Here is a 49,159-nt window from a genome sequence, read left to right as displayed (position 1 = left end):
TCTCGTAAAACGGGTCTTCGGCATGGAGATCCTCCTGCTTCATACAGAGCTCTCCACTTTCTCGATGCAAGTCCAGTGATCTTCTTGCCGGCATCAAAGCCGCGGGGTCCACCGGCTTCCGTTGTCTTGACCGATTGGCTGTCGATCACGCCGGCCGACGGGCTCGTCTCGCGTCCAGCCTTCTCGCGGGAGGCCGCAACAAGAGCATGGTTGATCCGCTCAAACGTGCCGTCCCGCGACCAGGCGTAGAAGTAGCCCTGCACAGTTGTGTACGGCGGGAACTCCTTCGGTAGCTGGCGCCATTGGCAGCCGGTCGAGGCGAGATAGAGGATGGCATCGACCACGGCCCGCAGGCAGGTCATGCGCGGGCGCCCGATCCGGCGAGCAGCCGGCATGAAGGGTTTGATCAGCGCCCATTCGGCATCCGTGAGATTACTTGCATAACGCAGCCCGCTCCGCCGATTCTGTCGGCGAGTGGCCTCGGTCCAGACCATCGTGACCTCCATCGAATCTTCGCAAATCCGACGGAATCACAGAGGCTTGAGGCCACTCAACCTTTTTCGGTCAGGCTCTTAGCTCGACTTTGGCCAGTCAAGCGGCATGGCAGAGGGCGTAGGCCCAGGCGTCCGGCAGAGCAAAGCGGACTTTCGTGCTGTCGCTTCTGCGGCGTGAGGTGACGAAAGCCTGTTCGCGCCAGATCGCCCGGCGCACCGCTGCGAGGGTGTCACTGAAGGTCGGCTGCGGTTTGCGGTACCATGCCGCCTGCTCAACCTGGCGACGTTCGCGTGCTGGAAGGCGGCTTGCCATCAGCGTCACGATCGAGAATAACGCGAGCAGGCAGGGTGTCGTGCGAGCAATCGCCTTGTCGGACCACTGGCGCTGCGTCTCGATGCCGAGGTGTGATCGGGCCTCCTGAAAGGTGACCTCCACCTGCCAGCGCCGCACGAACCAACGCACGATCTGAGCCGGGTCACGTGTTGGGTCGGTGCAGAGGAGAGCCTGAGGCGCGAAGCGGTTCAAAGGATCGCGGATCAGCACCCAGCGGATCGGCACGACCGGCAGACCGCCGTGCTGCCAGACAGCCGTCGCCGAGGTGATCTCGATCGTGCGCTCTGCGGCCCCATACCAACCTGGCACACGCACCGTCCGCCAGTGGGTGCTCGTGGCAGCAAGAATCTCCGCCAGTGTGGGCAGACGGGCACCCTTCCTGCGTGGGCGTCCGAGCGTCCCCGGCAACCGCATGGGTGCCGGCTCGTAGAGCGCCGCATCCAAGCGCAGGCGCGTGATGGCCGTGATCCCACCGCGACGCATGGCATCAAGAAACAGCAGAGCGGAAAAGCCACTGTCGGTGACCAGGATGAGGTCGCGTCCGGGGAGCCACCGGCGGGCCTGCAAGGCCATTTGCCGGCCCCAGTCGAGGAGCGTCTTGTGGCGATGACCCCGCTCCTGGCAGAACCGCTCGGAGGGCGCCAGCGCCGTCAGGACTGGCAGGGCCCAGACGCGCCCGGCCCAGGGAATGGGGGCGAGCAGCATCAGGCTCATCCAGCGCAGGCCGCTCGTCTTGACGAAGTGCGCATCTGAGGAGCGTACGGGATCACGATAAATGCCCTTGGCTTTGATGCGCCGGCCACGGCGACGCTCGATGGTGTCGTCGATGGCGATGACCATCGGGCCGTCCGGCACGAAGGTGTCGACGAGCAGCCCCAGAAGGATGCGTGCGCCAGCTCGTGGGCACCACGCCGCTCGGCTGAGCACCCGATGGTAGTTCACGAAGTGCCGCTCACGGCTGAGCCCAGCGATGCGCAGCAGACTGGCTACTGTCCTTTGACCCGGTGCCAGAAGCGCGCCGATGAGCAGAACCTGAGCGTGCTTCCAGGAACGGTGGACGAATAGGGGCGCAAACGCGATGATGATCCCGACGAAGCGGGTGGGCAGGTGCGGCATGGCGGTGTCTCTTGGCCGGGACACCACCTACCTAGCCGCTACACCCGCTTCGTCACCTGCTCCCCTCCACCCGAAAATTGGCCAAAGTCGAGCTAAGAGGGCCTGGGCATGGGAGGCTGGTACTTCGGTATGCTCCTCGACATCCCCGTAAGGACCGGCGGTCCTGAGGATCAGAAGTGCCCTGGCCTCGTCGAGGCGCACCCAGGAGGTGCGGTCCTTCTGCTCCGGGAAGAAGCCCTCGATTTGGTGCAGGCCGCCTTTCTCCCGCTGGATCAGGCGGGCGAGTGACGAGGCGAGGAGAAAACGGCGGCGGATGGTCATGGAATACAACCGTGATAGGAATGAGCGGTATGGCTTCCGTATACGGCAGAGAACGCTTGAGGCAAGCCTTCAAGGCGAAACCTCATTGATGCCAACCGTCAAGGCAAATCGGCCCTAAATCGTCTGAGATAGATGTTATAAGAAATGTAAAAGTGTATATCTCCAAAACTTCTTACCTCGCAGTATCGATAACACGATATTTCTCTGATGATCTTTAGCGATAATCCTAGAATAAACGGCGATACGCGAGCCTGAACTCCCAGTGACGCCATTGTGGCTGGCGCTGAAGCAGAGGCTGCTGGTCGACATTGCCTGGCGTTTTGCCATCCTTTGAGCGGGAGCTCATTGTGATGATTTCCAAGAAGTTGCCTATAATAATACTATATGCTGTTTCGCGAATCCCGCAGATCGTTTGAATGTGGCCGAACCAAGCCACAGCCTCAGCCTCGTGCCGATGCTTCAATGCTCCTAGAGCCGAAGATCACGTCAGGGAGGGAGCATCACAGGAACAGCCCGCGAAGTGCCGTGCGCAGGATGGCCTCTGCGGTTGATGCGAAGCGGTCCGTCACACAGGAGTGACGCTGTCGGGTGTCGAACCAAGATGCGCCTCCGGCTCTAGAGCGGGCGCACTGCCTAGGAGCACCAGCAGCGGTCCGGCTTCGGGAGTCATCCTGTCGGTAAGTATCGGCCCCAGTTGGACGAAGAAGCGCCCCCTCGCTCTACAGCATCGCGAGCGGCAGGCCTGCGATACCGTCTTGACCGCGGGCTTCCTGCTCAAGGCGCATCCGCGCCCATGTCATCCCTCCACCTTGGATCAGACATGACTGCAGGCACGCGTGTCCTCGTCTCCGGCCTGGTTCGCTTTCTTAATGAATGGCTAGCGCCATGCGCGCACCTGCAGTCAGCGTTGTTTGGGCAATTTGGCAAAACGAACCGACGAGGAGAGTGCCGCGCCGTCGTCCCGCGGCTGCTTTTTCCATTTGCTGAAAATCTGAACTTCAGGAGAGCGCGAACAACCAGGATCCGCTCGCGTCAAGCAGGTAGCCCTGTAAGCAGAAGTGAGTGAATTGGGAGGCAGAACACCAAATCGCGCTGCACGTCTATGCCCAGTGTGGCAAGGGACAGCATGCTTGATTTCGTGGAACGAGCTTACGGAACTGGGTTCGCTTCCACCGGCTCTCCGTCTGAAGGTCAGCGGCCGGCACCATGCCGGATGCACAGGTCACGCGAGCGGCGACACGAGAGCCGACTCCGAGATCTGTTGCCCGAAGCTTCCCTGTCCGTCAGAAACCGCCAGCCTTTTGTCAGATGACAAAGAGATCGTCGTACTTCAGGGCAAGCCCCTTCTTGAGCTGCGCGAACTCAACCGCCTTGCCCTTGCCGGATCCGTCGGCATCGTAGGAGAGAACGCCGATCTTCCTGTTGTAGATCACGTAATCGTTCTTGTCCTTGGCCTTGCTGTTGATGGTAAAAAAGCTTTTCTTCAATTGGACGGGTGCTGCATCCGAGCCCATGCCGAGCTTCTTGAACACTGCATTGTCGAGCCAAATGCTGTCATCCGTGACCTTGAAATCGGTCACGTTGTCCCGATTCGACCTGCTCGGCTTCGTGCTGAACACGAAAGCATCCTTACCGCCGCCGCCGAACAGCGTGTCGTTCCCCAGACCACCATTCAGCTTGTCGTTGCCCGATCCGCCACGGATGCTTTCTTTCGCCCTGCTCCCGTTGGTCACCAGGTCGAAGGCATCGATCGTGAAACTGCTCGGAACACCGATGGCAGCGAGATCGGCAGGCGCGTAGGTGCGCTCATTCCCGGCGCCGTCGACCACATACACACTCAGGATCGTGTATGGGCCTACCTCGGTTAAGGGCGACAGGTTCCATTGCAGTGTGGACCGCCCGTCACCAAAGGAGTCGACCGTTCCGTCGAAATACAGCGTGTCGCTCACCCATGTCTGACCATCCGCATCAAGCTGCGTCACAGGCTTGCTCAGCGATACTTGGATCGCGCTGGTGCCCGCGCCCCCCGTGTCCTCGGCGTCAGCTGTGAGCGCGATTGCTCGTTGGACACCATCGGAATAGATGACCGACGGGAGGCCCAGGGACTTGAGAACGGGTGCAATGGTGTCGGCCATCTCTCGTTGGTCCTCTTGAATAGCAATGGCTCAATCTGAATTGTTACGGCCTCTGTGCGGCGGACGAAGGTCTGAGCGTGAGGTCCATCACAAGGTACTCGACTGTCAGCCATGCTCTGATCTTGGGCATAGGTCATGATCAGCGGAGGGTCGGGATCAGTCGGCCCGACCAGCCCGCGCCGGACAATAAGCTTCGCCTGATCCGCTTGGAGCACGGCGTCTATTCCTCGCGGAACGCACGGCTGAGATGATCGGCCAGGGGTTTGGTCAGGTAGGAGAGCACAGTCCGGTCGTGGGTTTGGATGAAGCTCTCAACCGGCATACCCGGCACCAGCCGAACCGCGCCGATCTTTTCCCGCTCCCCTTCCGCGAAAGCAATCCGCACCGGATAGTACTCGAGGCCGCTGTGTTGATCAGTGACCCGGTCGGCTGCGATGAGGCTCACGCGTCCTTTCAGCTCCGGCGTCGTGCGCTGGTTAAAGGCGGACAGGCGCAGCATCGTATCCTGGCCTGGGCTCAATTGATCAATGTCCTGGGTTGCGACCCTCACCTCGATCGACAGGTCGTCCGACTCCGGCACGATCAACATCAGCGGTTCGCCCGCATTGATGACGCCGCCGACAGTATGCACCATCGACTGGTGCACCACGCCGTCCTGCGGCGCGCGGATATCAATCCGCTTCAGCTGGTCGAGCGCCGCCACCTGACGCTCGACCAGTTCGGCCGCCTTCGCCTGGACCTCGCGCAGCTCTTTCGACACCTCGCTTCTCAGCTCCTGGTCGATCTGCAGGATCTGCAGCGCGGTTTCACTGATCCGGCCCTTGGTCTGAGCCATCTCCGAGATCAGCTGCCCGCGCTCGCCCTTCAGCCGCGTCTCCTCGCGCTTGAGGGACGTCACGCGCGTGATCGGAACCAGGTTTTTGCGCCACAGCTGCTCCACGCCGCCCAGTTCGTCCTGGATCAACTGGATTTCATCGCCTTTCGCCGACGCCTGAAGCTTGAGCCCGTCGATCTGCTCCTGCAACTGCGCGATGCGCTCCTTCAGCTGGGCCTTCTGCCCGTCGCGCGCAACACGCCGACTGTCAAACAGGCGCAGCTCCCCATCGAGCAGAGTGGCCAGGTCCGGCTCGGTCCGGCGCTGCTGCAGGGTTGGGGCGAACACCACAGCATCACGCCCGTCCCGCTCCGCCTCCAGCCGCGCCTGACGCGCCGTCAGCTCATCTAGGCTCTTGCTGACCATGGCGAGGTTGGCCTTGGCCACCGTCTCGTCCAGGCGCACCACCACGTCGCCAGCTTGGACACGGCTGCCGTCACGGGCCAGGATCTCACCAACCACCCCGCCGGTGGGATGCTGAACCTTCTTGACATGGCTGTCGACCACCACAGCCCCGCCGGCGACCACGGCGCCGGATAGCTCCGTGAGAGCCGCCCAGCCGCCGAGGCCTCCGACCAAGGCGAGCGCGGATGTGAGGCCCAGCCAGGCATGACGGCGGATCGACTGGCGGGCATTGAGTTTGGCTGTCTTGGTCACGAGGCAACCCCTACGCTGGGAGCAATTTTCAAACCGGGATTCGACGCTGTTGCTGAGGAGGCGCCTGCTCCGGGCGCAGGCGCCTCGGTGCGCCGCCCAGCCCACCGGGCCGGCTCGCCTGCGGGTGGCACTGGCTGGGCTGCGGAAGCGCCGGCGACCGGGCGCAGCACCTTGCCGAGGATCTCTTCCTTGGGGCCGAAGTTCTGGACCTTGCCCTCGGCCATGACCATGACGAGATCGACACTCGCAAGGGCGCTCGGGCGGTGCGCGATCACGATGGCGATTCCGCCGCGCGCCCTGACGCTCTGGATAGCCGCCGTGAGCGCCTGCTCGCCTTCGGCATCGAGGTTGGAGTTTGGCTCATCCAGGACCACCAGGAAGGGGTCCCCATAGAGCGCCCGAGCCAGGGCGATGCGCTGGCGCTGGCCGCCGGACAGGGCCGCTCCTGCATCCCCGACCTGGGTTTCATAACCCTCCGGCAGGCGCAGGATCATTTCGTGCACCTGGGCCGCCTTGGCCGCAGCCACCACCGCCTGAGGGTCGGGCTGAGGATCAAATCGGGTGATGTTTTGCGTCACTGTGCCGGCGAAGAGCTCCACGTCCTGAGGCAGGTAGCCGATGGAGCGCCCAAGCTCCTCCAAGTTCCACTGCTCCAGGGCAGCGCCATCGAGGCGCACCTTCCCGCGCCAGGTCGGCCAGACCCCCACAATCATGCGCGCCAGTGAAGACTTGCCGGAGGCGCTGGGCCCAACGATGCCCAACCCGTTTCCGGCCTGGAGCTGGAATGCGACATCCTGAATGGCGAAACGCTGCGACCCTGGGGCGCCGGTCCCGGCGTGCTCCACCGACAACAGCGCCTTCGGGGCCGGCAACTTCAGCGACTCTTCGGCGGCCGTGGTCTTCGCCAGTTGCTCCTTGAGCCGGCGCCATCCCTGGCGTGCGCTCACGAAGCCCTTCCAGTTGGCGATTGCCAGATCAACCGGGGCCAATGCCCGCGAGGTCAGGATCGATGAGGCAATCATGATGCCGCCGGTCGCGCGGCCATCGATGACGAGGTAGGCGCCCACCGCCAGAACAGCGGATTGCAGCAGCATGCGCAGCACCTTCGACATGGCGCCAAAGCCGCCAGCCACATCGGACGTGCGTTGTTGATGCGCTAGATAATGTCCGTTTGCCTCGCTCCAGCGACCCCCGATGCGCTTGGCCATGCCCATGGCATGCACCACCTCGGCATTGCGGCGCGCGCCTTCGGCGATACCGTTGCGAACCAGGGCGGCGCTGACAGCGGCCTTGGAGGCGGAGCGGGTCATGACCTCGGTGAGCAGGGTCAGGACCACCAGCAGCGCCGCGCCGCCAAGAGCCAGCCAGCCAATCCAAGGATGGAAGGCGAAACAAATAACGAGATAAAGCGGGATCCAGGGGAGATCAAACAAGGCGGAAGGACCGCCCCCGGCGAGAAAAGCCCGGATCTGGTCCAGATCCCGGAGAGGCTGCTGGCCATCCCCCTCGACGCGGGACCGGAGCGGAGCGGCAAGCTGGCTTTGAAACACCGACTGGCTGAGGTCCTCGTCGACGGCCGCACCGACCCGCGCCAAGATGCGGCCGCGGATCATTTCAAAAACGCCCTGAAACAGGTAGAGCGCCGCGACAATCACACAGAGGCCCACCAGGGTCGGGATCGAGCGGCTCGGCAGAACGCGGTCATAGACCTCCATCATGAAGACCGAACCGGACAGGTAGAGCACGTTGATGAGACCGCTCAGGAGGGCGACCCCGAGAAAGGCACCGCGGCAAGCCGACAGGATGCTGGGTGGGCGTTTGGGTGACGGAGGCATCACGATATCCTCGCTGAAGGTGTTCACAGATACGATTGCTGGAGCATAAGAAAATCGGTTCGCCGGGTGCTTTTAGGGGCTGAAGCTCCCGGCGAACCGCCGACGATGTCTCGAGCCGGGCCCGTCGGGGGGGGACGGTGCGGCTGTGAGATGCGTCGGAAGGGAAGAATAAGGAAAGCGCAGAGGCGTGATCGCACACGGACCAGCCATGAAAGCCTCCGCACGCGACCGGGTCGGCGAGGCCTCGTCGGCCTCCGGGCCGAGGCGGCCCCAGTGGCGCGCTCGTGATTGCACACCATCTGCCTTTCGGACGTTGGCCATGGCCCCCTCGCCTGCCTTCGTCCTGGCTCTACCGTGCAGTATCACGCCGCGCATCGTTGCCCCCGGTCCGGTCATGTGGATCAGTGAGATCAAGATTGACTGGGGAGGTTCCACGAAACCACCGTCCGATGGCTGATGGCGCGTGGTCTGAGGTCTGAGTAAAGCCGCCACAAGGATGACCGGCCGTCCGACTTTGGTCCGGGCTTTCGGACGTCAGGGCATCGACTCCCGAACCTTTGACGGAGGTCGACGAAACCCCGGTGACCAACGCCAACACGGTGCGGGTCTGCGCGGCATCGATCACCCGTGCGCCCCATGGCCTCATGCCGAAACGGAGCGCCACGGTGCAGAAGAGTGTCGGGCCAGCCATTGGCCGCGTCGGATCAGAACGCGTTGCCTAAATCGCCGTTGCAATTCGACGGGCGCATGTTCGTTGTGCGAACCCACCAGCTTTGCAAATTGGCCAAAAGGCGATTTTGCCGGATGCTCGGATGCTTTGGTCGTTCATCGGCCCTGTTGTTCAATGACCTCGGCTTGGGCTTCACCTTTAGGGATCATGTCTCATCCATTGTCCCTGCAGCTCATGGGCGAATAGAAGGTATGGCGCCAGGCGGTATGCACCCATCTTTAGGGTTAAGTGCCAGGGGACAGTGCTGAATCCGCAGGAGTACTACCAAATTGGCACGCATCGACGATGAATACCGCCAAGGTGCAGTTTGAAATAAGGCCGGAATGTGTCGAAATAGGAGTGCATTCTTTCAACCAAGACGTACTTCCTTCCCGCTCCTGGGTTCAACCGTACAGGACAGATCTTACGAGAAGGTTACGAGATTGGACACGGGAGGGTGTAAAGGCCGGACGACTGGACTGAGGCAGGGGCCTCGCAGGCGCTCGGGCGTTGAGTAGGGGGATGAAATGGAGACAAAGATCCGTGTCGCAGTGATTGACGAGTATCCGCTGTTCCGGGATGGGGTGAAGTGTGGGCTCGAAAGGCATGCCGACATTGACGTTGTGGCGCAAGGTGCGTCGGCTCAAGACGCCATCCGCATCGCGCGGGAATACGAGCCGCATGTGATCGTGATTGACCTGAGCATCCTGGGCAGCACCCTCACAGGCGCCGAAGACACCCTTCTTCAATATCCTGTCACGAGCCTGCTGGCGCTGGCCACGGCGGCTGGGGAAGAGCAGGTGCCATCTGCGCTCCGCCGCGGTGTGCGTGGCTTTCTCATGAAGGGATCCAGTGCACAGGAGCTCGTGCAGACGGTGCGTGCCCTGACGCGTGGTGAATATTATGTTGCGCCTGCCGTCGCTGCGAAACTTCTGATGCGAGACGACAGCGGCGCGGCCAAGGTGGTTCCGGACCCCAGTCCCTTGTCGGAACTCACCGTGCGGGAGGAGGAGATCCTGTCGATCCTGGTCAAGGGATGCAGCAACAAGGAAATTGGCAGCCGGCTGGCCTTGAGCGAAAAAACGATCAAACACCATGTGACCAGCATCCTCCAGAAACTTCAGGTCCGCAACCGGGTCGAGGCGGCACTTCTGGCAGCCGGCAAGATGCCTGCTGGCATCGCTCTGCGGCAATAGGGCAGCTGGCTGCTACCTGAGCGGAAACGCAGGTATTCTCGTTCGCTATCCAGGTCGAGGCACGATGCGCTGGACCCATCTGAAGAGCCTGCGCTGGCGGCATTGCAGCCCGCGAAACCGCCTCGCAGGCGGGTCAGTCCCGCGCGACGGGACACATGCCCGTCAGCGCATGCGCCGGGTGGCGGCCGCACCCGCCCCGCCACGCGCAGCCTCGCAAGACGGGTTTGCCCTCGTTTCGGCGATCTGGGCCATCGGCGTGCTGTCGCTGTTGTTCGTCACCTACATTGCGGCTGCCCGGTACCGCGCGATCGAGGCCTTGCACCTTGCTGAGAGCGCACGCGCGGAGATGCTCGCACAAGCGGGTGTCACCCTCGGCCTGCTCGATCTCCTCGCTAGGCCCTCCGCTGCGGGCTCATCAAGGCGGTTCGGTCATGATGGACGTCCTGTGACATGCACCTTGGGTGCGTCGAGGGTTGCCATCTCCGTTGCGGACGAAGGTGGAAAAATCGACCTGAACACGGCTGTTCCGACACTCCTGGCAACGGTTCTGAACCGATTGGCGCCGGACCGTCAAACGAGCACCCTGGTGCTGAAGAGTATCCTGGATGTGCGCGAGGCAGCAGCCACGGCTCAACGTGCGCGGGGCATCGCGTCTCCCGAAGCCGCAGCTTTCAGAACGGTGTTCGAGCTCGGGCAGGTTCCGGGCATGGACCAGCGCCTGTTCCAGGCCATGTTGCCGCTGGTGACGGCACATTCGGGCAGCACCGGGTTTGATGCTGAAGTGGCTCCCAGCGCTGTTCTTGCAGCTGTGGCGGCCGACGGATCTCCAGTGTCTCGCACCGAAGCAGGCGGTCGCCTGCCCCCCTCTTATCTTGCAGTGTCGCCCGGCAGGGCTTTCGTGATCAGCAGCGAGGTGGTGACGGGGCTCGGGGCTCGTTACGCCCAGGAGGCTGTCGTGGAGCTATCCGATGCGCTAGGGGACGGGTATGCCGTCAAGGAATGGCGCACCGGGCTCCAGCGTGATCTTAACAAACCCACCGCTCGCGCTTCCAACTGTTGAACAAACCGCGCCTGACAAGGATTGTCCATGACGTTTGATGTCACCCACGTTGCCGCACTCGGTGTTCTTGTCGCCCTGGCGCTGGTGGTGACTGTTATCGATATCCGCTCCCTGATTATTCCCGACGGCATTAATGTGGCGATCTTCGTAACAGGTCTCGCAGCGTCGCTCCTTCTCGACGTGGTTGATCTCAGATCGGCCTTGGCGGCGTCAGCGCTGGCCGCTGCACTCCTGGCTCTTGTCCAGGTGCTGTTTCGGGCCTCACGCGGTTATGATGGCCTTGGTTGGGGGGATGTTAAGTTCGTGGCTGCCGCAGCGACCTGGACGGGACTGGAAGGCTTCGCGCCGGCCCTCTTGGCAGCCTCTGTATCTGCTCTTCTGTGCGTTTTGGGGATGCAAGCCGTTGCCGGATCGTTTGATCGCCACCGCCGCATCCCGTTCGGCCCGTTTCTGGCTCTTGGCACAACGGCCGTGGCAGGCTTTCAGCTTCTCGCCTCTGAACCCGCGGCCGAGACCTTGGATACGTGGTTGATGAGCCTGGTTTCGGGCTGGGCCTGAGGCCGCGCCGGCCGCGTCCTGAAGAAGGGCCCTGCAAGCCGAATACCGTTTTCAGGCTCGGCTGGTGTCTCGCTGTGTGCACTGGGCGGAGGGCGGGAGACCGGCCCTGCTCTTGCACGATGCGCTAGTGCGCAAACACGCGGAACGTCAGATCAACCGTCTCAGGCCTCGCGCCGAGCGCCAGGGTTGCATGAAGAGCCACAAGGTCCGGCAGCCGTGATGCTTGCGTCCAATGGTCCAACCATCGCGGCGCCTCCCCGTCAGCGGGAGCCCCGAAATAGCGAAACTGGCCCGTCACAACATGGCCGATCAACACCTGCTCACCCGGGTCTGCTAAAGGGCTGAGCGTGCCGACCAGGACGGGCGCCGCGACAAACACGAGCGCACCTGTGCCACCTGTTGTATGGCCGGCGAACGTCACGGTAACAGCCAGGATCCCTCCGGGCTGGGCATCGCCCTGGCTGAGCGTCAGGAAGGTGAGCCGACTGGCCTGCCCCTCAAAAAGAACACGGCGGCCTCCTCCAGCCCCGACCTGCTGGACGGGAAGAGCACGCGCGAGCCAACCGGCGAGAGCCTGAGCCCCGGTCGACATCTGTGCGATCCTCTCGCGCCCACGCCCGGCATCCGCCACCCGGCGCCCGAAGGTCAGGGTGGTGGCGACAAGCGCGACCGTCAGCGCGATCAGGATCACGCAGAGCAGTGCCTCAGCTAGGACAAAGCCGCCTTGGGAAGAGCTCTTGCGCTGCCGCCGGCTCATGGGCGCGCCTCATGGGCCATGGCAATCGTTGCCAGGGAGAGCACGCGCCCAGCGGCGGAGGGTTCAGCGACCGTCACCTCAACCCAGTAGGCACGGATTGAAGCCGCCTTGTTCAGGGCAGCGGCGCGGTAGTTCCGAACCTCGGCCCGCCACAGATAGCCATTTCCGAAGGAGCCCGTGACCACGCCGATCCGCAGCGGGAAATCGATGCCGGCCGCCGCCAGCTTCGCCCGAGCAAGGGGCGTTGCACGCATCACAAACGCCGCCTGCTGGTCGCCACGCAGTGCCACCGCCACGGCCGCAAGCCCCGCCGTCAGAAATAGGCTGAGCACGGTAAAGGCGACGAGAAACTCAAGCAGCGTATAGCCGTCCTGGGCTCGGCGGCGGTCGATGGTCCAGAGGCGCTTAAGGCTGGACAATGACATGGCCGGTGGCCCAAATTACCTGAAGGCGCGCCTCCGCATGCCCCAGACGGAGGCGTAGATCACCGCCTGTGGACTGCCCGGCCGGGAAGAACCGGATGGTTTCGGACGCGACGACGCGCCCGGCGCCCGAAGCAATCATTTGAACGTCGACCTCAGGATCCAGCGCGGAGACCGGAATCGCCGGGGAAGCATAGGTGCGGGGCCCGCGCCGGATCACGAAATCCATCTCCCGGTTCTGCATCATGGCGGCCGCACGGGTGACCCGTAGCGCCGCGGCCAGCCGCGTGACGTCGGCCTTCAGGCGGGCCGGCGCGGGCGGCTTGCGCAGCAGAGGGCTCGCAAGGGCGGGGACGAGGCTAAGGATTGCGACGATCACCAGGATTTCAACGAGGGTAAATCCGGCATCGGCGGAAGACCGGTTCATTGCATCGCCAAATCGTTGAGGGACAGGATCGCTCCCATGACGGAGAGAATGATCGCGGCGATCATGCCGGCGACCAGGATTGTGATCGCCGGGGTGAGAACCGCCAGCATCTGCGCCGCCCGGGTCTGCTCCTGCCGTTCCAGGATTGTGGCAACCCGGGCCAGCATGTCCTGAAGGCGGCCGCTCTCCTCCCCGACCGCCACCATCTGCTGAACGACCGCTGGCAGGGCGGCTGAAGTGGCAAGAGCCCCGCCGATGGTCGCACCTGCGCGCACGTCAGTCACAGCCCGCTCCAGCAGGCCACGCATGTGTTCGTTCTTGACCAGCGGACAGGAGGACTGAAGAGCCTGAAGCGGGGGAACGCCGGCCTTGATCAGCGTGGCGAGGGTTCGGGTGAAGCGCGCCGCTTCCCGCAACCCGGCGATGCCTCCAACAACCGGCAGACGCAGATAGAACCGGTCGACGGCAACTCTCAGGGATGGATAGCGTCGGCTGACGGCAAACGTCAGGACCATGGCGATGACAAAGGACAGGATCAGGATCAGGATGGATGGTGCGTTCCTCCGGACGGCCTCCATAGCCGCGAGTATGCCCGGCAGCGGCATGCCGTTCTCCAGAAAGATCGGGGTGACCGCCGGAACAAGCAGGCCGAGGACGATCGCGAGAGAGATAACCGCAAGCACCACGAGAAGCGCCGGGTAGGCCAGGGCGGCCCGGATCTTGCCCCTGATCTCGACCCGGCGGTCGAGGAGGTCTGCCAGATCCTGCAGGGCTCGTCCGAGGTCGGCGCTGATGTCGCCGGCTTGCACGATCCGCATGTATTCGGGCCGGAACGTGCGTCCTATCCTGCCCATGACTTCGGCCAGCGAGTCGCCCTCAAGAACCCCCTCCAGAAGTTTGAGCGCGATATCGCGCATGGAGCGGTCCTCGGCGGTGGTGGATGCGATGCGCAGGCTGGCATCAAGGGGAACCCCAGCCTGGAGAAGCACCGCAAGATCGCGCGAGAACCGGGCCAGTGGCGCATCAGCCACCGGCTGAATCTGTCCCCCTAAGCGGATCTCGCGGAACAGAAGGTCCCGCCATCCCGGGGAGCGGATTGCGTAGGGGGTGATCCCCCGCGCGCGAACGAGTTCCTGCGCCTCCTGAACCGTTGCGGCTTCCACATCGCCCTCCAAGATGTTCCCGGCCTGGTCGAAGGCCTCGAACCGGAACTTCATTGGCAGCCCCTAGACATCCTGCGTCACGCGCAGAACTTCCTCGATGGTCGTCAGGCCCGCCCAAACCTTTGAGAGGCCATCTTCATACATCGAGCTGAAGCCTTTCGTGCGCGCAAGGCGCTCGATGTCGGCGGCGGGCTTGCGCTCGAGGATCATGTGCCGCACGGCGTCATTGACAACGACAATCTCGGCAATCGACAACTGCCCGCGAAAGCCGCTCGACTGACACTGCTCGCAGCCGACGGGCTGGCGCAGGTCCGGGGTGCCCTTGGCCTGGAGCATCGGCATCTCCTCACACAGCCGTGTCATCAGGTGATCGCCATCCCCATGCGGGCGGGCACAGGCCGGGCACAGGCGGCGCACCAGTCTCTGGGCGATGATGCCGCGCAAGGTTGAACCCAGCAGGAAATGCTCGATTCCCATGTCGATCAGACGCGTGACCGTCTCGGCCGCGCTGTTCGTGTGCAGCGTCGAGAGCACGAGATGGCCCGTCAATGAGGCCTGAACAGCGATACGTGCCGTTTCCGTGTCACGGATCTCGCCAATCATGATCATGTTGGGATGATGGCGCAGGATGGCTCGCAGGCAGGTTGGAAAATCGAGGTCGATCGCCGGCTGCACCTGAACCTGGCTGATGCCCTGCAACTGGTACTCGATCGGATCCTCGACGGTGAAGATCTTCACCGTCGGCCGATTGACGTGCTTGAGCATGGTGTACAGGGTCGTTGTCTTGCCGCTGCCGGTCGGCCCGGTGACCAGGATGATTCCATTCGGCTGCTCGGTCAGGCGCTGGAGCAGCGTGATCTGATGGGCGTCGAATCCGAGGGCCGGGAAGTCGAGCCTGACCCGGCTGCGGTCGAGCACGCGCAGCGTCATGGTCTCCCCGTCAGCAGTGGGGATTGTCGCCACCCGGAAGTCGATGTCCGTGCCGCGGATGGCGAGCTTGACGCGGCCGTCCTGGGGCAGGCGCCGCTCGGCGATGTCCAGCCGCGCCAGGATCTTGATGCGTGAGATGACGGCAGCGCGCAGGCGCGCCGGCACCTCGTGCACCACGCGCAGGAGGCCGTCGACCCGGAAGCGCACGCTCAACGCCCCCACGGTGGGCTCGATGTATATGTCGGAGGCCCGCGCATCCACCGCGTCGGCGATGATCTGGTTTACCAGCCGGATCACCGGTGCCTCGCTGGCGCTGTCGCGCAGCCGCTGCAGGTCATGTTCGCTGGGATCTTCGCTGCCCTGAGGCGCCGGCCGTTCGGCCGACGCCTCACCGTCTTCCCGGTAGAGCGCCTCGGCCACCCGCTCGAATTCGGCCGGCGTGATAATCTCGTGGCGGATGGGATGGTCGGTGACGAACCGCACGGAATCGAGCGGCACCTGATCGAGCGGGTCGACAACCGCCAGCGTCAGCCCTTCCGCGCCGAGGCGCACGGGCAGGATCCGGTTCTGCAACACGAAGGAGGCAGGCAGCCTGTCACCGAGCAGCCGCTGCAGCGGCTCGCCACCCGGGGTGTAGAGAGGCAGGTTCAGATAATGCCCGAGACTGATCGCAAGGTCGCTCTCGGACACGAGGCCGAGTTTGGTGAGAACCTGGTCGAAGCGCTCTCCGGTTGTAGCCGCAGCCCGCTGCGCCCGCTCGACCGAGGCCCGGTCCAGAACTCCGGACGACAGCAGGAACGTGCCAAAGCTATCCCGGAAGGAGCCCGTGTGCGGATCAGGAGCCTTTGAGTGGGCTTGAACCTGCTGTGCCATCGCCTGAATAAGTCTCCTCCCGTGGCCGAGGCCTCAAGCCTGCCGGCTATTCCAGGACGCGCTTAACGTTGTTGATGAGCCGGCGGCCCGGATCACGGCTTGGCACGAAGCTTTCGACCTTGCGCCGGTACTCGTCGGTCACCGCTCGCGCCTCATTCAGATCGCGCACGACCCGTGGCGTGAGGATGATGACGAGCTCGGTTTTCTCAATGACATTGTCCTTGTGCTGGAAGGCCTTGCCGAAGATCGGGATATCGCCCAGCACAGGGACCTGGGTCGCGACATCGGTGGCTCTGTCATGGATCAGGCCACCCAAGGTGATGCCCTCCCCATCATTGACCACCACGCTGGTCTTCACACGACGCTGCCCGAAGGATGGGGAGTCGATGCCCGAGGTGGTGGTCCTTTGCACGGTGGACACCTCCTGCTCGATGTCGAGCAGGACCCGGCCCGATTCGTTGATCCGTGGGGTGATGCTGAGAATGACGCCCGTATCCTTGTAGGACACCGAGTTCACCACGGGCGCCCCAGGGGTCGCGACGCTCACCGCCGATTGCGTGATCACCGGCACCTGATCGCCGATCTGCAGGGTGGCGGTTTTTTTGTCGAGCACCATGAGGCTTGGCGACGCGAGAACTCTCACGTTTCCGATTTGGTTCAGTGCGCTGAGCGTGACTTGGCCACCAGCCGCCTTGGCGATGAAGGAGAAGCCTGGATGCGCGGCGCCGACGGCCCCGGAGATCAGATCCGTGAAGGAGCCGGACCGGGAGCCGGATTTGTTTTGGAGGAACCAGCGCACCCCGAACTTGAGGTCGTCGTTGAGGGTCACCTCCGCAATCGTGGCTTCGATCAGCACCTGATTGGGGATGATGTCCAGATTGGCAATGATCCGCTCGATCCGCTTGTAATCGGTGTGGGTGGCGAGGATCAGGAGCGCGTTTTGGGATGAATCTGCGACAACCTTGATCCGCGCCCCCCCTGCGCCGCCGGTGCCGAACGCGGCACTGTCACCGCCGCCCGCGCCCAAGGGCACGTTGGAGAACGGCTCAAAGGTTTTGGGTGCTGCGCCGCTGGCCGAAATCAGCGCGAAGCGATCGGGTGGCGCAACGCCCGTTTCCACTTGGGAGTTGTCTGCACTTGCCGTGCGGACCGCCGCGCGTTGAATCTGAGGCAGGGGCTGCACACCTTGTTCCGCGTCTCCATTTCCGGCAAAGATCGAATTGAGGACCTCGACCAGCTCCTTGGCCTGCCGGTTGCGCAGCACATAGGTGTAGAATTGCCGCTCCGGCCCTATGGCCTGTTCGTCGAGCCGGCGTACCCATACCTGCGCCTCCTGCAGGTAGTGCGGCTGCTTGGAGACGACCAGCATCGACTTGAGCCGTGCATTGGGGATGAACTGCACCATACCCTGCATCGGGCTGTCGGCGCCAACCCCGAACATCTTGTTGAGATCCTCGACGATCGCGTCAGGATCCACTCCCCGCATGGGCACGACCGCGAACGACATGCCCTTCATGACATTCACGTCGAAGACGGAAACCGTCTCCTCCATCGTGGCGATCTCCTGAGCGGTTCCGGACAGCAGCAAGGCGTTGCGGGATCCGTCCACTCGGGCCACGCCGCCAAACGGCGCAATCGGCTCGAGGATGCGCTGCATCTCGGTCGCCGCGACATAGCGCAAGGGCACGACACGGGTCACGTTCCCAATCGGCTGGCCGCCGATGTCTGCTCCGGATCCCGCCCCCATCGCGGCCTGATCAGCGGTGACAACGCGGTACACATTGCCGTTCTTCACCACGGCAGCTCCAATCGTTCTCAGGGACGACTCGAACAATTCCGCAATGCCTGCCCTGTCGACCGGCTTGGTGGTCTGAAGGGTAATCCGGCTGTCGACCTTCGGATCGACGGTATAATTGACGCCAAAAACATCGCCTAGCACCGCAGAGGCCGCCTCGGTCACGGAGGCGTCGACCAGATTGAGCGTGTAGCTGCCTCCATTATCGCTCCGCCCGGCTGTCAGCGAGGCGTTTGCAACCCTGGGCTCTCCAGTGAAGAGTCCGGTGCCGAGTTGGGACCGGCTTCGCTCCGCCGGGGCCGGGCCGGTCGGATCCGACAGCATGGCATAAAGGCCGAAGGGTCGGTGCTTGCCGTCATCGGCCGCCGGGCGAAGAGGAGACCCGATGCCTCTCATCGGCTCGGCGGATTGGCACGCAACCAGGGAAATGGCCGCTACGACCGCCACAACGGCGGGGAAGTCGCGCCGGACCCAAGCGCGCAGGATTGCACAGGCCTCAAAAACTCGCACGAACGTTGCCCCTATCGATGCTATTCTTACGAATGCTATCGCTGTTCTAAGTCCCTTTCAGACTAACTCTTTCAGAGTTTTCATGCTCAAACAATAGCCCTTTAGAGATGTCATGGGCGTCTCGGCGGTCATCCTTAACCGCGGCGAGCGGACAGCGCGGCATGGTGGAAGACTACTGGGTGCTTCGCCGCGTGCGCGGCGCCATCGCGACGGACCTCTCCCCCTGCTGCAGCACAATTTCGTCAGCCCGGATCGAGACGATGGTCCAGCCCTCAGGGGTTGTGTCGCCCTGGCTCAACCATTGTCCCAGCTCCCGCGGCTGGTTCCGGACCAGGATCTTGCGGGTTTCCGCAAAGACCATGACTCCATCCACCAGGTATGAGGGCGGCGCGGGAGGTGGTGGCGGAGCTGCAGATTCTGCTACCTCTGGTTCGGGTAAGGGCTCAATCTCCTTGCGCGGCCTGCGGTTGGGTGCAAACAGCGGACGACCGATCAAGGCCTCCGGTGTGAAAGCGGGAGCGGCCTCCGCATAGAGGGCGGGCAGGATCGCCGCCACCTCAGACAGCCCGAGCGGGCCCGAGCGAGCGACCGGGAGGGGAGACATCCCCGCTCCCATGGCGACATGAACCGAGCTCGCGGCCAAGCCACCCAGAACGCACAACGCCAGCGCCCCACGCCAGGACATGCGTGCTCCTGCTAACCCTGCGTCCATCGTGCTACCCCATAGATCTCGATCACGACTGCAAGCGCGTCGGTGCCTTCGACTGCGTCAGGAGACAGGCTCGCTTGATCAATGAACAGCAGCGCGGCTCCGTCCTCGAGCCCTGCCAGAAATCCGGCGGCTTGCTCTGTTGGAGCTGTGAATTCGATGCGGGCGCCGACGAGCCGCCGGGCATTCCATTCCCGCGGCGCCAGCGGCGTGGCCGATTTCAGGCTTACGCCCTGCTCCTGCGCCGCGCGATAAAGCCGGCCGAGGAGATCGGCGTTCTGCAGACCTTCGCTATCGCCCTGAACGTAACGGTTGGCTGCCGCTTCGATCTGCTCCGGGGTCAGTGCAGCCACCACCTCGTTCCTGGAGAGGGCGGAGCGTGCCCGTTCCAGAGCAAGGGTGCCTTGCTCAATCCTGTGCCGCTGGTTCTGCAGAAAGCCGACACCGGGCATGATCACGACGAGGCCGAGAAGCTGCGCCACGAACGCGTGCGCAGCCAGGAACGCAGCGGGACGCAGCCATGATCTGGACAAAGGCTCCATACTACCCCCCCTCCCCCGCCGGAAACCTCCGTGTTCGCATCAACGCTCTGAGCGTAAAGCGCTCTTTGCCGTGTTCGCGCTCAAAAACAACCGGCCCGGTTAAAGAGACCGCATGCAGATGCTGCGAGTTCTCAAGCCTCTGGATCAGGTCCGATGTCGAGGCTGACAATCCTTCGGCATGGATTTCGTTGCCCTTCATGTCGAACGCTGTGAGGTAGCTTGTGTCGGGCAGCAGGCGCGCGAGCTCTTCCCAGATCACCACAACACCTGGAGCGGCGCCAACCTCTGCCAGTTGCTCAAGATCGCTCTCGAGACTGTAGACCGCCTTGAGCCGCTCCGTGGATGCCCGGGCCTGCCCGGTTGCGGTAATCACCTGCCCGTCAAGGTCAGACAGGACATGGTTCTGCCGCCAGGCCTGCACGCCGAATGCCGCAACCAGGACCATGAGCGCAACGACACCAAGGAGGCCTCCTCGTCGGATCCAGGCCTTTGCGCGACCGGAGTTCACGCCATAAGGCACTGTCACCGGCCGCACATTCAACCCCGCGGGCGCCTGGAGCGCGCCAATGTCCGAAGGACGCAGGAACAGCCGCGCCAGGACATTCTCCACTTGCCGCTTCGGTACGGCAAGGTAGGCCAGTTCCAGTTTACCCGGCGCGGCCGCGCGGATCTCGTGGCCCAGCACAAGCTCCTCAAGGGGCACTGGCAGTTTGCGCCTGAGATGATCGCGGATGATGTTACCGGCCTGCGAACGAGCCTGATGCGGCACGAACAAGGATCCCGTGACCGCCTGTGCGCAGGATAGGACCATGACCACCTTCCCGCCACGAACCCGTGACGAGGCGCTCTGTACGGCAAGGCTCAGGCGTTCCCGGCTCCACGCGGACAGCGGGCAGCGGTCGACGGGGATGTCCTCGCCTCCAGGCGCTCTCAGCGTGACCATCACATGGTCCTCGTCCGTGTGGATCACCAGTTGGGTCGTGCGGCGCGATGCGGGGGAGCCGAGCCGAACCGTGTCGCTGAGCGTCCTCCACTCCTGCAGCCACATGTCTGCAAGGCTTCCGGCGCCGACTGTGACCTGGCGAGGACCACTCATTAGTAGGAGCCCTCGCGTCCGCCACCCTGAGGTCGTGCTGATGACAGGCGTTTGGGCGCACTCCCCTCGTCTTTGTCAGAAGCCCCTTCCATGCTGATGATGTAGCTGCGGCCGCGATCCTTGCTGGAGTACCGGTACGGCCGCCCCCATGGATCGGCAGGCACGGCGGTCCCCTTGAGATAAGGGCCTCTCCAGGTGGGCAGGGAAGCCGGAGCCGCGAGCAGGGCTTGGAGACCCTCCGGTTCAAGCGGGTATCGGCCGTTATCGATGAAGAACAGCTCAGTGGCGTTGGAGAGGGTCTCCACCTGTATCCGCGCCATCTTCTCCTTCGAATCCGTGAGGTAGCCCAGAACACGCGGGCCCACCAAGGCCATGATCAGGCCCATGATACTCAGGACCACGATGACCTCGACAAGCGTGAACCCTGCCTGGCCCTGGAGCCTGCGGCTGTGCTGGTCTCGGGCGCTGGTGGAACGACTGCAGCCGTCAGCATGGCGCGCCATTCGACGGAGGAAGCGGAAGGGGCTATGCTTCAGGTTGTGCATCGGTGCCTCTCTGGTGCTTTATTGGGCTAGCAGCCGCTTTGCCACAGCTCCGACGGTTTGCGTCGCCGTATAGTTCACCGGCCTTGCCAGCAGTCCGTACCGATCCATGAAGAACAACTGCGACAGGTGCTTCTTGCCCTCATCTCCGGCTTGCACCTTGTCGAGCGGAGCGGCAAATGCTGCCGCGACGGCAGCAACTTGATCGCGGGATCCCGTGAGGCCAATGATACGGCTGTCGAAGGCTTCCAGGTATGTCTTCAGTTGCTCCGGCGTGTCATGCTCCGGATCGACGGTCACGAACAACACCGGCAGGCGGTCGCCTTGCGATCCCAACCCGCTCAGGAGAACCGAGACCTCGAACAGGGACGTGGGGCAGACATCATCACAGTTCGTGTAGCCAAACAGCACCACGAAAGGCTTGCCGCGCAGGTCGGACCGCGTGACCGGCCGCCCGTCATGAGCCATCAGTTGGAACAAAGGATCCAGTGCAACGCCCACCGGAGGCCGGTCGTGCCCCGCAGAGCCCGCCTGCGTTGCCTGTGGCAGCGACACGCCAAGCGCCAGCATGACGGCGCCGCGGACAATCCATGTGGACAAGGTGCGATCCGTCATGGCGAAGTCCTCCGGCGCTTCATGTGCAGCCGCACCGTCAAGGCCATCCGCTCGGGTTCGAGCGTGTGGTCGAAGTACGCCCGTGTCACCCCGTCTGGATCAACGAGGTAGAGATAAGCGGTATGATTGATGCGCGGACCGGTTTCCTTCGTGCTGTAATTGGCCATGGCGTACTCGCGACGGATCTTGAAATCCCTCACCGTCGCGAAGGTCTGCGCTCTCGTGCCGATCAGGCCCACAAGGCTGGGATGAAAATTGCTGACAAACTGCGCCAGCCCGGTGATGTCTGGCTCCTCCATCGAGACATCAACGAAGAGCGGCTGCACCTGTCCGGCCTCGCCGCCAAGGGCGTCAAGGGCCGCCCCCATGCTCACGAGACCGGTGGGACAGGCCTCGCGGCACCCGGCAAATCCGAAGAAGATGAGAAGCCACTTCCCCGAGTAGGACGCATTCGTCACCTCCTGGCCATGATGGTCCATCAACTCGAACGGACGCCCAAGGGTCTCGGGCGGCGGCGGCGCCTTGACGTAGACCTGCGGGGAGGATTCCATCTCACCGGCATCCCCGTGATGGTGACCTTCATGAGCGGAGGCTGGCGTCAGCAGGCTGACAAGCCCGGTCAGCACAACCGCCGCTCCGATCCTTGAGAGTGTGGAGGCCGGTACCGGCCCCGCTCTATGCGATGTTTCAAACATGGTGAGGCTCAGATGGTGATGGTGGTGAAGGCGCGGCCTTCGTACATCTTGTCGCCGGCATTATGCACCTTGCGGGTGATCCAATGCTGGAACTCGAAATGGACCTTGTGCGTGTAGCCCGTCTTGGTCTGGTTGGCGGGCGAACCCGTATCAATCAGGATGTCGTAGCGTTGGGCCGTCGGGAGAGTGAACGGCGTCCCGGGCGCAATGGTGAGCCATTGGTTCCATGGCTTGTTGAGGGCATGTCCATCGACCGAGATCACCTGCACCTCCAGGCCCTCGAACATCACCTGCAGAACGGAGTAGCTCGCATTCAGCAGGCGGATCAGGATCTTCTGGCCGGGTTTGGCGACAATCTTCTGCTTGTCGACGAGAACATTGGGTCGCGTGGGCGTGCCGCTGATCAGGAAGTACTTGGGCTCGAAGATATTGAGGCCCGCATCGTCACCGCACAGGCCGACATCGTGATCGAGATTGGTGATCTGGTGCCAACGCGGATCCATGTCGTCGAGCACCCAGAACTTCTCGACATCGTAGAACGGTCCGCCGGCATAGGCCGGCACCCGGCCGTTCTCCGGCTTCGGATCAACGATCAGGAGGCCGTAGAGACCCATCTCGAAATGGGTGACCGTGTTCTTATGGCAGTGATAGAAGAACGTGCCGGCGTGACGGGCCTGGAACTGGTACACGTAATCATCCTTCACCTCGAACGACACGTGGCCCACACCATCGTTGAACGTGGTCGGCTCGATCCCGTGATGGTGAATAGTGTGCGTTCCCTTGCTGGATTGCAGTTTGACATGCACGAGGTCGCCCTCCTGCACGCGGATCAGGGGTGACGGAAGGAGTTCGCGGCCTGGAGCCTTCAAGGGATCTCCGAAGCCCCAGCACCGCAGCTTCTTGCCATCCGGCATGGTGACATCGACGTTTTGAACCGTGCGCACGAAATAGGCGTTCGCCGTGGTCCAGTCGGGGGTGTTGGGATTGCCATCGAAGGTATCGCAGCCGAAATTCCCGAAGGACTCTTTCCCTTTGACGCCCGTTCTGGTGAAATCGATGCTGCCACCGTTATAATCGCCCGGACCAGGAACGGCAGTCGAATTTGGCCCTAAGGGAGGCATGGTCTGCGTGGCGGCTTCGCCGGCGGCGAGGGTGCCACCTATGGCTGCAGTGGCGCCCGCTGTCTTCGTCGTGCTTGTCATTGTCGTGACCCTGAGCGGCTAAATTGAGGCTTGTCGGAAGAGGTTATCCTGCAACCTTGGCACGGCCGCCGAGACCGCCAAGGACCTCCCAATGACAGACCATCCCTTGGGGATAGTTGCCGCCGGCTGCGGTCTGGGACATTTCCGTGTGGCAGTGCATGACGTAGCGGAGCGGGAATGGCTCCTGTGCCTGCTTGTTCACCATGCGCTGGAACTGACCGCCTGTCGGGCTTGAGACGGGAATCTGATATGGAATGTCTGGTGGGATCTCGAGGGGAAGCAGAAGATCGCGGCGCTGCATCGGCCACATGGCCGTCGTATCCACCTCGAAGATGTTCTCGGGAACGATCATCTGGCCATAGGTCGAGGATTTTGGATTGAGATCCACCCGGGCTAGTTCCATCAAATGGTTGCCATGGAAGTGGTTGGCGTGATGGGCTAGACCCACATTGACGATGCGGAATAGCGTCGGCTCGCCGATGTAGTTCTTAACGATCACGGGCAGCATGCCATCGTAATCGTCGTGAAGATCGTACCCGCTGCGATTGTTGATCGTGAAGTAGCTGGGCACAAAGTTGTCGACCACGTTCGATGTCAGATTAGGACTGGAAGCGATTGGCTTTCCCCGCTCGATCAAAGCGTTGAACTTCGGGTCGATGGCCGCGCAGATCCAAACCTTTTCCCGGATCGAGGCTTCAGCATTCAACGGCGCGGGAACCCATTTACCGTCTGCTCCACCTTGGAAGCGGTCGGTCGTTCCAAGTGCATCGAACAGGGCACTGACCGCGGTGCGCGATCCCGGCACGAGCTTATCAAGACTGTAGGGCGTTCGGCTGCCCGCGGAGGTAACGCCGTTCAGAGGCTCGACCACCAGAACTCCGTGCAGCCCAAGGATCCGATAGAGGGGGGTGTCCCCGAGGCTGTCATGGTAGATGTATGTGCCTGCAACCGGAGCCGTGAAGCTGATCGTCGAGGAGCTCCCCGGTGCAATCTCGGTCTTTGTGCCGGGCACACCTGTGATCTCGAAACCATGGGCCTCCTCACGGTCGTTGGTCACAGTGATCTTGACCGAGCTGCCTTCCTTGACCCGCAGCACCGGGCCAGGCACCCGGCCGGTGGCAAGGGCCCCTGCTCCGCCGTAGAGCCTGAAGCCCAGCATGTTGACCTTGTTGCCGTCAACCAGCCGGGTCTCGACGTCGGTAATGCCTAGCTTGATGTCGGTCGTTCCCGTGAGCGTCTGGGCCAAGGATTCAAAAGGCGACAGCCCCGCTCCGGCCGTGGCGAGGCCTGCAGCCCCGTATTTGAGGAAATCGCGTCTCTTCATGGCACCCACCTTGAAACTCAGACAAGCGTAGCCGCAGATGTGCGGGTGCGCCTCTGACGATGGTCTGAGGCTCTGACGGACTTGGGTCCTAGTTCCTCGGAGTTATCTTTGGCTCGGCCGAGGGACACCCGAGGAAAAAGGGCCGGACCCTTCCGGATCACAAGGCTCCGGGTGCGCGGGTCCGAGGGCCGGCGCCTCTTAGTCCCTGAGCCAGGGCAAAAAGACCTCAGCGCTCCGTTTGGAGCGCGCAAGGGCACGCTGAACGCGCCTGTCGGGAGCCCATCAGATCCACGTGCGGGCTGCTTGCCGTTTAGGCCTCTGGGCTGAATGGCAGACGGGCAGCGAGGTACACGTCCCCTGTCGGCCCGTTCACCACGGTGATGGTGCCGCCAATGCTTTCGATCTGGTCCCAGATGCCGGCCAGTCCAAGCTGAATCGATTGTGCGGTCGTGTTCTCCGTGCCGGCGTCGTGGCACCGACCCTTGATCTCCAGGACAACCGCAGCCCCATCCCGGCGAACGCAGACGTGCGGACGGGTGGTGCCTGCATGCGGGCTGAGACCGTCGAGGCAAACCTGGACGAACCGGGCCGCAAAGATCTTGATAAACTCAGGTGGGCAGGTCGGCAGCTCGTCGGAGAGATCGTGGTGCACCGCCCATTGTATTCTGCGCCCATGGCCCTCGATCACAAACCCCAGCGCGTCCTTGAAGGAGAGCTCCTTGACCTCCGGCATCATTAGGCTTGCGGAGATGTTCCATACGTCCCTGAGCGCTTTTGAGAGCGCATTGCTGACAAGGGCTGCGTTTCCCTCGACCAGGCCAGATTGCTCGAGAGCCTTCATGTGCAAGAGCGCAAGGCTTATCGATTGTGCCGGTCCATCGCGGAGGTCGAAGGCCATGCGCGGCATGAACCGCTCGTTTCCGTCAATCGTGTTCCGTCCGGCGCGCTCCGCGCGGGCGCGCAGGGCTTCGTTCTGGCGCAGCAACTCCCGCAACTGCGCCACCCGCTGGAACAGTGAGCCCCGCAGTTGCTCCATGGCTCTGCTGCCCTGAGACAGGATGGTGAACAGGGCTCCGATCATCCCAGCAGCCACCACGCCGGCGACCGCCCAGCTCTGCGCTTCTGCGAGGGACAGTTGCTCCTGGAGCTCTTCCGCATTCTCATAGAACTCAAGGACGGCGAGAACCTGGCCGGTATTGGCGTCATGGATCGGAGTGTAGACCGCGAGTTGGAACAGGCTTGAGGCAGCGCCTTCTGGGTCATCGTCGTGGTGACGATCACCTACCTGGGTCGATACGCGCCCGGCCAGAGCTTGCTGCAGGTGCGAGCTGGGGTTGAACTGTCGACCGATGAGGCTTCTGTTGTCGCAATAGATGATCAGGCCGTCACGCCGCCAGATCTTGACAGAGGTGACATGTGTTCGCACAGCCGGCTGTTCCAAGACCTTGTTCAAGGCCTCGGTGCTGGCCTGAGACAGCGAGTCCCGGTAAGCGAGCTCCTGGAGGTGAGGGGCAATGAACGTGTTGATGTAGAGTGCGGCCGAGGCTCCCGCGAATTCCGCAACACTGCTTTCAACCTTCTGGGATACCCATTTTCCAAGGATGAACATGGTGATCAGGATCGCCGCACCCGCCACAAGAATAAACTGCCGCGCAAGACTGCGTTGCGTCCTCAGATTGTGTGGGAGCTCCCCCACGAGCGTCAAATCGCCGGAAGCTTTCATGGGTCCCCCCTGGTGCTGGAAAGCGAATCCGTTCACCTGCGCAAGAATGGTGCCGACGGATCCCGCTCCTCCCGTTGAATTGCAGCCATTTTGCTTTGAAGATGGTCGGGCTCGCCCCATCCGGCTGCTTAACAGCAACTGTACTGACGCCCATGTACAGTTACAACAATAAGCTATGCTGGCACGCAGATCTGACGAGGTACTACGGTTGAGAACTAGTAGCCCATACCGGTGACGTTGTTCAGGGGTTCACGAGCGCGCCCCAAGGGCGACGACCAGAATACCGTAGCCCGGGCTGCTGAAGGCCTGCTGGGGCAGCTTTGTTATCGCTTCTTTGGACCTGACCCCTTGTGCTGGATCCCGGGGTGCATGGCCAGGCGGCCATGACAATCCAAGGCAACGGCTGCAGCCGGAACCGCAGTTCTATCGGGCTCCTGCGGCCGTACGACGCTCGCCACCGCCCGGGCCGGGACGCTCACCTTGAAGAGACGTTTATCCGCCCCGCCTGGGCCGGGGAGCCTGCACAGCCTCCCCGGCCCAGGCGGACCTCACTTCATGCCTCGGCGAAGGAGCCAGTCCGGAAGTTTGCTTGGATAACGCGGCGTCGTTCTCCGTTCCCGCGTTGTAGTAATGGCCGTAGTACTTGCTGCCGTAATAACCATAGCGGCCGTACGACATCATGCTCTTCTCGTCGATCATGTTGAAGGCGACGCCCGCGATCTTGTGCCGCCGGAGGCTGATGTTCTTCAGGGCCTGCAGAATGGCCTCGCGGGGTGTGCGCTTCCGGGCGACCGTAAAGCCTTGCCCGGTTTATGAGGGTACCTGTCCTCAACAATGAACAATGTGTGCGCCACCAGCGGATCATCCCCGAGCCTCCTTGTCCAAACCGTCCGACAGCCCAGTCACGGCTTGGGGCCGCGGCCCCGTGTGAACCATTTCGCCTGATCTATTTTGCATGTGCTTTGTTTTGCCCAGAGAGGGAGCCCGTCCGGGGGCTACATCAGTATGCCGCGGAGCGGCTCGCCCTTTTCAGGAGGAGGTGGCACGAGAACTACGAAGGAGCCTGAAATCTACCCCACACCGCTCAAAGGCGCGCTCAGCCACCACCACAAGCCCTGCCCCGAGGAGTGCACCAACCGCTTTGACGATCCCATCCGGAAGCCGGCCATGCCGGCTTGGGACGAGGTGCTGGAGCACCTCAAGCAGCCCAGCCATCCCGATCACCAGCCAAACAACGCGCAACCGATGCTGCGGATAGCCCAGGCAGAACAGAGCTCCCATCGTAGTGAAAGCGGCAAACCGCTCCCAGTTCGTAGGCGCTGCCGTAACCGGTCGGAGTTCGATCGGGGATAGGGTGAAAACCACAACGGCGCAAACCAGGAGCCAGGCAGCCCATCGGGAGAACACCGTGAGCGTCATGTAATGTTTTCTGATCAAAGGGGTGAGCCCGCGCATAGCATTCTGTTTTATGTCTTTGCTTGTGATTGTGAGAACCGGAGGCCAAGTCGCTTTTCAAGCGAAATGCGACAGAATTACAAATAAGACGGGAGATCATAAGGATTTCTGAAGAAAAACCGGCTAAACCGCTTTCAGACGATCCACCGAGACACCTGCAAAGGAAGAACGTCGCTGTCTCGGCTTCATAGCAGGACAAGGCCAAGCGGCATAGGGGCTGAGATAGAGCGACCTATGCTGCAACAGGCAGGCTGCCCTTCTTGAGGCTCAGGTGATACGATTGCTAGGACGGCTCAACCTCCCTCCCCGCAAGTATGCGCTCGCACCTCAGGCGGTCGATCCTTACGGTGCCAGCTCTGTGCCATCAGGGCGCGTCAGCTGGTTCAAACCGAGCACGATGCATCTCTGGCACTAGAAACCGAGGAACAGGATATCGAGAGCCCGCTTGATCGCATCCTGGTGGATCGAGAGGGACCCGACAGGGTGTTGCAACTCCCGGGCCGGAACGGCTGCCAACTGATAGGTCAGCAGGATGTAGTCGCGGTCCTGGAACTGGACCAGCGGCGTCAGCCCGGAGATCACCGGGGCCGTGCTGCTGAGGACCATTGGCGCGACGACGCGGAGGGTCAGGCGCTCCAAGAGGCCCGCCTGCAAGTCAACCACGTAGCTCTTTGTGCGGCCAATACCAGCGTAAATGTCGAACTGTGCCATTAAAACTGCCTGAACTCGTCCAGTATCAGGCCATCGCGCTCGATCCTCGCGTTGTGATCCTCGATGGCTTGCGTATTTTCCGCGAGCCAGCGGGCGCGACGGACTTCCGCCACCGCACGAGCCAATCCACTCTCGCAAGCTTGGGAGACATTGACCTGCAGAGCTTTTGCTTCCGCCACAAGCTCGTCGGGAAGAGTAACATTTGTGGGGCGCCGCATGCTGGCTTCCGAATTCATTCGTTTGGGCATTATGATACCTCCAGAAGTCTCTGCATGCCTATAGTTTATGCGCATAAAGTGTAGAGGTAAAGTTGGTGCTAGCCAGCGCGGCGTTGACCAGAGTCGCCATCGGATAGCTGCGAGGCTGAACGTTCAAGACGGGCTCACACAGAATTCCGATGGGCACCATCCCGATTATCGCCACCGTGAACCCCCTTTACTAACCCTCTTTGCGCTCTGGCTGCGCACGGCAGCTGATGGTCACGTTATCACGGTTCTGAACGAGCTAGTGCCTGCCCCCCTGGGATCATCCCGTCACCCGAGACGATCACTGCCAACCAGCGCAATGCTCAGCGCAGCACGGGCCCTCATGCGGTCAGGCCCGAGCTCGCGCCTGCGATCTCCAGGAGCCGCATACGCCTAAACCAGCTTCAGCAGAGCTGCGGAGCAATGGCTGGACGGGTTTCCACGGCTCGGCCGGCGCGCGTTGTCAAACACCAGTAAGCCTGCACGCCTCCAACAGGCTCATCTCCGTAAGCTTGGCCGTAATCGGGGCCGAGCCCTCTCCCGCCATAACAGAAGCAGGCAGGAAGCGGCCACTGACGCTTATAACGGGAAGAACTACTCTGCGGATACTCCTCTTCAGACGGGCCAGCGACTGAACGAGATAGAGGCACCTCGTATACACAAGTGGAGCAGTTCTATCACGCCGCCTGCGGCAACTGGTGCCGCACCAATGGCCTTGATGGCATTTTTACGGTGCTGGCTCGACACCATCAGGGATGTCAGCTGGCTCAAACCGAGCGCGGTGGATCGTGCTGAGGATCGAATCGATCACCTCACATCTCTGACGGATGTGCGCCTCGCCCTCGGCACTTGCCTCCTGATGCGGTTTCGTGCCCAACCCATAGGCCCGCCGTTCCCCCTCCTGGGCAACCGTCAGAGCGCGGACTTCCTTCTCGAACAGCGCCATGACTTTCACCGCCAGCGACAGACGCGCCTGGGCATCCGTCACGGCGACATCTGGGATGCTCTTCGGCTGTTCACCTTTAAGAATACGATGGGCATCATCACGCAGCCCATAAACCTCGGCCCAGGCGGCCCTGTGCCGTTCGACAAAAGACGTGCATTGATCATGGATCAAGGCGTCTCCAGCCGAGAGCACGTTTAAGGAACCTGAGCGCCCGTCCAACCTCTGCCCCTGTGCGGCGTCGCCATCGTCGGCACCATTGCGAGCCCAACCGAACTTGTTGGCGCGGCGTCTGATCCGGTCGCGCGAGACGTTGAACCGACTGACAAGGACGTTGAGACGAGCTCCATCGGTATACTGCCGCTCGATCTCATCCCATGGCTCTGACGCCAACTCTGACATGCCTGAAGCCTTTCCGGTACCGCAACACGTGAGCTTATCACCGCCTGTGGGACGTGCGGAAGCAGCGGTCAATCATCCGCTGGACTGGGGTGGGGTCGGCCGCAAGATCGTGAGCTCTCAGGCGTCCCAGCAGTGAAGCGCACGACCATCATCCTCGCCCACAGGTGGGCAGGAGGAGAGCCCCTCCACACAGCCGGCTGCGGGACGCCGGTCTGGTGTGAGGTGAGGTGCCTGGCTGCCGTAGCTTTGGCTCCGGACTCGGAAGAAGGCTCAAGAGCCTATTCGCCTCTGGTGCAGCAGCGCCTCGCGATCTAGGGCGTAGACCACATTGGCCATGAGGAAGTCGAGCTTCGAGCCGCCGCCGTGCCGATCAGGGGCGGCGATCATCGGCGCCATGGAGCCGCGGCTGAGCATGTCGGGGAGGATGACGGCGAAGGGCTCGTCGCCCACCAGCTCCCGGGCGCACCAGACTGCGTGACCCTATGATCGTCGCGAAGAAGGTGCAGCATCGGATGGCAGGGACAGTTGAAGAAGCGAAGAAGCGGGCCAAACTGACCAAACTGCGCATCGCCTTGGAACAGGCAAGCAAGCAGAGCGACGAGCATGTCACCGCCATTGATCGCGCGTCCCTGCGGTCAGGCTCCGAGCAGCCTCCGCGCCAATACCGACTGCATGTCGCGTCGGCCATCGGCGATCAGGTAGATGATAACCTGTTGTCCTGTTATGCGGTAGATCGCACGGTACGGTTTGAACAAGGCCTGCCGGTACTCTTTGATGCCCAACGCGACCAGTTCGTTCGGATAACTGCCGCGTTCCGGAAAATGTGACAAACTCTCCACGATCCCCATCACCTGATCCAAAACGTGGTTGGCATTAGCCACGCAGTCGAATTCTGCGACGTAGTCATAGATTGACTCCAAGTCCTGCTCAGCCCCCTCGGTGAGCAGGACTTGGAACTCAGCGGGCGAATTTGCCATCAGGCGGTTGGCCGTTTGGCACGCAAGCGAGCGACGATCTCTGCTGCACACTTGGTCTTGCCTGCGGCCACATCCTGATTGCCCAGAGCCAAGATTTTCAGAAGGGCCAGTGTTTCCTGAGTTTCCTCAAACGAGGCAACGTCCTGCAAGACTGCTTTGGCTTCACCGTTCTGTGTGATGACCAGCGGCTCCCGCCGTTCGGCTAGGTTGGTCAAAACCTCGGCGGCGTTGGCTTTCAGATAGCTGATCGGCTTGACTTGAGATGAGTAGCGCATCGCTGTCCTCAATGATTGGATATGACTGAATATGGACTTTTAACGGTCTTATTGCAAGGCAGCGTTAGGTCACTTGTCTTCCCTTCTTGCGACGGTCAGACGGAGATCGCCTGGAACTTCGCGAGTATTGTCGCCTGCAACGCTGACCTGAAATGATCGGCAGCTTCATTCGGCACACAGACCTTATTGTTGCAGTGCGTCCGTGAAGATCATTAAGCCCAGCGATTCCTGCTGGCGGGTGAAGCTCGTCTGGCCAGCCTTGAGCTGGTCTCGGGCCAGGATCTCCCGCTCCTTGGGGTTGTTGCTGCTCTCGAGGGTCCGGTTCAGGACTGCGTAGCAGGCTGGAGCCCCTCACCTCATCCAGAGAGTCCTTGGTTGGGAAGCGCACATGCGAGGGCTTGAGCATCCTTCGCGAAATGATTCTACAGAAGGGGCTCCCTGAGCGTCGATCGCCAGCCGCCCAAGCTTGGCCGGGGCTCCTGACCCGCCGGATTAACCCGCACCCTTTGTGCAATCCTCCATTGCCTCTCTTGATACTCCTTATGATGCCGCTCACAGGCCTTGCCAGGATCAAAGCCCAAATGAGAACGAAAAGAGATCTGATCGCCCCGATCCGCTGAGGCGATCTCCCTCCGCCTGACCTTCGCCCTCGGAGGTTCAGGGCTTTGATAGGTTCTTTACGATGACCAAACGCCCAAAACCTCCCTCGCCCGCGCAAGACCAGCGTCCTCCGGTGCAGCCCACCGATGTCCACGTCCTTCCCCGCGACCTCGGACCGTTGTTTGCCCACCGCCCGCTCATTCTTGGGGAGAGCGAAGCCAACTATGATCTACTCCTGTCGAAGGCAACCAAGGCGGTGGCTCCGACTGATGTGGTCGAAGACGTGTGGGTCAAAGACATCGCCGACCTGACCTGGGACGCGGAGCGCGGAAAGCGCCTGAAGGCCAGCCTGCTCATGACCGCTCGCAAGAAAGCACTCGATCGGCTGATCGCACAAACCGACGGACCCCATCTGCAGTCTGCAGAGCCTCTGACCAGCGCCTACACCAATGCTTGGCTGCAGGGGGAACCAGCAGCGGTCGAGACCTTCAACCGGCTGTTGGCCGAGCGCGGCCTTGACGTGAACTCGGTTATGGCGCTCGCCCTTTCGGAATGTCTGGGTGACATTGAGCGCATCGATCGCATGATCGCCAGCGCCGAGGCTCGGCGCAATCGAATCCTCCTCGAAATAGAGCTCCGGCGGGAAGTCAAAGCCCGACAGCAACGTAGCACTGAGGAGGTCACGACCGTCTCCTGGCGCGCCGGCGCCGGGCCGAACCAGTGGTAACGAGCGATGCCGTCACCCCAGAGAATCCGGGCCAATCGCGCCAACGCCCGGCGCAGCACCGGCCCCCGCACCAAGGACGGTCGGCTGCGGGCGAGGCTCAACGCCCTCAAGCACGGTCTGGCCGTGCCCGCCTCGGCACACCCGGCGCTTCAACATGACATCGATCACCTCGCTCGCGCGCTCGTGGGTGAAGCCCAGCACGACTCGGTGGTGATGGTGCGGGCGCGGAAGGTGGCGGAAGCGGCCATCAAGGTGCAGCGAGCGCGGCGCGCCCGCCTTGAGCTGCTGCGTGCGTGGGATGCGAGCACCAGCCAGCCCAAAGCGGTCGAGACTGGGGACCTGGTCCGGGGCTTCAAGACCGTTCGCAAGGAGTTCCAAGCCTTGGCGCAACAGGAGAGCAGCAAGGAGAAGAGACGCAAACTGAGGGTGTGCGAGAGCGTCGCGAAACGGCTCGGCGGCGTTGCGGTGGTTTTCATGGCGCTGGAGAAGGCTCACCCAGCGCCCCAAGATGACCTGGAACGATCTTCTCCGTCAGCTGGAACGACTCGAACGGTATGAGCGCCGGGCGCGGTCCCGCCGCGACCGCGCGATCAAGGACTTCGACTACATGAAGACGAAGTCGATGAGCATCTGACAGCATCCTCGGTGTTAACCGAAACGGGCCGAAGAATGTAGTTCCACCCATCCCACGAGACGGGCTGCCTTCGGCCGTGATCAACCAGCCTCTCAGGCAGGTGCATCGGGCGTCAGAGCCGTTTGAACCAGCGTTGTCTCAAGGCGAATATTCGGATATATTATTTTAGATATTCGAATATTCTGCAGGACCTCCCGATGCCGCTCTATATCAAGGATGATGCCACTGCCAATCTGGTCGCCCAGCTTGCGAAGCTTCGAGGTCTGACCAAACAAGATGCCGTCCGGCTCGCAGTTCAGGCCGAATTGGACCGAGCCCAAGCATCTATCCCGCTTCGCGTACGCGTGGAAGCGCTTCGGGCAACCCACCCTCTCCCGCCTGCAACAGGCCAAAGGGCCGACAAGGATTTCTTCGATGATTTGTCTGGAGGGCTGTGATGATCTTCGTCGATGCGTCCGCCTTCATCGCAATCATCGCTGGGGAGCCGGATGCCAACATACTGGTGGATCGGCTCGAGACCGAACAACGGCGGCTGTGCTCTGCAATTTCCGTTTGGGAGACGATTGCTGGGCTGTGCCATAGCCACACATTCTCCATTCCAGTCGCGCGCGATCACGCTCAACGTTTCCTTGATGTTCTTGCGTTGGAGTGGGTTTCCATCGGGCAGTCAGAGCATCAAATCGCATTGGATGCCTATGCTCACTATGGCAAGGGGCGCCACCCGGCCAAGCTCAACATGGGAGACTGCTTTGCCTACGCCTGCGCCAGGAGCAACGGGGCCAAGCTCTTGTTCAAAGGGGATGACTTCACCAAAACCGACATCGCCCGTGCGATCTAAAGGCCTGTCTAGTACGGCATCTGGCCCGCGCGAGTCCTCCTCCCTCTTACTCCCGCGGCACGATCTTGCCCGACAAGGTCCACCTCTAACAACTCCCCTTCCCAATCGGCAGCGGCCGTTTCGAGCCATCTGCCCCAAGGTGCCGGATCTTCTTGCGCTTGACGTGCCCAGCCCTGCGAAGATCCCCGGTGGGGCGTCAGCTTCCGGCGTGCCGTGCTCCCTAAGCAGCCAATTCCACTGTGACAGCGTTCAAAAAGGCCTCAACCTTCTCGGCCCATTGCTCGATGTCCGCAGCTCTGGGCAATAGAGCGGCGGTCGCTGGGTCATCCGCCGGGTAACGCCATGCGGTTGCCCACGGCGTGAGCGCCCCTAGTGCTAGCGCGTCTCCAGCCAGCCGGTGTGACGCTGGAATTCCGGCTGCCGCAAGGGCAATGTCATGGCCCTGCCGCCCTCTGGGATATGCGATCCCAAGATGGGTCAACAGGGCCTTCACGCCTTTCTCAGCTGCTTGTTGGGTATGGTAGGCCGCCATCTCAAGATTCTGATCGGGTAATGGCATGAGGGACCGTCGGACGGCGTCGAGGTCGTTTGCCGCCGTCTCCAGCCACGCAGCTGCCGAGGCCGCACTCATGGCGCGGCTGCTTGGTCAAGCCGACCATGGATGACCACGCCATCTCTTGCAATATCGTGGCTGAGATTGTTGATCCCGGTCTTCTTCGCCTCGAACACTGACCGCCGGATCGGCACAACCTGGATTGGGATTCCAAGGTCAGACACCAGCGGCCAAAGGGTGACCGGGGTAAAGCGCCCCCACTCGACGGTGTCCGGTAAGATCACGCAAAGATCCCAGTCACTGTCATCATCGTTGTCGCCGCGAGCCCTGCTGCCAAACAGAATGATGGCCTCGGCGTCTGTTGCCTCGGCCAAGCGCACCGCCGCGATCTCGACCGCGGGGTCGAGACGCAGGTCTCCCCAAGGTGCAGGGCTATGGATCCGAGAATTCATGCTGAACAATGTAGTCCCCCAGAGAGGCCAATGAAAGCCTGCTGCCAGAGCTTGACAGCAGTGCCCTGGTTGTTTCCGGATATCCAATCATCAGCAACCTGAGGACACCGGTTGCATCCGTGTGCGCTGATCCAAGCGAAACTGCCGACCTCCTCCAGCATCTCGTGCGTGCACACCGTTATGAGCGCCGCGCCCTGCCACGCCGGAAAGCGGCAATCCGATCCTTCACCGAAGCCCTTGCCCAATCCGGATAGCCCGTGCTGTCCAACCAAGACAATCGCATCCATCTGTGCCCACCATGAAGGCTGGCCCGCCTCTCCCGCATCAGTACAGAGTGCCTTGTCGGCGCGGCTCGAACCGGTTTCCCGCACTCTCAACCGGAGGGTTCCGACAGGTCCCCTCAGCAGCTGGAGCGGACCGGATCAACCGCGGAATGCATCGGACGCGAGCAGCAATGAACCGAACCCATCCGGCACGACGTCAGATCGAGGGACATCGCGCGCCCAACGTCTGAGCCGCTCCCAGCCTGCATGTCGCACACCGCCAGGACTTGACCCCACGCCTCTGGTTGACATCGTCTTTCATGATCCTATTTTTCAACGATGACAACCAAGAAAACTGCCATGGCCCGCAAACCCGCTTCATCGGGCTTTATGCTGAACGTCCACGCCGAGCCCGACTCGGTCCAGGCGGCGTTCCTGCGCCGGGCCCTGTCCGCGCTCGAGCGGATCGCCGGCAGCGTCCCAGCGAAGACCCTGACGGACGCCCTCGCCGCGCCCACCGATGTCGGCTCGCTCGCCCAACTCCTGAGCCGCTCCGAGGTGGTGGGCTCGGCCGTCACCGCGCTTGACCCGCTCGCGCCGGCCCTGGCCCGCAACGTCGAGCACCGCCAGACCCTTATGAGCTTGGCCGGTGGTGTGCTGTCGGCCGACGCGGCTGGCCGAATCTTGGGGATCACGCGCCAGGCCGTCGACAAGCGGCGGCGCGTCGGCACCCTGCTCGCTGTGCGCGAGGCGAGCGACTGGCGCTATCCGGCCTGCCAGTTTGCCGACGGCGAGGTGGTGCCCGGCCTGCCGGACGTGGTGCGCGGGCTCAGTTCGGCGAGCCCCTGGGTGGCGTTGGACTTCCTCCTCGCTCCGGATACGGTCCTGGCGGGCCGGACACCGCTGGAGGCGCTCAAAGCCGGCGATCGCGATGCGGTGCTGCGTCTGGTCCGGGGAGCCCAAGGCGACGGCTTCGCGTGAGCCCCTCAGGCCCTTCCGGTCCCCGTGGACCGACAGGAGCCGCGCCCCCGCCGGCCTGGCTCCGCCGCACGCGCCTCCCGATCGACGTCCTGCCAGCCGGCACTGTCCTGCACCGGATCCACCGAACCTCGCTTGGACCCCTGTTCTTTGGCCCCGGCCCTGGCATCCCGCCAACCCATCGCTTCGACAGCGCGACCGGCCGGTTCGGCGTGCTGTATGTTGGCCTGAGCCGCGCCGGCGCGGTGGCGGAAACGCTGTTGCGCAACCCCCAGCGCCTGATGGTCGCCACTTCAGAGTTCATGGACCGCGCCGCAACGGAGCTGGTCTGCCGCCGTGACCTGCGCGTCGTTAAGCTTTATGGCGCTGGCCTGCAGGCGGTCGGTACGGACAATGCGATCTCCACTGGTCCCTACGAACCCTGCGGCCTGTGGTCAGACGCTCTCTGGGATCACCCGAACCAACCGGACGGGATCGCCTATCAGTCACGGCACGACTCGAACGAACTCTGCCTGGCGTTCCTCGAGCGTCCTGACATGACGTTCGCCATCCAGTCGACGAAGCCGCTGACGGGACTGCTGCACGAGATTGCGGCCCTGCTCGATGCCTACGGCAAATCCCTGTCGCCCACCTAGCGGGCAAGGTCGCGCCGACCTACTCGCGCGGCACGATCGTCCCGGACGGAGCCGGCTTCCACCGACTCCCCTTCCATTTAGCAGCGGCCGTTTCGAGCCATCCGCCCCAAGCAAGGACGTCGTACACCTCGTCCAAGCCCATCTTGAGTTTTGTCGTCATGACAGTCACGGCCTCGTTAAGTACCTGGACGCTGATCGTGCCGCCCTGCGCGACAAGAGCCTCAACCCGGTTGGCCTTAGTCACATCTCCGGAGAGCAGGTAGAGTAGGAGATTGGTGTCGAGGAAGGGTTTAGCGTTCATTGGCCTCGGACCGGTCGAACTTGAACCCTTCGGGAAGGCGGCCGCGATACTTGCGTAACCGGGCCAGCACCTCGGCCACCTCAGGCTTCTTCGAGACCTCGAAAACCCGGGCTCCCGCGACCATGATTTCGATATCGTCGCCTTCCTTGAGCCCCATGGCCTCAACGACCGCAGCTGGGAGACGAACCGCAAGGGAATTGCCCCATTTTGCGACTTGCATCAGACCCTTCATGATACACGTTCTGGATAATGGATATCTGAGCCATTGGCGGCAGACCGCAAGCCGGCCCTTAGGATCGGCTGTCATTTGAGCGACCGTGATCAGCCCTGCCACCAAGCCGTCACCCCCCGGGCGTGGAGCCCCTCCCTGTCTTACTCGCGCGGCACGATCTTGCCGGACAAGGTCCGCTTCCACCGGCTGCCCTTGCCAAACGGCAGCGGCCGTTTGGAGGCCTCCGCACCGATGTGCTGGATCTTCTGCCGCTTGGCGTGCGCTGCGCGCCGGTGATCCTCCCGGGTCTTGGTGACAGCGCACGCCTCGTGCGCCGGTCCGATGTTAGAAAGGTCATCCACACCCCCGAGCTCCAACGCGCGAATGTGCTCCGCGATCCAGCGCTCGCGCACCCCATCGATCCGGCGTGTGCACAGCACGCACACCCCGCCGGTGCTCTCCCACACCTGCAGACGACGCCGGGGGCTGAGCTTGCGCCGTGCTGTGGTGCTGACGTCCTCGGTCGCAACAAACGGCATCACCGGCTCACGGCTGCTCGCTGTCAGGCTCAAAGTGCCTCCGCCCTGAGCCTGCAGCGGGATCATTTCCGAGCAGGTGCACCGCCTGACGCACCAGGCGCTCCCACTCCCGAAACACTGCGTCACAGCGGGCGATCAGACTGGCAAGCTCGTGGTCCCGCGCCGGGTCGATCGGAACCAACCGGGCCTGCACGCCGAGAGAGGCTACGGTTGCTGGCGGATCCTGCTCTCCCGCGCCGTCACCCAACGGGTGGCTGTTCGGGCCGGGCGTTTGCGGTGCTTTGCTCATGGGTCGGTCTCCTGCGTAAAAGATGACAAGGCGGGGCGGAAAGGGCTCGAGGCCACCCGCAGTCCCGGGCGAGGAGCGCTTGCGCGGATAGTCGGCCTGCTGGGTTCATGAGGGTTGCGATTCCATTGTCATTCGGCATGAGTGCTGCTGCCTGCGATTGCGACAAGATAACAATATAACGTTAATTATGCTTTGTCAAGTGGATCGACTGGCAGACCTCGATTGGCTTCACCTCAGCCTGCTACCGGTTGACTGCCAACCAGCCCCTGCCCTGACCGCCTTCCCTCGTCGTCCGCCGGTGCCTCGACCGCCTCTCCCGCCCTACGAAACCTGATTGCGCTTTCCAAACAGCTCAGGGCGCGAGCAGACCGCCAAGACACGTGGAGGGTGACCGAGCAGCACAGTGAAAGCGGAGGCAACCTGATGCAGGCATGGTGCCGCATCAGGGGCTGTCCACTGCCTGCGCTCCCGCCACATCGGTCTCCCTGCCCCATGGCCGCCTCTCGTGTTCCTCGCTCGCCCTTGCTCCGGGTTGCTCCTGAAGCCTCATCGCGAGCCTCCGGAGGAGCTGAATAGATCCGGGCGCTGGGCCTCGCGCTCCACCATGGAGCGGATCCGTCAGGCCATGTTGCGCGAGATCGCCAGCGGCAGGACCTCCGCATAACAGGCCAGCAGCGATAGTCCCGTCCGGTTTTGGAGGCCTCGACGGGCCACCGCCAGAGAGCACGGGGGCGGGGCTCAGCCGAGGTCATCCGGGCGCTTGCGGTCGCCAACCCGCAGAGCCCATGAGGGTGGGTGCTCATCGCTTGGCGAGAGCGTTCTGTCCCTTATCCCTCCTGCTCCCCGATGTGCCGCGCGGCGCTACTCGCTGTCTCGCTCGGCGCTCACGGCCTGATCGGCGCGGTCGGGAGAGATGAATTCCATAGGCTCCCTCACCAGGGAGGTCAGGGGCCGGAAGTGCTTCATGTTGCTGGTGATGATAATAAGATCACGGCTCATGGCGGTTGCGGCAATCGCCACGTCTGCAAAGCCGGGTGCATGCCCCTGGGCCCGGGCGCGGTCCAGCAGCATCCCGGCGACATGCGCTGCCTTGAGATCGAACGGCAGGATTCGGTCGCCGTAGAGGTGGCAAACCGCTGTCCACCAGTCCGAGAGATCGCTGGCCTTGCGGGACGCCCCCTCCCTAAAGAGCTTGGTGATTCCGTCATGAATTTCGGCCGCCGTCACGACGGAAAGGTAGAGAGCGTCCGTGTGCCGCTCCAGCGCCTCCCGAAACACGCTGGTCTGTTCGTCCTGCCGCTTGGTCGGGGCAAACGTCGATATGATGTTGGTATCGAGCAGGAACACGCGTCAGAACTCCACTTGGCGGTCGTGCGGGCTTCGAGTGCGCTCGGGAATGTCACTCTCTTCGATTGGGGCGCCCAACAGGAGCTTGGCGAAGGATGGCACATTTGAAAGGCGCTCCCATTCATCCCAGGAGACGAGGACCGCCACCCTGTGGCCGTGTCGGGTAATGATCTGCGGCTCCCCCTCGACCGCCTTATCCACAAGGCCTGAAAACTCGGATTTCGCCTGCCGTATCTGCACTTCGGCCATATCGATCTCCCTATGTGACTACTGTAGTCACATAGGGAGTGAAGAGGGAGCAGTCAATCGATATGGGGACGAGGTGGGACGCATTGGCTCATCTGATCCACGTCACGTCGGGCCCCGGGTCCTTCAACCCCGAAGTGAGGTGAACGGCAACCGCGCCGAATCCCCGATTACCCTTGATCTACAATGCACTTACATTCCCATTTGCAATGCAAATGTATTGCCCCTGTGAGAACGTGGGACCCGAAGAGGTCTAGATAGCCAAGCCTTCCGTATTCAAGATCGAAGCCACCATCACGGAGCGTGGCCAGACCACGGTTCCCGCCCATATCAGGAAGATGCTGGCCGTCAAGAAGACCGGCCGGGTCGTCTTCCGCGGGATGCCGGATGGGAGGGTTGAAATCGACCGGAAGGATGAAAATGAGGTTTACACGGATCCGGTGATCTCCAAGTTCCTCGGTTTCTTGGAACAGGACCTGAAGGCGCGTGGCAAGGACGCCATCCGGCCCGTTCCGCAATCCTTCCTCGACGATTATCACGAGCTTTCTAACCTAGACATCGACCTCAACGCCCCCTGACGGGTGATGACGAGCGAGGGAACCAGCCATTGTCTTCCTCAGGTGGAGCATCTACGCCCAACCGCTCTTCCTCGCACAGCTCAAGGCCTATCAAGCGGCCCGGCAGAAGCATCCCCAAACTTGGAAGACGAAGACGCCGACCAAGCTTTACGCGGCCCTCCTCAAGATGGCGTTCGAGGTCATCCCTGCCGCCCCGACGAACGAAGATTTTCCGGCAGGGATCGACACGCGGGACGGAGAACAAGCACTGGTTCAGCGCGAAATTTCTCCAGCAATTCCGGCTCTTCTTTCGATATTCGGAGGACAAGAAGGCAATCGTCCTCGCGTGGGTCAACGATGATCGCACCAACCGGGCCTATGGCTCGAAGCCGGATGCCTACGCGGTCTTCAAGAAGATGCTCGACGCTGGCGATCTCCCGGGAAGCTAGGATGCATTGATGAAGGCCAGCGCCACCGTCGGGAACGCGGAGCGGTTCAGGGCCAACGCGGGCTAGGAGTAATCGCTCCTCCCGCCTGTTCGAGACCGTTGACCTCCCCCCTCGATCATACACAGCTTGACGGTAGTGCAACCCGGTACCGCCTGGCTATGCAATCATCAGCAGCCTGACGAAGCCCCATTCATTGAGGCAAGCTCACCCCAGGCGAGACTGCCGACCTTTTCCGGCATCCTGGAGACGACGGAACGGCAGCTACGGCTGCACTTGCGTCGCAAGCATATTTGGATCTTTATCGGTGGATATTCGAATACTCAGCGCGAGACCGCGATGCCCCTCACCATCAAGGATGATGCGACAGCTGATCTCGTTACCCAACCTGCTAAGCTTCCCGATCTGACCAAGCAAGACGTTGTGCGCCTCGCTGTTCAGGCCGAGCTGGACAGAGTTCAATCGGCCGTCCCGCTCCGAGCCCGAGTGCAAGCGCTGCGGGCTGCCCATCCCCTCCCGCCCCCAACAAGCAAAACCACCGATAAGGACTTCTTCGACGACCTTTCGGACGGCCTGTGACCATCCTTGCGGATGCGTCGGCTCTCATCGATGTCATCGCCAGAGAGGCGGAGGCCGACAGGCTTGTGGATCGGCTTGCGGCTGACCCGCGACGGTTGCGCTCGCCTGTCGCCGTCTGGGAAACCGGCGCCAGGCTGTGCTTGGGCTGCGGCGGCATTGAAACTAGCTCGCACAGAACGGGCTTAGAGTAGCTTCCTTCTACGGCAGATCCATTGACTCTCGCATACCCATTAACACTATACGGGATACCCGTACGATTATCATGTGAATACGCCAGCCGAATTTGACACGGGACGGTGCCAAGGCTTCCGCCAATGAAGCTAAGCACCGTGTCCACTTTGATTATGCGGCAGCTGTATTCTTGGACGGCAATCGGCTCCATCCCGACACCGCCCGCGCAGCCGACGGCGAGGAACGCCGCAAGGCTATTGGGCTCATCGGCGGCACGCTCTACAGGGTGGTCTATACCCGGCGCGGCTCCGTCTGCCGCCTCATCTCAGCGCGCCGATCCAATGCCAAGGAGATCACGAGCTATGGCTATCATCCGCAAGACCCTTGAGGATCTCCGGTCCAACCCACCTCGTCTTACCCCGGCACAGCGCGCGCGCCTCGAAGCGATGACGGAGGAGGAGATCGAGCGTAATGCGCGCGAGGACCACGACAACCCGCCCGCCTCCGATGCGGAACTGGCGCGCGCCGCGGCCGCCCGTGCCGTGCGCCGGGCTCGTGAGCGCACGGGGCTGAGCCAGGCCAAGTTCGCAGAACGGTTTCAGATCAATCTCGCTCGCCTGAAGGATTGGGAGCAGGGCCGGTTCATGCCGAACACGGTGGCCCTCGCCTACCTAAAGGTGATCGAAACGGACCCCAAGGCCGTGGCGCGGGCGATTGATGCGGCTTAGTCGGAGAACCGGAAAAGGTCAGAGACGCCAAGCCTGGCGTGCGCGATCTCGATGAGGCAAACACCGCTCCGGTGGCACAACCGCTCAGCGCTGCCACTGGGCCCATCAATAGCCATGGCTCAACTCATTCCGCGGCCTCTAGACCCAAGAGCGCTGATTGTGCGGAAGCTGGTGGTTGGGATCATACACAGTGACACGGTGAGGCAGCGTATCGCCCCAGTCCCACAGGACGAGGTTGGCCCAGTCTGCCCTGGCGCCGACAGCAAACGACGGCACGAGGGCGCCGGCGAAGCCTTCGTCCATAAGACGCCGCGCCATCTGCCACGAGGGTGGTATGATGCCGGCGGCCGCGAGGCCAAACCAGGCGCAAGCCGTGTCAGCGAAATCAACGGTGTGCAAGTAACGCCCCTCTGGGGTTCGCAAGTCCGCCAGATCATCACAATCGACATCGTAGCTGCACAGGGTGCAGGGCGTGAATTTGAGCAAAAAGCCTTGGTTGATCTCCAGAAAGGCGCCCTCCAGCGTCAGAGCCAAATACAAGGCCTCGACCCCTTTGGGGTTGAACCGTCCGCCATGGATTGCGGCGCCGGCCCCAGATGTGGGCGTAAACGACCACCGGGGATCATGCGCCCGGTAGCACACGCCCTGGAACCTCAAGCAAAGCCGCCCATAGCGAGATGATCAAGGTAGTCCCGCAGGGCTCCGGCTTTGCCGTCCTTCACGAGAGCCTCAGCCGTTCGACCGCCGAAAGCCGGGATCGGCTGCGCCCGATACCAGGCCATGGCCTGATCCTGGCCGCCGGCCCAGTCTTTCACCCGCTCCACAATCTCGACCATCTCGCGAACGCGCGTCTGCGTTTTGGGCGCCTGCGCCCGCTCAGGCTTGTAGAGAGCCTCTCGATTGACGCCGATGGTCTCCGCCAACTGGCTCTTGGACATGCGCAAAGCCTGAGCCACTCGCTCGGGAGCCAAACGACCATGGGCATCATAGAGGGACCGAAGCTGGAACCTGTCGTCCCCGAGAACCGGTCCCGCAGTCGCACTGCGAGCGGCTTTGCGCCGAGAACCGCGTGTGCCAGGCGCCTTCGCTGATCGGGCTGTCACGGCCATAACTCTGATCCTTTGCCATATATAACAGGCATAATATCTACCATCGTGTCGCGGTGACAACCCCTCTGTGCTGTTACGCCCTCGCCACAGACCCTAGCATCTTCCACCTGTGCAGCCTGGTCTGGAGCGTGTTCCAGTTTTGCTCCAGCACACCCGGGCCGGTGTCAGCCGAGCATCTGAGGCGTCTCCTGGGTCAGACGGCCCCAGTCCTGACGCACGCAGTTGTAACGGACGAGGAGACGGGCAACCTCACGCTCGCACTCCGGGTCAGCCGGGATCAAGCACGCCTGCATGCCGAGGTAGGCCACGGTTGCTGGCTCAGACCGAGGCACAGATCGGTTGCTCTGAGTTCTTGCTTGGCGGGCCCTCGCCCCTGATACTCTGGTCACAACGACTCCCCGTAAAAGACTGTTTACGATGTATCGTTAAGCAGCCCTGTCAAGGCTCGCCCCGCCGGGATCAGGGTATGTTTCAAGCAACACGGCGGAGATCAGAGATGGCCAATTCTACCCGAAAGCAAACCATGCAGAAATATTCGCAGCGTCGCTGCCAACAGCGCCTGACTCGCTTCGAGGTGCTGGGGTTTGCTTCAGACCGGAATGTCATTCGCCAGATCGCCCAACGTCTGGCTCGCAACGACGGCGAGGCGGCACGGCTTCGAGCCGAACCCCGCTGCAGTCTCATAGGCGAACCGCTGGAACAGGGAGGCATCCTGGCTGCGTTGCGAGTATCCCCCCTCGTGGGAGCCAATCTCGACCTAACCCGTGAGATCACCTCAGGTCGCAAGATTGTTCCATTCGCCTAAACTGGATTCGGGTTCAGACAGATGAACCCGGCACTCTCGACGCCGACCTCGCCAGAACCAAGCGGATCCAAAGACACGAAGCGTCGCCCTCAAACGGCTGGAGGTCCCTCAAACGTGCCTTCGTGTTCAGGCCGCACTTAGTGGCAACTGCCACCAGCCTAGCGCTAGCGTTCCGGTCCGCCAGACACGGCGCTATCATGATCGTCGCCGTCCCTCATCGTCCTCTCCAAGTCGGTCACTGCGGCGATAAACGCGGGAAAGACGTTCTGGAGAAGCTTAAGGTTTTCGATGACCTTGTCGGGCTTCAGGTCGAAGCCGTATCGGTGGCGCACGAGATGGCGAAATCCCTTGAGTTCTGTAAGAGCCTCATAGAGGCCGCGGTCGAGCAGCGCCGGACGTATTCCGGCAACGTCCGCCGCCATTTGGTCGAGGACATCCTGATGGGCCGAAGCCCCCGTTGGGACGGCGTCATCGACATCTCTCGCAACACTCAGGAGAACGTCCTCGATCCCGTTGTAGACGTTGTGGATGCCCGACGAGACTGCCGACATGGCTCCCCAATCTCCGTCTGCCACCTCAACCGAATGGCTCTCGTAATATTGCCGCATCTGTGCCAACTCGCGCTCAGCTCGCGCGATCTTCGGAGAAAGCCTCGCAAAGACCGGCAGGCTAAACGACGTCATGCAGGATCTCCTGAAGGCGATCTTCGGTCAGGTCGTCCTCAAAGATAAGATCGTAAGGGATCTTGGACCCGCGCGTGGCGTCGGCCACCAGCCTTTCGGCCAGAAGACGCCGCTTGGGGGTCACCGGACCACGAACGAGAAGGTCGATATCTGAATGTGAGCGGAAGTCGCCTTTCGCCAGGGAGCCAACCAAAGTTATGTCGATCCCCGCGTTGCCCGCGTCCTGCAGGATCCGAGCAACGGCTGCGGACGCAAGCTCGTACCGCGTCTCACGTCTCTTCGCTGTCAGTGAGTCCATCCTGTTCATGCGGGATTCCATTCTCATTCAACCCTATCGCATCAAGAGGCAAGCGGGAAGCCAGCACCATCACTCCACGAGGCCCAATCGCCGACGCCTGGTGGCATTTGGGACCGAAGTGCGGACTAATGTCTGTCAGGCGCGCAAGGCCAGATGCGAACGCAGCCTGGAGCGTCCACGGCATTCAGCGCCGCTAATGGCGCCAGTCAGGCCGCTTGAACACCAATTCACCGGATGGACGCCTCGACCGTCAGGCAGCGGCCCCGGTCGGTCACACTGGACACCCGTGTTGCGAGAGCTATGGCCGTCGGATCAAAGCACGCTCTTGGAAGCCCCCGATAGGTCCAGACAGATGAGCCGGGGCCCGCGACGCGGACTCCATCAGGGCCAAGCGGATCCAAAGCACGAAGCGCCGCTTTCAGACGGATGACGTCACTCAAACGTGCCGTCGTGTTCAGGCCGCAGGAGCAGGTGGCAGCCTTCCTGACGGAGCAACTGCTCGACCGGCCTTAGTGAGCCGCAGGCTTGCACCATTTCACACGAGCTTTATCTTACCTTTGTTTTACTCGCTCGCGGGAGCCTTCAGATGACGGGTAACGAACGGCTGACAACGCGGGTGTCCACCAAAGGTCAGGTTATCCTCCCCAAGGCGATCCGGCAGCAGCGGAGCTGGCAGCCGGAACCCGTCTGGTGGTCGAAGACACACCGGATGGCGTGCTCCTGAAGGCAGTGCCCCTGTTTGCTCCGACTCGGCCGGAGGACGTGTATGGATCCTTGCCTCCCAAAGGAGCCGCGAAGACCCTTGAGGAGATGGACGCGAGCATCGTGACGGAAGCCCAGCGGCGCCATCGGGTACGCCCCGGCGATGATCGCCTTCATGACGACTTCGGCGCAAAGCTCTTGGCCTGCACGGGACGGGTCGCCAAGGACCTCGATCTTGAGTTTTGATCGTGCCGCCACGTTGCGGCGGCTCGCCCCGCAGGGCACTGGATATGAATATCACTGCCCTTGCTGCCATGAAGGGCCGGCTCAGGGTGAACGACCACGGGAACGACTTTTGCTGTGCTGTGCAGCTCAGCGGGCCGCCTTGATGTCTCAGACATGTGACGCTGAGCGATCACCCTAGCCGGATCCGAAGAAACCAAGGTCAGGGACGACCACGGGAGGCCTACCGATCATCCCCACCACTGGAGCGTTGGGCCTCGCCTGGTCGAGAGAAATCTCCTCCCCCTCAACAGCTGCCCCGCTTGCTGCCTTGGTGTCAGGTCCACCCGATCATTGACGTCCGGGGCTGTTCCGATACGCCGTGGTGCCACAGGCGAACTTGAAGTCCAGCGGTTAAAGACTAAGTCAACTGAACTAAGTTTAAGGAGATATGATGCAGATCGTGAACATCCATGAAGCCAAAACACACTTGTCTCGGCTCGTCGAAAAGGCGGCTCGCGGGGAAGGGTTTGTAATCGCCAAGGCTGGCAAACCGCTCGTTAAGGTAACAGCGCTGGACACTCCAGCGGCGGGACAAAGCCGGCGGCTTGGCTTCTTGGCCGGGCAAATCGCCGTGCCGGACGATTTTGACCAGATCGGCAGCGCGGAAATAGAACACCTGTTCAGGGGGTGAGACCTGATGAAGGTGTTGCTGGACACTCATCTGCTGCTCTGGGCGGCTGGAGACCCTGATCGGCTTCCAACCGCAGCACGGCCCTTCCTTGAAGACCTCCAGAACGACCTGCTGTTCAGTCCAGCAAGTCTGTGGGAGGTCGCCATCAAAAGGGGACTTGATCGTCTGGACTTCCGGGTTGATCCGCGGCTTCTGCGGCGGGGTCTTCTCGACAACGGCTATACTGAACTCCCGATCATGAGTGTACACGCGGTGGAAGTTGAGGCCCTTCCTCCCATTCACAAGGATCCGTTTGATCGGATCCTTGTGGCCCAATCGATGGTTGAAGGGATTTTGCTTCTCACATCTGATCCGGTTGTCGCTCGCTATCCAGGTCCTGTGCACCTTATTTGACGCCCTCACCGGCTCGCACATCCAGAATGAGCGGGACCTCTTCGGGCCCGAGCGCCTCGTCTGCAACTGGCGCAGGAACGGAACGAACAGCAGCAAGCTCGTCGCGGAATTCGCGCCGGAGGTTGCTGCCGGTTGGGCGCTCTGGAGCTTTGACGCAGTCATCGCGACAAAGAAAAAGCGCCCACTTGGGGCGCTTTCGAATGCCTGGCCGTAGGGGCAAATGCGGGCCGGAGCGGCATCAACATACAAGCGTCGTTTTGGTTACACGGCAGGCCAATGTTTTTTCTGAGAACCTGCCCCATTCCGGCCAAGGTTAAGCTTAGGTTAACGCCTGCCGTAGGGGCAACTACGGGCCGAGGGCCGCGTCTAGGTTCATCATTGGGACCAGGCGCGGCCTATTCCACTGGAGAGGGGCGTATCCCATGATGCAGGTCGTCAAGAAAACCACTCAGGACGGAACCTACACGGTCTACGTTCAGGGCAAACCAATCGCATGGGGCCTCAGCAGCATAGCCGCAGACCGCCTTGTTGAGAGGCTGCTCCGCGCACGGAGCGTTCCGGAATTAGCATGAGCGTCCCTGGCAGCGGAAGGCGGAGTGTTGTGTGGCTATCCACTGGCGCGGGCGGAGCGACTCGCCTCCACCTACGGATCTACTCCTCCACGACTCCGGGGTTGAGTAACGAGTTCACGTGGCTTTGAATCGTTGACTCAGAGTGTGGGAGAAGGCTCCCGGGGCATGCTAGAAATTTAGACCAGTATCCTACGCACTCGTTGCGAGGTCAGACAAGGATTTGGGTATTCTCTGCCGAAGCCGCACGGTCGTGGTACACTGAACCGTATGGAGAGGAGGCAGGTATGCGGGCAAACCGCCACAAACCTCATCTCATATCACCGCACGACTGCCCGGCAGTCTTGCCTCCAGGCCTCTGTGCGGCGTTCATCCTTGGCCTTGGTCTTCTTCTGCCCTTCTCTGCCGGCGCTCAAACACAAGATCCGCAGCAAGCTGCCCTGGACGACTCTGTGGCCGGCAGAATGCTGGGTACCAAATGCCCCTCCTGGCAGATCGATCCGGCTGAGGCTCGCACGCGATTTGCACAGCTCAATCTTCATCCGGCTGACTGGCAAGAGGGTGGACGCCACGCCCGCTTTTTTGACGAACGCCTGTCCTTCTATGGCAGTCTTCTCTCCCGCATGCCTGAGGCGCGTGTCTGCGGGGCAGCGGAAGAGGCGTTCGGGCCGAATGGACGGGTCAGGAAAGGCTGGATGAAACGGCAGGGATAGAGCGTCGCCTCATCCCTGCCCGCGTCAGCGGTAGGCGGATGTGGTGTGGCGGTGTCGGAGTGTGCCTAGTCAGACACCATCAGAGAGGCCGCAAGCGCACGGTTCTTGATGCTGGAGGCTCTATGCTCGTGGCATCTTCGCTGAAGCAGCTCAGTGAGCTTAGACTGACCTTGTTGCTCTAACTGTCTGGATGCGAGACCTCCTTGGCGGCAGCGACGACTTGGAGGGCTGGTGGCAAAGCGTCTGGATCGGGTG

General features: G+C 62.2%; 58 protein-coding genes and 2 pseudogenes. 19 read left to right on the top strand and 41 right to left on the bottom strand.

What is annotated here, in order from left to right; genetic code table 11:
* The 6 genes from JKG68_RS20240 to JKG68_RS20215 form a co-directional block, all read right to left on the bottom strand.
* Nucleotides 1-494 (bottom strand): IS5 family transposase (locus JKG68_RS20240; protein WP_246515643.1); only part of this gene is annotated, 494 nt, incomplete at its 3' end.
* Nucleotides 495-591: 97 nt separating this feature from the next.
* A complete protein-coding gene (locus JKG68_RS20235) occupies nucleotides 592-1,944 on the bottom strand; it encodes an IS701 family transposase (RefSeq protein ID WP_202063128.1) in 1,353 nt (450 codons plus the stop codon).
* Nucleotides 1,945-1,971: 27 nt separating this feature from the next.
* Nucleotides 1,972-2,265: a hypothetical protein gene (locus JKG68_RS20230; RefSeq protein ID WP_202063126.1), complete on the bottom strand. Its 294-nt coding sequence runs from the start codon at nucleotides 2,263-2,265 to the stop codon at nucleotides 1,972-1,974.
* Between the two features lie 1,304 nt (nucleotides 2,266-3,569).
* Nucleotides 3,570-4,400, bottom strand: a complete 831-nt coding sequence (locus tag JKG68_RS20225) for a calcium-binding protein (RefSeq protein WP_202063124.1) — start codon at nucleotides 4,398-4,400, stop codon at nucleotides 3,570-3,572.
* A gap of 220 nt (nucleotides 4,401-4,620) precedes the next feature.
* A complete protein-coding gene (locus JKG68_RS20220; RefSeq protein ID WP_202063122.1) occupies nucleotides 4,621-5,931 on the bottom strand; it encodes an HlyD family type I secretion periplasmic adaptor subunit in 1,311 nt (436 codons plus the stop codon).
* The gene (locus tag JKG68_RS20215) at nucleotides 5,928-7,766 is read right to left on the bottom strand and encodes a type I secretion system permease/ATPase (RefSeq protein ID WP_202063120.1); all 1,839 of its coding nucleotides are present in this window, start codon (nucleotides 7,764-7,766) and stop codon (nucleotides 5,928-5,930) included. The genes JKG68_RS20220 and JKG68_RS20215 overlap by 4 nt, the downstream gene beginning before the upstream one ends.
* Before the next feature lie 581 nt (nucleotides 7,767-8,347).
* On the opposite strand from JKG68_RS20215, the gene JKG68_RS20210 reads away from it, so the two are divergent.
* The 4 genes from JKG68_RS20210 to JKG68_RS20195 all read left to right on the top strand — a co-directional run bounded on the left by JKG68_RS20210 (nucleotide 8,348) and on the right by JKG68_RS20195 (nucleotide 11,289).
* Nucleotides 8,348-8,488 (top strand): hypothetical protein, encoded by a 141-nt coding sequence (locus JKG68_RS20210; RefSeq protein ID WP_202063118.1) that lies wholly within the window; start codon nucleotides 8,348-8,350, stop codon nucleotides 8,486-8,488.
* A 514-nt stretch (nucleotides 8,489-9,002) separates the two neighbouring features.
* A complete protein-coding gene (locus JKG68_RS20205) occupies nucleotides 9,003-9,671 on the top strand; it encodes a LuxR C-terminal-related transcriptional regulator (RefSeq protein WP_202063116.1) in 669 nt (222 codons plus the stop codon).
* A 64-nt stretch (nucleotides 9,672-9,735) separates the two neighbouring features.
* Complete coding sequence (locus JKG68_RS20200; protein ID WP_202063114.1) at nucleotides 9,736-10,731, top strand: type II secretion system protein GspK; 996 nt, start codon at nucleotides 9,736-9,738, stop codon at nucleotides 10,729-10,731.
* 27 nt (nucleotides 10,732-10,758) lie between these two features.
* On the top strand, nucleotides 10,759-11,289 hold the full coding sequence (locus JKG68_RS20195; RefSeq protein ID WP_202063112.1) for a prepilin peptidase: 531 nt from the start codon (nucleotides 10,759-10,761) through the stop codon (nucleotides 11,287-11,289).
* 124 nt (nucleotides 11,290-11,413) lie between these two features.
* On the opposite strand, the gene JKG68_RS20190 is transcribed toward JKG68_RS20195, so the two are convergent.
* The 22 genes and pseudogenes from JKG68_RS20190 to JKG68_RS20085 all read right to left on the bottom strand — a co-directional run bounded on the left by JKG68_RS20190 (nucleotide 11,414) and on the right by JKG68_RS20085 (nucleotide 31,622).
* On the bottom strand, nucleotides 11,414-12,046 hold the full coding sequence (locus tag JKG68_RS20190) for a hypothetical protein (protein ID WP_202063111.1): 633 nt from the start codon (nucleotides 12,044-12,046) through the stop codon (nucleotides 11,414-11,416).
* On the bottom strand, nucleotides 12,043-12,471 hold the full coding sequence (locus JKG68_RS20185; protein WP_202063109.1) for a type IV pilus modification PilV family protein: 429 nt from the start codon (nucleotides 12,469-12,471) through the stop codon (nucleotides 12,043-12,045). The genes JKG68_RS20190 and JKG68_RS20185 overlap by 4 nt, the downstream gene beginning before the upstream one ends.
* A complete protein-coding gene (locus JKG68_RS20180) occupies nucleotides 12,452-12,895 on the bottom strand; it encodes a GspH/FimT family pseudopilin (RefSeq protein ID WP_202063107.1) in 444 nt (147 codons plus the stop codon). The genes JKG68_RS20185 and JKG68_RS20180 overlap by 20 nt, the downstream gene beginning before the upstream one ends.
* Nucleotides 12,892-14,112, bottom strand: a complete 1,221-nt coding sequence (locus JKG68_RS20175) for a type II secretion system F family protein (RefSeq protein WP_202063105.1) — start codon at nucleotides 14,110-14,112, stop codon at nucleotides 12,892-12,894. The genes JKG68_RS20180 and JKG68_RS20175 overlap by 4 nt, the downstream gene beginning before the upstream one ends.
* A 9-nt stretch (nucleotides 14,113-14,121) precedes the next feature.
* The gene (locus JKG68_RS20170; protein WP_202063103.1) at nucleotides 14,122-15,861 is read right to left on the bottom strand and encodes a GspE/PulE family protein; all 1,740 of its coding nucleotides are present in this window, start codon (nucleotides 15,859-15,861) and stop codon (nucleotides 14,122-14,124) included.
* Between the two features lie 46 nt (nucleotides 15,862-15,907).
* Nucleotides 15,908-18,166, bottom strand: a complete 2,259-nt coding sequence (gene gspD, locus JKG68_RS20165; RefSeq protein WP_202063101.1) for a type II secretion system secretin GspD — start codon at nucleotides 18,164-18,166, stop codon at nucleotides 15,908-15,910.
* A 172-nt stretch (nucleotides 18,167-18,338) separates the two neighbouring features.
* On the bottom strand, nucleotides 18,339-18,851 hold the full coding sequence (locus JKG68_RS20160) for a SctD/MshK family protein (RefSeq protein WP_202063099.1): 513 nt from the start codon (nucleotides 18,849-18,851) through the stop codon (nucleotides 18,339-18,341).
* An 11-nt stretch (nucleotides 18,852-18,862) separates the two neighbouring features.
* Nucleotides 18,863-19,417 (bottom strand): type II secretion system protein GspM, encoded by a 555-nt coding sequence (gene gspM / locus JKG68_RS20155; RefSeq protein WP_202063097.1) that lies wholly within the window; start codon nucleotides 19,415-19,417, stop codon nucleotides 18,863-18,865.
* Nucleotide 19,418: 1 nt separating this feature from the next.
* Complete coding sequence (locus tag JKG68_RS20150) at nucleotides 19,419-20,513, bottom strand: PilN domain-containing protein (protein ID WP_202063095.1); 1,095 nt, start codon at nucleotides 20,511-20,513, stop codon at nucleotides 19,419-19,421.
* Nucleotides 20,513-21,058 (bottom strand): type II secretion system major pseudopilin GspG, encoded by a 546-nt coding sequence (gspG, locus tag JKG68_RS20145; protein WP_246515641.1) that lies wholly within the window; start codon nucleotides 21,056-21,058, stop codon nucleotides 20,513-20,515. Before gspG ends, JKG68_RS20150 begins: the two co-directional genes overlap by 1 nt.
* Before the next feature lie 18 nt (nucleotides 21,059-21,076).
* The gene (locus tag JKG68_RS20140) at nucleotides 21,077-21,670 is read right to left on the bottom strand and encodes an SCO family protein (RefSeq protein WP_202063093.1); all 594 of its coding nucleotides are present in this window, start codon (nucleotides 21,668-21,670) and stop codon (nucleotides 21,077-21,079) included.
* On the bottom strand, nucleotides 21,667-22,296 hold the full coding sequence (locus JKG68_RS20135; protein WP_202063091.1) for an SCO family protein: 630 nt from the start codon (nucleotides 22,294-22,296) through the stop codon (nucleotides 21,667-21,669). Before JKG68_RS20135 ends, JKG68_RS20140 begins: the two co-directional genes overlap by 4 nt.
* 77 nt (nucleotides 22,297-22,373) lie before the next feature.
* Nucleotides 22,374-23,567: a multicopper oxidase domain-containing protein gene (locus JKG68_RS20130; RefSeq protein WP_202063089.1), complete on the bottom strand. Its 1,194-nt coding sequence runs from the start codon at nucleotides 23,565-23,567 to the stop codon at nucleotides 22,374-22,376.
* A 43-nt stretch (nucleotides 23,568-23,610) separates the two neighbouring features.
* Nucleotides 23,611-24,891 (bottom strand): multicopper oxidase domain-containing protein, encoded by a 1,281-nt coding sequence (locus JKG68_RS20125; RefSeq protein ID WP_202063087.1) that lies wholly within the window; start codon nucleotides 24,889-24,891, stop codon nucleotides 23,611-23,613.
* A 310-nt stretch (nucleotides 24,892-25,201) separates the two neighbouring features.
* On the bottom strand, nucleotides 25,202-26,614 hold the full coding sequence (locus JKG68_RS20120) for a sensor histidine kinase (RefSeq protein ID WP_202063085.1): 1,413 nt from the start codon (nucleotides 26,612-26,614) through the stop codon (nucleotides 25,202-25,204).
* 1,029 nt (nucleotides 26,615-27,643) lie between these two features.
* Nucleotides 27,644-28,033, bottom strand: a complete 390-nt coding sequence (locus JKG68_RS34285; protein ID WP_202063082.1) for a VanZ family protein — start codon at nucleotides 28,031-28,033, stop codon at nucleotides 27,644-27,646.
* Nucleotides 28,034-28,480: 447 nt separating this feature from the next.
* Nucleotides 28,481-28,780 carry a CcdB family protein gene (locus JKG68_RS20110; protein ID WP_202063080.1) on the bottom strand — a complete coding sequence of 100 codons (300 nt, stop codon included), beginning with the start codon at nucleotides 28,778-28,780 and terminating at the stop codon, nucleotides 28,481-28,483.
* A complete protein-coding gene (locus tag JKG68_RS20105; protein ID WP_202063079.1) occupies nucleotides 28,780-28,998 on the bottom strand; it encodes a type II toxin-antitoxin system CcdA family antitoxin in 219 nt (72 codons plus the stop codon). Before JKG68_RS20105 ends, JKG68_RS20110 begins: the two co-directional genes overlap by 1 nt.
* A gap of 754 nt (nucleotides 28,999-29,752) precedes the next feature.
* Nucleotides 29,753-30,142 (bottom strand): hypothetical protein, encoded by a 390-nt coding sequence (locus JKG68_RS20100; protein WP_202063077.1) that lies wholly within the window; start codon nucleotides 30,140-30,142, stop codon nucleotides 29,753-29,755.
* 585 nt (nucleotides 30,143-30,727) lie between these two features.
* A pseudogene (locus JKG68_RS20095) lies at nucleotides 30,728-30,850 on the bottom strand (UTP--glucose-1-phosphate uridylyltransferase); the annotation flags it as partial.
* 155 nt (nucleotides 30,851-31,005) lie between these two features.
* Complete coding sequence (locus JKG68_RS20090) at nucleotides 31,006-31,347, bottom strand: type II toxin-antitoxin system RelE/ParE family toxin (protein WP_202063075.1); 342 nt, start codon at nucleotides 31,345-31,347, stop codon at nucleotides 31,006-31,008.
* Nucleotides 31,347-31,622, bottom strand: a complete 276-nt coding sequence (locus JKG68_RS20085; RefSeq protein WP_202063073.1) for a type II toxin-antitoxin system Phd/YefM family antitoxin — start codon at nucleotides 31,620-31,622, stop codon at nucleotides 31,347-31,349. Before JKG68_RS20085 ends, JKG68_RS20090 begins: the two co-directional genes overlap by 1 nt.
* A 733-nt stretch (nucleotides 31,623-32,355) precedes the next feature.
* Here JKG68_RS20085 and JKG68_RS20080 point away from each other — a divergent pair.
* The 4 genes from JKG68_RS20080 (at nucleotide 32,356) to JKG68_RS20065 (ending at nucleotide 34,421) form a co-directional block, all read left to right on the top strand.
* Nucleotides 32,356-32,949: a hypothetical protein gene (locus tag JKG68_RS20080; protein WP_202063071.1), complete on the top strand. Its 594-nt coding sequence runs from the start codon at nucleotides 32,356-32,358 to the stop codon at nucleotides 32,947-32,949.
* Between the two features lie 6 nt (nucleotides 32,950-32,955).
* Complete coding sequence (locus JKG68_RS20075; RefSeq protein ID WP_202063069.1) at nucleotides 32,956-33,507, top strand: hypothetical protein; 552 nt, start codon at nucleotides 32,956-32,958, stop codon at nucleotides 33,505-33,507.
* 273 nt (nucleotides 33,508-33,780) lie between these two features.
* Nucleotides 33,781-34,020: a type II toxin-antitoxin system VapB family antitoxin gene (locus tag JKG68_RS20070; protein WP_202063067.1), complete on the top strand. Its 240-nt coding sequence runs from the start codon at nucleotides 33,781-33,783 to the stop codon at nucleotides 34,018-34,020.
* On the top strand, nucleotides 34,020-34,421 hold the full coding sequence (locus JKG68_RS20065; RefSeq protein ID WP_210346395.1) for a type II toxin-antitoxin system VapC family toxin: 402 nt from the start codon (nucleotides 34,020-34,022) through the stop codon (nucleotides 34,419-34,421). The genes JKG68_RS20070 and JKG68_RS20065 overlap by 1 nt, the downstream gene beginning before the upstream one ends.
* Before the next feature lie 220 nt (nucleotides 34,422-34,641).
* Here the strand turns inward: JKG68_RS20065 and JKG68_RS34760 are convergent, their stop codons facing one another.
* On the bottom strand, nucleotides 34,642-35,052 hold the full coding sequence (locus tag JKG68_RS34760) for a HEPN domain-containing protein (RefSeq protein ID WP_202063063.1): 411 nt from the start codon (nucleotides 35,050-35,052) through the stop codon (nucleotides 34,642-34,644).
* Entirely contained in the window at nucleotides 35,049-35,426 is a 378-nt protein-coding gene (locus tag JKG68_RS20055; protein WP_202063061.1) for a nucleotidyltransferase domain-containing protein, read from the bottom strand. Before JKG68_RS20055 ends, JKG68_RS34760 begins: the two co-directional genes overlap by 4 nt.
* A 623-nt stretch (nucleotides 35,427-36,049) precedes the next feature.
* On the opposite strand from JKG68_RS20055, the gene JKG68_RS20050 reads away from it, so the two are divergent.
* Nucleotides 36,050-36,670, top strand: a complete 621-nt coding sequence (locus JKG68_RS20050) for a DNA-binding protein (protein WP_202063059.1) — start codon at nucleotides 36,050-36,052, stop codon at nucleotides 36,668-36,670.
* Nucleotides 36,667-37,302, top strand: a complete 636-nt coding sequence (locus JKG68_RS20045; RefSeq protein ID WP_202063057.1) for an RES family NAD+ phosphorylase — start codon at nucleotides 36,667-36,669, stop codon at nucleotides 37,300-37,302. Before JKG68_RS20050 ends, JKG68_RS20045 begins: the two co-directional genes overlap by 4 nt.
* A 19-nt stretch (nucleotides 37,303-37,321) precedes the next feature.
* Here JKG68_RS20045 and JKG68_RS20040 read toward each other — a convergent pair whose 3' ends face one another.
* The 6 genes from JKG68_RS20040 to JKG68_RS20015 all read right to left on the bottom strand — a co-directional run bounded on the left by JKG68_RS20040 (nucleotide 37,322) and on the right by JKG68_RS20015 (nucleotide 40,238).
* A complete protein-coding gene (locus JKG68_RS20040) occupies nucleotides 37,322-37,603 on the bottom strand; it encodes a PIN domain-containing protein (RefSeq protein ID WP_202063055.1) in 282 nt (93 codons plus the stop codon).
* On the bottom strand, nucleotides 37,593-37,823 hold the full coding sequence (locus tag JKG68_RS20035; protein ID WP_202063053.1) for an AbrB/MazE/SpoVT family DNA-binding domain-containing protein: 231 nt from the start codon (nucleotides 37,821-37,823) through the stop codon (nucleotides 37,593-37,595). The genes JKG68_RS20040 and JKG68_RS20035 overlap by 11 nt, the downstream gene beginning before the upstream one ends.
* Nucleotides 37,824-37,975: 152 nt before the next feature.
* Nucleotides 37,976-38,386 carry an HNH endonuclease gene (locus JKG68_RS20030; protein ID WP_210346394.1) on the bottom strand — a complete coding sequence of 137 codons (411 nt, stop codon included), beginning with the start codon at nucleotides 38,384-38,386 and terminating at the stop codon, nucleotides 37,976-37,978.
* The gene (locus JKG68_RS20025) at nucleotides 38,361-38,642 is read right to left on the bottom strand and encodes a hypothetical protein (protein ID WP_202063049.1); all 282 of its coding nucleotides are present in this window, start codon (nucleotides 38,640-38,642) and stop codon (nucleotides 38,361-38,363) included. The genes JKG68_RS20030 and JKG68_RS20025 overlap by 26 nt, the downstream gene beginning before the upstream one ends.
* Nucleotides 38,643-39,503: 861 nt before the next feature.
* On the bottom strand, nucleotides 39,504-39,989 hold the full coding sequence (locus JKG68_RS20020) for a PIN domain-containing protein (protein ID WP_202063047.1): 486 nt from the start codon (nucleotides 39,987-39,989) through the stop codon (nucleotides 39,504-39,506).
* A 3-nt stretch (nucleotides 39,990-39,992) separates the two neighbouring features.
* Nucleotides 39,993-40,238: a type II toxin-antitoxin system Phd/YefM family antitoxin gene (locus tag JKG68_RS20015; RefSeq protein ID WP_202063045.1), complete on the bottom strand. Its 246-nt coding sequence runs from the start codon at nucleotides 40,236-40,238 to the stop codon at nucleotides 39,993-39,995.
* A gap of 254 nt (nucleotides 40,239-40,492) precedes the next feature.
* On the opposite strand from JKG68_RS20015, the gene JKG68_RS20010 reads away from it, so the two are divergent.
* From JKG68_RS20010 to JKG68_RS19990, 5 genes are all read left to right on the top strand, one after another.
* Nucleotides 40,493-40,813: a type II toxin-antitoxin system PrlF family antitoxin gene (locus JKG68_RS20010; RefSeq protein ID WP_202063138.1), complete on the top strand. Its 321-nt coding sequence runs from the start codon at nucleotides 40,493-40,495 to the stop codon at nucleotides 40,811-40,813.
* Nucleotides 40,814-40,842: 29 nt separating this feature from the next.
* Nucleotides 40,843-41,241 (top strand): type II toxin-antitoxin system YhaV family toxin, encoded by a 399-nt coding sequence (locus JKG68_RS20005; RefSeq protein WP_312890888.1) that lies wholly within the window; start codon nucleotides 40,843-40,845, stop codon nucleotides 41,239-41,241.
* Nucleotides 41,242-41,376: 135 nt separating this feature from the next.
* The gene (locus JKG68_RS33550) at nucleotides 41,377-41,817 is read left to right on the top strand and encodes a type II toxin-antitoxin system VapB family antitoxin (protein WP_312890891.1); all 441 of its coding nucleotides are present in this window, start codon (nucleotides 41,377-41,379) and stop codon (nucleotides 41,815-41,817) included.
* 283 nt (nucleotides 41,818-42,100) lie between these two features.
* Nucleotides 42,101-42,376: a BrnT family toxin gene (locus JKG68_RS19995; protein WP_202063043.1), complete on the top strand. Its 276-nt coding sequence runs from the start codon at nucleotides 42,101-42,103 to the stop codon at nucleotides 42,374-42,376.
* Entirely contained in the window at nucleotides 42,351-42,716 is a 366-nt protein-coding gene (locus tag JKG68_RS19990) for a helix-turn-helix domain-containing protein (RefSeq protein ID WP_246515635.1), read from the top strand. The genes JKG68_RS19995 and JKG68_RS19990 overlap by 26 nt, the downstream gene beginning before the upstream one ends.
* 138 nt (nucleotides 42,717-42,854) lie before the next feature.
* Here the strand turns inward: JKG68_RS19990 and JKG68_RS19985 are convergent, their stop codons facing one another.
* The 3 genes from JKG68_RS19985 to JKG68_RS19975 form a co-directional block, all read right to left on the bottom strand.
* Nucleotides 42,855-43,373: an RES family NAD+ phosphorylase gene (locus tag JKG68_RS19985; RefSeq protein WP_202063041.1), complete on the bottom strand. Its 519-nt coding sequence runs from the start codon at nucleotides 43,371-43,373 to the stop codon at nucleotides 42,855-42,857.
* A complete protein-coding gene (locus JKG68_RS34755; RefSeq protein ID WP_202063039.1) occupies nucleotides 43,370-43,825 on the bottom strand; it encodes an antitoxin Xre/MbcA/ParS toxin-binding domain-containing protein in 456 nt (151 codons plus the stop codon). Before JKG68_RS34755 ends, JKG68_RS19985 begins: the two co-directional genes overlap by 4 nt.
* Nucleotides 43,826-43,989: 164 nt before the next feature.
* On the bottom strand, nucleotides 43,990-44,133 hold the full coding sequence (locus JKG68_RS19975) for a hypothetical protein (RefSeq protein WP_202063037.1): 144 nt from the start codon (nucleotides 44,131-44,133) through the stop codon (nucleotides 43,990-43,992).
* A gap of 188 nt (nucleotides 44,134-44,321) precedes the next feature.
* Between JKG68_RS19975 and JKG68_RS19970 the strand changes: the two genes are divergently transcribed.
* Nucleotides 44,322-44,630 (top strand): hypothetical protein, encoded by a 309-nt coding sequence (locus JKG68_RS19970; RefSeq protein ID WP_202063035.1) that lies wholly within the window; start codon nucleotides 44,322-44,324, stop codon nucleotides 44,628-44,630.
* 164 nt (nucleotides 44,631-44,794) lie between these two features.
* On the opposite strand, the gene JKG68_RS19965 is transcribed toward JKG68_RS19970, so the two are convergent.
* Together JKG68_RS19965 and JKG68_RS19960 are read right to left on the bottom strand one after the other, a co-directional pair.
* Complete coding sequence (locus tag JKG68_RS19965) at nucleotides 44,795-45,313, bottom strand: ribonuclease toxin HepT-like protein (RefSeq protein WP_246515632.1); 519 nt, start codon at nucleotides 45,311-45,313, stop codon at nucleotides 44,795-44,797.
* Complete coding sequence (locus JKG68_RS19960) at nucleotides 45,300-45,620, bottom strand: nucleotidyltransferase domain-containing protein (RefSeq protein ID WP_202063033.1); 321 nt, start codon at nucleotides 45,618-45,620, stop codon at nucleotides 45,300-45,302. Before JKG68_RS19960 ends, JKG68_RS19965 begins: the two co-directional genes overlap by 14 nt.
* A 577-nt stretch (nucleotides 45,621-46,197) precedes the next feature.
* Here JKG68_RS19960 and JKG68_RS19955 point away from each other — a divergent pair.
* The 3 genes and pseudogenes from JKG68_RS19955 to JKG68_RS19945 all read left to right on the top strand — a co-directional run.
* Nucleotides 46,198-46,460: pseudogene (locus tag JKG68_RS19955) on the top strand (AbrB/MazE/SpoVT family DNA-binding domain-containing protein); the annotation flags it as partial.
* Nucleotides 46,461-46,989: 529 nt separating this feature from the next.
* Nucleotides 46,990-47,229 carry a type II toxin-antitoxin system Phd/YefM family antitoxin gene (locus JKG68_RS19950; RefSeq protein WP_202063130.1) on the top strand — a complete coding sequence of 80 codons (240 nt, stop codon included), beginning with the start codon at nucleotides 46,990-46,992 and terminating at the stop codon, nucleotides 47,227-47,229.
* 6 nt (nucleotides 47,230-47,235) lie between these two features.
* Nucleotides 47,236-47,622, top strand: coding sequence for a type II toxin-antitoxin system VapC family toxin (locus tag JKG68_RS19945; protein WP_202063031.1), 387 nt, complete (start codon nucleotides 47,236-47,238; stop codon nucleotides 47,620-47,622).
* The last annotated feature ends 1,537 nt before the right edge of the window (nucleotides 47,623-49,159 follow it).

Source organism: Microvirga aerilata, assembly GCF_016743775.1.
GTDB lineage: Bacteria > Pseudomonadota > Alphaproteobacteria > Rhizobiales > Beijerinckiaceae > Microvirga > Microvirga aerilata.
Note: the sequence above shows the minus strand (reverse complement) of the source record. Positions and strands in the feature narration are given on the sequence as shown.

Excerpts from the sequence above, each read along its gene's own strand:
- JKG68_RS20235 (WP_202063128.1), bottom strand. The coding sequence starts at position 1,944 with ATGCCGCACCTGCCCACCCGCTTCGTCGGGATCATCATCGCGTTTGCG.
- JKG68_RS20230 (WP_202063126.1), bottom strand. The coding sequence starts at position 2,265 with ATGACCATCCGCCGCCGTTTTCTCCTCGCCTCGTCACTCGCCCGCCTG.
- JKG68_RS20225 (WP_202063124.1), bottom strand. The coding sequence starts at position 4,400 with ATGGCCGACACCATTGCACCCGTTCTCAAGTCCCTGGGCCTCCCGTCG.
- JKG68_RS20215 (WP_202063120.1), bottom strand. The coding sequence starts at position 7,766 with ATGCCTCCGTCACCCAAACGCCCACCCAGCATCCTGTCGGCTTGCCGC.
- JKG68_RS20205 (WP_202063116.1), top strand. The coding sequence starts at position 9,003 with ATGGAGACAAAGATCCGTGTCGCAGTGATTGACGAGTATCCGCTGTTC.
- JKG68_RS20200 (WP_202063114.1), top strand. The coding sequence starts at position 9,736 with ATGCGCTGGACCCATCTGAAGAGCCTGCGCTGGCGGCATTGCAGCCCG.
- JKG68_RS20195 (WP_202063112.1), top strand. The coding sequence starts at position 10,759 with ATGACGTTTGATGTCACCCACGTTGCCGCACTCGGTGTTCTTGTCGCC.
- JKG68_RS20190 (WP_202063111.1), bottom strand. The coding sequence starts at position 12,046 with ATGAGCCGGCGGCAGCGCAAGAGCTCTTCCCAAGGCGGCTTTGTCCTA.
- JKG68_RS20185 (WP_202063109.1), bottom strand. The coding sequence starts at position 12,471 with ATGTCATTGTCCAGCCTTAAGCGCCTCTGGACCATCGACCGCCGCCGA.
- JKG68_RS20180 (WP_202063107.1), bottom strand. The coding sequence starts at position 12,895 with ATGAACCGGTCTTCCGCCGATGCCGGATTTACCCTCGTTGAAATCCTG.
- JKG68_RS20175 (WP_202063105.1), bottom strand. The coding sequence starts at position 14,112 with ATGAAGTTCCGGTTCGAGGCCTTCGACCAGGCCGGGAACATCTTGGAG.
- JKG68_RS20170 (WP_202063103.1), bottom strand. The coding sequence starts at position 15,861 with ATGGCACAGCAGGTTCAAGCCCACTCAAAGGCTCCTGATCCGCACACG.
- JKG68_RS20160 (WP_202063099.1), bottom strand. The coding sequence starts at position 18,851 with ATGTCCTGGCGTGGGGCGCTGGCGTTGTGCGTTCTGGGTGGCTTGGCC.
- gspM (WP_202063097.1), bottom strand. The coding sequence starts at position 19,417 with ATGGAGCCTTTGTCCAGATCATGGCTGCGTCCCGCTGCGTTCCTGGCT.
- JKG68_RS20150 (WP_202063095.1), bottom strand. The coding sequence starts at position 20,513 with ATGAGTGGTCCTCGCCAGGTCACAGTCGGCGCCGGAAGCCTTGCAGAC.
- gspG (WP_246515641.1), bottom strand. The coding sequence starts at position 21,058 with ATGCACAACCTGAAGCATAGCCCCTTCCGCTTCCTCCGTCGAATGGCG.
- JKG68_RS20140 (WP_202063093.1), bottom strand. The coding sequence starts at position 21,670 with ATGACGGATCGCACCTTGTCCACATGGATTGTCCGCGGCGCCGTCATG.
- JKG68_RS20130 (WP_202063089.1), bottom strand. The coding sequence starts at position 23,567 with ATGACAAGCACGACGAAGACAGCGGGCGCCACTGCAGCCATAGGTGGC.
- JKG68_RS20125 (WP_202063087.1), bottom strand. The coding sequence starts at position 24,891 with ATGAAGAGACGCGATTTCCTCAAATACGGGGCTGCAGGCCTCGCCACG.
- JKG68_RS20120 (WP_202063085.1), bottom strand. The coding sequence starts at position 26,614 with ATGAAAGCTTCCGGCGATTTGACGCTCGTGGGGGAGCTCCCACACAAT.
- JKG68_RS34285 (WP_202063082.1), bottom strand. The coding sequence starts at position 28,033 with ATGACGCTCACGGTGTTCTCCCGATGGGCTGCCTGGCTCCTGGTTTGC.
- JKG68_RS20110 (WP_202063080.1), bottom strand. The coding sequence starts at position 28,780 with ATGGCACAGTTCGACATTTACGCTGGTATTGGCCGCACAAAGAGCTAC.
- JKG68_RS20105 (WP_202063079.1), bottom strand. The coding sequence starts at position 28,998 with ATGCGGCGCCCCACAAATGTTACTCTTCCCGACGAGCTTGTGGCGGAA.
- JKG68_RS20090 (WP_202063075.1), bottom strand. The coding sequence starts at position 31,347 with ATGGCAAATTCGCCCGCTGAGTTCCAAGTCCTGCTCACCGAGGGGGCT.
- JKG68_RS20085 (WP_202063073.1), bottom strand. The coding sequence starts at position 31,622 with ATGCGCTACTCATCTCAAGTCAAGCCGATCAGCTATCTGAAAGCCAAC.
- JKG68_RS20075 (WP_202063069.1), top strand. The coding sequence starts at position 32,956 with ATGCCGTCACCCCAGAGAATCCGGGCCAATCGCGCCAACGCCCGGCGC.
- JKG68_RS20070 (WP_202063067.1), top strand. The coding sequence starts at position 33,781 with ATGCCGCTCTATATCAAGGATGATGCCACTGCCAATCTGGTCGCCCAG.
- JKG68_RS20065 (WP_210346395.1), top strand. The coding sequence starts at position 34,020 with ATGATCTTCGTCGATGCGTCCGCCTTCATCGCAATCATCGCTGGGGAG.
- JKG68_RS34760 (WP_202063063.1), bottom strand. The coding sequence starts at position 35,052 with ATGAGTGCGGCCTCGGCAGCTGCGTGGCTGGAGACGGCGGCAAACGAC.
- JKG68_RS20055 (WP_202063061.1), bottom strand. The coding sequence starts at position 35,426 with ATGAATTCTCGGATCCATAGCCCTGCACCTTGGGGAGACCTGCGTCTC.
- JKG68_RS20050 (WP_202063059.1), top strand. The coding sequence starts at position 36,050 with ATGGCCCGCAAACCCGCTTCATCGGGCTTTATGCTGAACGTCCACGCC.
- JKG68_RS20040 (WP_202063055.1), bottom strand. The coding sequence starts at position 37,603 with ATGAACGCTAAACCCTTCCTCGACACCAATCTCCTACTCTACCTGCTC.
- JKG68_RS20035 (WP_202063053.1), bottom strand. The coding sequence starts at position 37,823 with ATGCAAGTCGCAAAATGGGGCAATTCCCTTGCGGTTCGTCTCCCAGCT.
- JKG68_RS20025 (WP_202063049.1), bottom strand. The coding sequence starts at position 38,642 with ATGAGCAAAGCACCGCAAACGCCCGGCCCGAACAGCCACCCGTTGGGT.
- JKG68_RS20015 (WP_202063045.1), bottom strand. The coding sequence starts at position 40,238 with ATGGCCGAAGTGCAGATACGGCAGGCGAAATCCGAGTTTTCAGGCCTT.
- JKG68_RS19990 (WP_246515635.1), top strand. The coding sequence starts at position 42,351 with ATGGCTATCATCCGCAAGACCCTTGAGGATCTCCGGTCCAACCCACCT.
- JKG68_RS34755 (WP_202063039.1), bottom strand. The coding sequence starts at position 43,825 with ATGGCCGTGACAGCCCGATCAGCGAAGGCGCCTGGCACACGCGGTTCT.
- JKG68_RS19970 (WP_202063035.1), top strand. The coding sequence starts at position 44,322 with ATGGCCAATTCTACCCGAAAGCAAACCATGCAGAAATATTCGCAGCGT.
- JKG68_RS19965 (WP_246515632.1), bottom strand. The coding sequence starts at position 45,313 with ATGACGTCGTTTAGCCTGCCGGTCTTTGCGAGGCTTTCTCCGAAGATC.
- JKG68_RS19960 (WP_202063033.1), bottom strand. The coding sequence starts at position 45,620 with ATGAACAGGATGGACTCACTGACAGCGAAGAGACGTGAGACGCGGTAC.
- JKG68_RS19950 (WP_202063130.1), top strand. The coding sequence starts at position 46,990 with ATGCAGATCGTGAACATCCATGAAGCCAAAACACACTTGTCTCGGCTC.
- JKG68_RS19945 (WP_202063031.1), top strand. The coding sequence starts at position 47,236 with ATGAAGGTGTTGCTGGACACTCATCTGCTGCTCTGGGCGGCTGGAGAC.